Genomic DNA, 57,671 nt, shown 5'->3' on the forward strand with positions numbered 1-57,671 from the left:
ATCATACCGTCCGAAGACGAATACTGATTTCTCAGCGTCGATCTTGCAAGCAAGATCGTTACTCACTCGTTGTTCAGTTTTCAAAGATCAAACTTATTTAAGTCGCTATCGTTGTTCTCTTTAGCAACTCTTATATATTATCACGTCCGAACCAACTTTGCAAGCTCTTTCTTAAAGTTTCTTTCGAAGCTTGTTAATTCGCTTGCCGCACCATGTTTCCCGTGTTTTCTTGGCCGGATTAATAATATATCATGTCCTCTTCTTAATTACAACCTATATTATAAATTATTTTATTTCACTACATTTAGTTGAGCTGCTCTCCTTCTTCAACCCAGTATTTAAGCCTTTGGGTGCTGAAAGTCTAACCTCGCTTTATTTTGATTCATTAATAATGAAGCACACCTATTCTCCCGATCTCACCACTACAATGACTTTTGATTTGAAATGTACTCCAGTGGTTGCAAGCTATTGTTACCTCTCTAATACGCTCTATGAATAATAAGGGATATCTTAATCAGCTGTAGTCCTACTCCCAAACTCTATTGATTAGTTTGACACGTAGAGCCGTAAAAACTTTTTCTTCAATAATGTCACTACTTATTTAGTTAGCTTCATTTGTATGAGGCAGCCTATTATTAATAGTAAAGGATATTGTTTAGTGATCCGGTCGATCTGTAAAATCTCGATAAAAGCTGTTTTTGCGTATTCATGTATTTCATATATGCGCATATCTTTATTGCACCATTAACCCATCTTCCCTCTATGTATATACATATTAGGCAACAATTCACCCATCAACATGAGGTAGGTTTCAACTTCATGGCAATAATTTTCTCGATTTTAAGGGTAATGGCGGCAAATAATTTGCGCATTTCTCTGATATGAACACAATAATGAAAGAAATGAGAATAATTCTGAAAATTCTTGGTCCTAAAGCATCATTTTCATTCTGGAAACTAACATTAAGATAATCTCATTACGATATATCACATGGATACAAAGCACCATACGTAGAGCGAACACGCATCCAGATGGTCACAATTAGAAAAAGGAGTGAATTATGTTGTTAGATAAGATAAGGTGGAGTACTCTTCCCTTCTTTGCTAAAAATCTCGTTATTTCATTCGGCAGCATCACGCTAATAGGCGTTATTTTAATCACAGCCGGATACCAGTTTCAAAAAAGCATTTTGATTCAACAGTTATATGATCAGGCTGAGGTAACAACGCAGAAATGGTCCGCTGATCTGGATGCAAGCAAGGTTCTTGAAGCAGCAAATGAGAAAAACTATTCAGGTCCTGCCCAAAAGGTACTTCGGGACTATCTCGATTCGATCCACGAGCTCTATCCCAACATCGCGCAAGCTTATATTTTTGGGACGGAACTGGAAAAGGGAAATGAGACATCAATTATCGCGATTCCAACCAGCCTGGTAGAGTCCTTCGAGGAAGGCAATATGGCCGCTGGTACGATGTATGCCTTATCCTCACAAATTGTTGAAGCGCTAGAGGATATGAAAATGGACGGTAAACCCGGTTTCAGCAGCTTTTATACCGACGATTATGGGACTTGGACAACAATTATGTATCCCATCAAGAACACGGAGGGCAATACCTACGCCGCTCTTTACTTCGATGTTGATGCAAGTGCAGTTCCCCAAGGACTTCATAAACTGATTACATACAGTAGCATTTTCCTTGTAGTTTTCCTGATTCTGTTTATGATACTGCAGTACATCCTGTTGAAGAAAACACTCAAGCCAATCAATAACCTGATGAAAGGGATCGAGGCTGCGAGCGCCGGTAATCTCGATGTGTCCATCCAAACTGGCCGGGATGACCTAGGAATTATCAATGAAAAATTCAATACGATGATTCAGCGATTCAATGACACGATGTTCAAAGTCCAGACGACATCTTATCACCTGTCTGACTCATCCAAGAAACTCTTAGAAATATCCGGTAAAAATAATGATAATATTCAGTTGATTAGCAGTAACATCCGGGATATATCACTGGGACTTCGCTCTCAGGATAAGGCCAGCGTGGAAAGTGCCCGAGCAATGACGGAAATGTCTACCGTTGTACAGACCATTGCCAGCAGTTCTGCAGATGTAGCGGATGAAGCCCTAAGCATGGAACAACGTTCTAATTCAGGACATGAAATCATGCAACAGGTCATTGAACAGATGCGCCTGATTTCGGGTGCGGTGAAGCATACATCGGAATCCATACAGTCTTTGGAAAGCCGCTCCAACGAAATTAGCAGCATCGTGAATATGATTACACAAATTGCGGAACAGACTAATTTGCTCGCTCTCAATGCTTCCATTGAAGCGGCGCGTGTCGGTGAGGAAGGAAAAGGTTTCGCGGTTGTCGCAGGGGAAGTTCGAAAACTCGCCGAACAGTCCCAGGACTCGGCTAAACAGATCCGCACATTAATTGACGGTATTCAACGCGATATTCTTCAATCTGCCGATGCTATGCTGCTTGGCTCTCAAGAAGTGGAGAAAGGTTCTCAGGTCACTATGGAGACGGGGCAATTCTTTGAAGATATTTTGACAGCTACAAACAAAGTCGCTAACCAAATTCAGGATATCTCCAGCTCAACCGAAGAAATATCCGCCAGCACACAGGAAATGTCCGCTACTGCGGATGAGTTGTCTGCGAGTGTCAGCAAAGCAGCACATAGCAGCAAACAGATTGAGCAATCGATTGCCGAACAGGAATCATCCATGGCTTCCATTGTTGCTGCCTCCGATGAACTTTCTGCCGTATCGGGTCAATTGCAAGAGCTGATCTCCTTCTTCAAAGTAAGGGCCAATTAGAGCTGAATACCGAGTAAACACTAAGAACGGTAATAACGAAAAGCCAAGATGCTGGAGGGTAATTCCTACGTCTTGGTTTTTTCTATTCTTTTAATATAATTGCCCTTGCATTGAAATAAAAAAGAGACCATCCCTGTATTCAGGTCAGATCCCTTCTCTACTCTATCTCGTGCCCATTTACACGGACTCGTCACTTGAAGTTTCGGTCTCATCCTTTTTCTTCGTACCTTTACTTTTATAAGGCTTCGGGGCACTTTTCGCCCGGTTTGCAGCGGCTTGCCAACGGTTCCAGCCTTTTTTGCCAGTACCACGGCCGGTGCCGCCTTTTCCTTTTGCTTTGCTCATGTTATCACTCCAATAATCCTGTATATGCTTAAAAATGACCGTCCTCGGTAACTTATTATGCAACCCAGCCCATCTTCTTCACTTCCAGCTTTCTTATTATAACAAAAATTGACGTCTTTACGTTCATTTCCATAAATCATTGTATTGTTATTCTGTTATGAAAGCGGTATAGTGGACATAATTGAAAGAGGAAGCTGCGTCTTCTTCGGGATTGTTACTGGTAAGCAGGCGATACCCAAACAAAAGGCTGTCCAAAAAGCCTTTGTTTGGGTTTTTTGTTATTATTATGTCTATTGAGGTGAACACCTATATGATCATCCGACAGATTTTCAACAACAACGTCATTCGCGCCGAGAATCAGGTAGGGCATGAGTTTGTTGTCATCGGCAACGGTCTGGGCTTCAAGAAGAAAAATGGACAGCCCGTGGATGAGGATAAAATCGAAAAAACCTTTGTGCTGAAATCGGATAAAATACCGCAAAAACTAATTGATCTGATCGGTGAAACATCGGTTGAATACTTAAAATTGGCTGACGAAATAGTGGCCTATGCCAAAAAGGAAATGGGCGATATTTTTAGTGATAATATCTATATTTCGTTAATCGATCATATTCAATTCGCCATTACACGGTACCGCAAATCCGTGGGGCTGAAGAATTCCCTTTTGTGGCAGATTAAGAAGTTTTACAAAAAGGAATTTTGGATTGGCATGAACGCCGTGGAGCTGATTCAGGAACAATTCGGCATCCAGATGGATGAACATGAGGCCAGCTTTATTGCCATGCACTTTGTCAACGCCCGCCAAGATGGTCAGGGCATGAAACAAACGGTTGAAATTACCGAAGTCATCGATGATATTTTCAACATTGTTACCAATCATTACGGTATTACTTTGGATGAAAATTCATTTAATTATTCACGCTTTATTACCCACTTGCAATATTTTGTACAACGAATGGTGAGTAATGAACAGGAACAGATTGCTTCTGGTGATAATTTTCTGTATGAGCAAGTGAAAGACAAATACAGCAAGGCTTTTCAGTGCACCCAATTGATTAATCAGTACCTGGAAGGCAAGTTTGAAAGTGCCATGTCCATTGACGAAAAAGTGTATTTGACCATCCATATTCAACGTGTCACTTCCCGTAACGAGATACTGGACGCTGAATAAAAAAAGCTTGCAAACGATTTCGACGTCATTTATAGTAGGTCTCACAACTTAACGACAAGGATTGTTACTGGTAAAGCAGGCGATACCTAAATGATTGGCAGCGGGTCATCTTTTCGATGATCATAGCCATTCGTTTAGGTATTTTTTTGTTTTCAGGCAATCTTAACCACAAAGGAGAATGAACATGGATCATAAAAAAATGGGGGATGACATCGTTCGCCTCGTCGGCGGAGAAGCCAATATTAACGGACTTGTCCACTGTGCGACCCGGCTGAGATTCGACCTAAAGGATTCGAAAAAAGCTGAACGTGAAACGCTGGAGAAACACGACGGTATCATTACCGTTGTCGAAAGTGGCGGACAATTCCAGGTCGTGATTGGCAGCAATGTGGCTCATGTATATGCAGAGATTATGAAGAACAGAGATTTCGGAGGGGAATCCTCCTCATCTGCGGAGTCCACAGGGGAAAAAACCTCGGTATTATCCAAAGTTTTCGAAATTATTTCCGGAAGTTTCTCACCATTAATTCCGGCCATGGCAGGATCAGGTATGTTAAAAGCTTTACTGACCGTCCTGACCATGCTTGGTTGGATGTCTGATACAAGTGACACCTACTTGATTCTATCCGCTGCCGGCAACGCTGTCTTTTATTTCTTGCCCATTTTCCTCGGCATCACACTAGGTATGAAGCTGAAAGCCAATCCTTATGTAGCTGGCGTAATTGGTGCCGCTCTGATGGAACCGAATTTCACGGGACTGATGGATAAAGGCTCCGATGTATCGTTCTTGGGCATACCCGTTGTCATGATGAACTATTCAGCCAGCGTATTCCCGATCTTCATATCGATCAGCATCTACGCTGTTCTGGATAAGTTACTCAAGAAAATCATTTTGAAAGATCTACAGTTGTTCCTGGTACCGATGATTGCGTTAATGATTATGGTTCCTCTGTCTGCAATGGCCTTCGGACCATTCGGTACTACTGTAGGTGACTGGATATCTTCCGGTGTAACTTGGCTCATTGGTGTCAGCGGCATTTTATCAGGTATTGTCCTGGGTGGATTCATGACCTTCATGGTAGTCTTCGGACTCCACTGGGGGTTCACACCAATTACGATTCAGAATATCGGGGTAGGCGGTGATCCGATTGAAGCCATGGCTGCTGCAGCCGTGTTTGCACAAATCGGTGTCGCATTTGGTATTTTCCTGAAAGCCAAAAAGAACAAAACCCTGCGCACCCTTGCAGGTTCCACCAGCCTTACCGGTTTACTTGCAGGAGTAACTGAACCGATCGTATACGGTCTGATCCTGCGTTACAAACGAGTGATTCCTATCGTTGTCATTGCAGGTGCGATCGGCGGCGCCATTAATGGTCACTTTGGCGTTAAAATGACTGCTTATGTGTTCCACAATATATTTGCCATTCCTGTCTATACACCAACGGTTGTCTACGTGATTGCGATCGCCTGCTCCTTTGCTGTAGCAGCGGTATTGACCGTGATGTTCGGTTACGAAAGCAAAACCAAAGAAACCACTTCTGAAAAAAATGAATCTGTCTCCAACACATCGACTGAAAGCACGCCGGAAGAACTTCCTGTCGTACCTGAGACCAAAACAACCGAAATCAAAAAGGAACAAATATATAGCCCATTAACAGGTAAAGCCGTAGCCTTGAGCACCATTAACGACCCAGCCTTCTCAACAGGTGCCATGGGCAAAGGTTTGGCGATTGTTCCTGAGATTGGTGAAGTTGTCGCTCCTGTGGATGGTGTTGTCACTTCACTCTTCCCCACAGGACATGCCATTGGATTAACAACCAACGCAGGAACGGAAATTCTGATTCATGTTGGCATCAACACAGTAGCGCTGAAGGGAAAACACTTCTCTCCTGTCGTTCAGGAAGGTGATATCGTCAGACAGGGCGATCTGTTGATCCAATTTGAACTCGAACAAATCAAGGAAGCCGGATACGAAACCGTGACTCCTGTCATTGTTACTCTTACGCAGCAGGAAGTAGATGTATTCGAAACGACTCAGGAACAGGTACAGAAAAATGATGTCTTACTGACTCTTGTTGTCTGACCCAACTTATATCATACGTATTTAACCTAGGAGGAACTAACCATGAAGCATACCCAACTCAAGCCATTTCCCAAAGATTTTTTCTGGGGAGGTTCAACCTCCGCCTATCAGATCGAGGGAGCCTGGAATGAAGATGGCAAAGGCCCTTCTGTCATCGACATGGGAAACCATGTGGAAGGCGTAACGGACTTCAAAGTAACCAGTGATCATTATCATATGTACAAGGAAGATGTCGCGTTGCTTGCTGAAATGGGCTTCAAAGCCTATCGTTTCTCCATCGCCTGGACACGCATCTATCCGCAAGGCGCAGGTGAAGTAAATCCAAAGGGACTCGCATTTTACGATTCTCTCATTAATGAGTTAATTAAATTCGGCATTGAGCCCATTGTAACCATGTATCACTTTGATCTTCCTTATGCGCTTGAGGAAAAAGGGGGCTGGTCCAACCGTACAACGATTGATGCCTTTGAACAATATGCCAAAACACTGTATGAGAACTATGGTGACCGGGTTAAATATTGGCTGACCATCAACGAACAAAATATGCTGATCCTGCATCCCGGCTCTCTGGGTACACTGGATACCACGCTTGTTAACCCGCAAAAAACACTGTATCAGCAAAACCACCACATGCTGGTCGCTCAAGCCAAAGCCATGGTACTGTGCCATGATATGCTGCCTGAAGCCAAAATTGGCCCAGCTCCCAATATTGGTGTCATCTATCCGGCGAGCTCCAAACCGGAAGACACGCTCGCTGCTGATAACTATGCTGCCATTCGTAACTGGCTCTATCTCGATATGGCAGTATATGGACGCTACAATCATATTGCCTGGAGTTATCTCGAAGAAAAAGGATATACTCCCGTCATGGAAGATGGTGACATGGATATCCTGGCTCAAGGAAACCCTGATTTTATTGCTTTTAACTACTATACATCACAGACCGTTGGTGAAAGTCTGAATGATGGCAATGATTTCTCCCATACAGGAGACCAGCATGAGATTGTCGGTGAGCCGGGCGCTTACAGAGGATCTGTAAATCCGAATCTGCAAAAGACCGAGTTTGGTTGGGAAATTGACCCTGTCGGCTTCCGTTCAACGCTGCGCCAGATCTATTCCCGTTATCACCTGCCATTGATCGTTACCGAAAACGGTCTGGGTGCATTTGATAAGCTGGAGGAAGGTGACGTGGTTAACGACCCTTACCGCATCGAGTTCTTCAATAAACATATCGAACAGATTCAACTGGCGATTACTGACGGTGTAGATATATTTGGCTTCTGCCCGTGGTCTGCGATTGATCTGGTCAGTACACATCAGGGATCAAGCAAACGTTATGGATTCATCTACGTGGATCGGGAAGAATTCGATATCAAGGAATTAAGACGTATCCGCAAACAGAGCTTCCACTGGTATCAAAAACTGATTGAAACCAATGGAGAAGTCCGTTAACACCCTAAATTAAAAAAACCAGTCGTTTACACATAGTTCATGTGTAGTCGACTGGTTTTTTTGTATTGATAATTACGCTCTCATTTCCTAATGATAATTACATTTCCGCCTTGGCATTGCCCGATGATTTGACGCCTCTTAACACCCGCAGTGACAACAGGAAACAGATCGCCAGAACGGCAGCTGCTGAAACGTAAGGGTAGTTAATATTCACATCAAATAGTGCTCCCGCTACAATTGGACCCGCGATATTTCCCAAACTTGTATAAGCTGAGTTCAATCCGGCCACAAAGCCCTGCTGTTCTTCCGCCAGTTTGGACATCTGCGTACTGATTGCCGGACGCAAAATATCCATGCCCAGGAAGACAATAAATGTAACGACCAGAATCATCCAGTACGTGTTCACAAACAAGGTCAACAGTACAAATACCGCTACAAATAGCAGACAGACCGAAATGACTTTCTTCTCACCAAATCGATTCAACAACCAGCCGATCAGGGAGACTTGCACCACAGCACCCGCGATGGAACCAAACGTAATAATGAAAGCAATATCTTTGGTGGTGAAACCAAACTTGTGATCCACAAACAGAGAAAAGACCGTCTCATAGTTAGCCAGGCCAAACGCCATAACAAATACGATAATTAAACTGAAAAAGTAAGGCTCCCGGTACGAATGCAGCAACTGAGAAACCATGCCCGGGCTTTTGACCTTAGACGCACCTGCAACAGGTTTGGTTTGCTCTCCGGTAATTCTGGTCGATTCGGGCAAAATAATTAACGTAATGATGGATGCCAGCAAACCTGCAATACCTGCGGCATAGAAAGGAATCCGAATGCCAAAGTCAGCGATATATCCGCCGATCCCCGGACCAATGATAAATCCTGTAGTAATTGCCGCATTGATTAATCCCATACCTCTTCCGCGTTCTTCATCTGTGGTAATATCTGCGGTATACGCCATAACTGCCGGGAAGATCATCGCTGCACCGATTCCGCCAAGCATCCGGGCCGCGAAGAGCAGCGATGGTGCATTCACAGCACCAAACATAAACTCCGATACAGCAAAAATTAACATGCCGCCAACGATAATTTTTTTGCGTCCCAGGATGTCAGACCAACGGCCCGCAACTGGAGAAAACAGAAACTGCGTGAAGGAGAATGCTGCGACCAGCAAACCAACCGTGAACCCAGTGATTTGCAGTAGATCCATGTACGCAGGCATAATGGGCACAACAAGCCCTATTCCTGTAAAAACGAGAAAAATATTAAACATCAACAGCAGCAATGCGCCCCTGTTCCGTGTTAGTAATGCCATGATTCCATCCTCCGTAGTTGTCAAAATGTTGCCTTAATCTTTAATTTTTGTCTTTTGCAATCCCGTTCAAGAATACGCTGGCTGCCTGGCGGTACAAGGCAAGAGCCTTTTCTGACTCCATTCCGCGTGACAGCTGACTAAGACCAATAATGGTGCTTTCCAGAATGAGGGCCAGATTGTCTGCGTTGTCTGCCTTGAACTCTCCGCTCTCAATTCCCTGTTCCACCAATTGTTTGTTAAATTGAATATGCCGTTCAAACATCAAAGCTATTCGTTCTTCAATATCGTTTTCTTTCTTTTCCCCGGTGAAAAACTCATCTGCCGCCTTCGTCAGCGGGTGATTCATGTCATCAAGGACTAATTGTTCCGTCAAGCCGTAAATCTTCTCCGTAGAAGTATGATACAGATGTTCCTTGGCCGCCCAATTCTCTTCCCACTCCCGATCCCACTCATCAATCAGGTAGAGAAACAGACCTTCCTTGCTTTTGAAATGGTAATAAATATTTCCTTTGCTGCTGCCCGTCGCAGCCACAATATCTTCAATGGACGTTGCTTTATAGCCTTTTTGCACAAAAAGGGCTCTTGAGGCATCCGCAAGTTTCTTCTTGGTCTGCTCGGTTTGTAGTTGCTTTTTATTCATATTCATACGTTTCACTCCACCTCGCGCATACTGAACGTTCGTTCTGTATTTTAACAGATACATCAAGCATAATCAACAAAAAAGGAGAGTTGGCATATCTGCCAACTCCCCTCCCTCGCTTTATTTGATCTTTTTGCCCTGGCCATGCAATATTTTCAGCTGGCCGTTCTCAGACCCTATCTGATACGTAACCTTGTATTTTGTTGTTACATACTCGCCATCTCTACGCTCATCGGCAGTAATGACTGCCGTCACTTCCATCTCTTTATCTTCGTTGGTCGTAGAGGCCATATCTCCGATTGTTACATAGCTCGTATTTATATACCCTTCGCGGAACTTGGCATATGTCGTCCCACTCTGCCATTCGCTGCCGAGCAATGCATAGGCGGTTACATAATCATTCAGATTCAGGCTCATATAGAAATCTGTCACAAGTGTCTCTGCTTCCACTGAGGCGGAGGTTGAGCCTGAATGCGTATTTCCTGCCGTCTGAATCGTCGTCGTACTTGAAGGATTCTTGGACCAAGCCTGTACCTGCTTGAGCACACTGGTCATAGGGATGCTGAAGCCAATTCCGCCTTCCTGCTCCACCACAGCTGAATTGATGCCGAGCACTTCGCCAGTCTCCGCACTAATCAGTGGTCCGCCACTGTTACCATGGGTTATAGGCGCTGAGATCTGATAAAGATTGCTATACATATAAGGTGCTATTTCAAAGCTGCGTCCTACACCGCTAATAATCCCCGTAGTTACGGTGTTTTCCAGTCCGAGTGGACTGCCCAGTGCCAGGATCTCGTCTCCGATCTCGGCTTTGGATTTGGCAATGGATAGTGGTTTGACCTTTTTCAGATCCGGTACCCTGACAATAGCCACGTCCGTCTCTTCCCCCCTACCAATCACTGTCCCTTTATATTCCTCATGACTCAGGGTACGGACGATCACTTCTTTTGAGCCTTCCACCACATGCGCATTCGTGACGATGTCCCCCTGATCATTGTAGAGGAAACCGGAACCCAATCCACTGCTGCTCTCAATCGTGACCACTTTCTTCTGACTCTCTTCAATAATCTGTTTGCGCGTCTTCTTCTCAGGTTTCTTGGAAGCAGTCGTCTTTGCCGCATTTTCCGTTTCCTTCGCAGCGACAACGGCCAGTCTGGGCCCATCCTGCAGCTGATCTACTGAATGCTGATGTATCCAGAACACGCCTCCTGCCCCAGCACCAATAATTATGGCACTGGATATGATCGTACTCCATGTTCGTTTGGCCATTCCAACCTGTCCTCCTATTCCAGATACCACGTTGCATTCACAACAGAGACTTCCGCTTCCTGGTACACACCATAATAATAGGTTTCAAAGAAACCCTCTTCCCCCACATCCAGCCAGCTTGGATACACATCCACATATGTCTGGCCCAGATAGGTACCGTCTGTCCCATAAATATCGATCATGACAGTGACGGAGGAGATTGGCCGGGTCGCATTGTTTACCATGGAACCGCTAATATAAAGGTCACCATACATATCAAGCGTTGCCTCAACGTTCACGATGCTTACTGCGGATGTTCGATTCTTCAAATCTTCTTCCGCAGCCTGTTGCTCGGCCAATTGGATACGTTCCGCTTCGGCTTTCTCAAACGCCTTTTTCTCACTGATGACCCGCTCACGGTAGGCAGTCAGTTTTTCATTTTCCGGCGCATAGGACAATCCCTGATCCACCGTTTGTAAGGCAGCCGTGAAATCCTTTTTCTTCACTTGCTGTTCAGCCTGTTTATAACTGAGGCCTGCCAGCTTGTCGACGATTTGCTTCTCTACCGCCTCGGCTTCATTTCCCTTCAGTTTCGATACGGTATCCAGCTTCTCGGCAAGCGCCTCTACCGTGGTCAAACTATCGATTTCCTTTTTCACCTTCAGTACGGCGAGTGTTACCTTTCTGTTGTTTAATGTGGCACGTACCTTGGCAAATACGGGTTCTTTCCGTTCGTTCAGCACTTTGGCTACAGCCTGTATAGTCTTGTCTCCTGCGGACAATTTTCCTGTCTTCAGACTTGTGGACGCTTCATTTAACTGATTCATCATATTGAACGCTTTCGCCGTAATTTGGCGATCCTGTACAAGTGCATTATAGTTCGGTCGTTTCGCTAGAGCGGTGTCCAGCAACTGAAGAGCTACTTTGTATTTACCTTCCAGGGCCGCTTGTTCCGCCTGTTGATGCAGCGATTTTACCTCCGCATTAATCCCCATCTCCTGCTTGTAATAATACGTCAGCAAAGCCCCCATCACTGCTGCCAGAAGCAGTGGAATGATCCAGCTAAATGCACGACCTTGAGCATTGTTGCTCTGCTCCGGTGCAGACTGCTGCTGTCTCGATAATTGGTTTACTGCTTTTCCCGCTCCACTTTCAAGGCCAACCGCAGTCTCTGCCCAGATCTGTTCTTCTGTAGAGCCCGAATCTTTTAACTTTGTTCTACACTTTCTACATGTGCTATCCCCTGGACTGCTTTTCGTCCCACATACGTGACAATACACCCTGATCCCTCCATCAAAAAGAACGTATGTATGTTATGCTATTTTTACATGAATCGACACTTATCATATAGCAAAAAGGTAAATTACACCATATGCTATCAGGATAAATCCGGTGCCTGTTTCCACAACACGAAAAAATGATGCCGACAAACGCTATCTCTGCCTGCGTTATCCTATTCATGTCCATATTGAGATGGATGTGTGAGTGTGCATGATTCGAATAAATGGACACCAAAAATGCCTCCCTATTTAATAGGAAGGCACTGACGAACGTAAATTCAAATTTATTCTTGTGTCGGAAAGCTGCTTAGATCCATATAGGAAACTTCCCACAGATGATCATCCAGGTCCTGAAAACTCCATCCATACATAAACCCATGATCCTGAGGATCATTATGTGGCTTGCCGCCAGCATCCAAGGCAGCTTGTACAATCGCATCAACCTGTTCACGACTCTCCACCGACAAGGCTACAATGACTTCTGTCGTGTCCGCCGCATTGGAGATCTTCTTCGAAGTAAACGATTGGAAACGATCCTCCACCAATAACATCGCATAGATGTTGTCTCCAATGATCATGCAAGTCGCAAACTCGTCTGTAAAATTCGCATTGAACTCAAACCCTACTTTGGTAAAAAAATCAACGGACTTCTTTAAATCCTTAACGGGCAAATTGACAAAAATCTGCTTGGCGCGAACAGCCACCATCGATCACCTCAATCTAGTAGAGTAGAGTCTATCTCAAAATAACATCTCGCGTATACGCTGTCAATTCATTATAATAGCGGTATTCCACAAGGTGAGGTGAAATGGATGTTGCTACCGAATCGTCGAAGTAATTAGTCGTCGGGCTGGGTCAAAACGCGTGCCAGCTATCATGGGATACGTATGCCCTTTTGAGCCTGCTCGGCATCTAACCATAACGATTTTGCACAACATCTGTCTAGAATCAAAAACCCACGTTGGAGGAAACTATAAATGAAGAAAAAAATGGACTATCCAGCCTTTTACGAACGTATTGGCCGATTGAATGGCTGGGACTTCAGCTCCCTGAAAGTGACTTCCGAGGGCGTTGGATGGAATTTCTACGAGGAAGTGGCACGCTGCATTCATTCATCTGATCTGCTGCTCGACATTGGCACAGGTGGTGGAGAAGCTGTTCTGTCTATCGCGAATGCAGCGTTGTTATTGGTTGGAATCGACCTTTCCCAGAGCATGATTGAGACAGCCAAGCGTAATCTTAAGGCATCTGGTTCCAGGTCGAATGTCCGTTTTGTGCATATGAATGCAGAGCAACTGACATTTCCGGATCAATTCTTTAATGTGGTGTCCTCCAGACACTGCGGCTTCTGCGCTACAGAAGTATTCAGGGTATTGGCCGATGGCGGTGTATTCCTTACCCAACAAGTCAGTGAAAATGATAAATATAATCTCTCCAAGGCTTTTGACCGTGGACAATCGCTGGGCGTTCAGCCTGGCACATTAATGGAACGATACAAACGTGAACTTCGGGAAGCAGGTTTTCGAGACATTGAGGCACTCGAATATAATGCAACAGAATATTACGCCACGCCTGATGATCTACTTTTCCTGCTGACCCATGCACCGATCATTCCCGGTTTTGGAGAGAAAGAATCCGACTTAGAGTGTTTCCAACAGTTTGTTGAGCAAAATCGCTGCGATAAAGGGATTCGAACGAACTCGGCACGTTTTATGCTGACTGCTCGGAAATAAATCTTATAACATAAAGGCAAACATAGAGCCCAGCCCCCATTTTCGTAACATAAATGGGGGCTGGGCTCTTCACATACTAAAAGATACATCGTAAATAGCAATCCAATTACTGCGTTACTCCCTATTTCTCCAGGAAAGGCTTCAATTTATCCAAAACATAATGACTGCCGCCTCTTCCGTTTACCCCTTCAATGACTGCGGCTATAAGGAAGGATGGCGAATCGGTATCAAACACCACGACAAAACCGTTCTCCTGTCCCTTCTCTCCCTTCTTGGCCTTCAGCTCCGCTGTTCCGGTCTTGGCCGCAAGTCCCTCAGGGATTGAGTTCAAGGAATGGGCCGTTCCCCCCGATCGGGTCACAACCTGGCCCAAAGCATCCTTCACCGTATTTGCGACCTCAGGTGTAATTACAACTTCCGGTTGGACGGTCTCCTTTTCCTGTATCAGCACAGGCTTCACCATTTTTCCTTCATTAATAAACGGGGTGAAGGACGATGCCAGATGGATCGGCGACATCAACATTTCTCCCTGTCCATAGGACGTGTCGGCGAGCAACACCTCGGATGCAAGATCGAGATGAGCTTCGTTTGCATACTGACTTGGCTTCAAATACAGTTCATCCAGGCCAAAATTATCACCAAAACCAAACTTCTGGATGCCATCTATGAACTTGGCGCTGCCCATCTCTACGGCTTCCTTTGCAAAATAAATATTGTCCGAGTAGACCAGAGCATCAACCATGTTTACAGGGGACACATTTTTTACACGTTTTACATAATACCCGCCCCAACTCTCGTCCTTGCGCCATTGCAGACCGGAAATTTCATGCGATTTGTCCGCAGTGGTAACCTTCTCCATCAGCCCTGCCGCTGCCGTAATGGCTTTGAAGGTTGAACCTGGTGCATAACGATTCGTGAATCGGTTGATAAAAGGAAGCCTCTCATCTGCTGAATATGCATCCCACTCAGCCTGTGTCAGCCCCGTTACCATCTTGTTCGGATTGTAAGCAGGAGCACTGACCAGTGCCAGCAGGTTACCATCTGTCGGGTTCATCAACACCATCGCCCCGGCGTCACCACCGCTGGATAACGTCTTATACAACTTTCGCTGTTTCGCTGAGCTGATCGTCAGTTGAATATTCTTTCCATCTACTGCATCTTTGCGGATTAGCTCTGAGCGAGTGTTGCCGGATTCATCTGTAATCTCAATCAGTCCACCACGTTCCCCGCGAAGCTGTTTCTCCAGCGATTGCTCCAGTCCGGCTTTGCCAATCCAATCTTCCGCACGGTAGTAACCTTCTGTATCTTTCTCCAGATCTTCCTTGGTGGCCTTGCGGACGTAGCCGATCAGATGTGCAGCAGCCTCACCAAGCGGATAATACCGGATCTCCTTGGATTGAACTTGCACACCAGCCAGTCCAGCAGGCACACGGGAGTCCTCTGTTGAAGCGATGGGGACAAAGTATTCCGGCTTCACCCATTTCTGAGCAAGCGTATTGTTAATGCCATCCTCCGTTACCTTGTAATGCTTCGCAATCTGGGAGATCATTGCTTCCGGGTTATCTCCCAGCTTCTCCGGTACAATGCCCCATTCATATATGTTTCCCTTTGTTGCCAGGGGAAGTCCTTCACGATCAACAATGTCCCCACGTTCAGGGAACAGTGTCCTCACTCTGACTTTGCTGCCCTTAACCATGTCGGCCAGAATCAAGGATGGCTTCCAGTTAATCCGCCAGATTTTGCCCCCATCCTCAAGTTCTTCGCGCACCAGTTTCAGCGTATGTGTCTCGTTCACGTCCCCCAGAAAGGTCGTAAGCTGCAGATTGTAGTCGGTCTCAAAGGTATCCGGGTTCTGAGTTTGTGCTGGATTTCCACTGCCATCGGTTGTCGACTCGGTTACCTGCGGCTTTACCTCTGCTTTAACGGCAGAAACCACCATGCCCGAATAGATTGCATTATATTTCTCCACAAATTGCTCACGGTTCATGCCTGACTCACCCAGCGAAGCAGGTGTCATCAAGGTATACAGCTGATCAAATTCTTTCTTTTGCAAATGCTCTATGTACTGGTCAACGGTGGCTTCGGGTTTTACTTCCTCTGTTTTGTTATTCTGCATGTATAAGTACATTCCAATTCCACCGGCAAACAAGATGGGAAGCAGTCCGTATATAATTTTACGTTTTGATTTCATGGTCATATCACCTCTAATATACACTATAGATTTCCAGCCGCATTTAAACAATGGAACAAATCTGACGAATTTATCATTAAAAATAGCCGAAAGCTCACATAATATGTTTAAATAAGGATAGTGAGATTATAGTAAAGGAGCCCGATGATGGAAATCAGCTATTTTTTACTCCCCAAAGCCGAAGTGGCCTATATCAAGTCTTCCGCTTCCATGAAAGATGCGATCGAGCAGCTTGAATTGCAGCATTATACCGCCATTCCCGTGATTGACCAGGACGGAAAATATGTTGCCACCCTGTCCGAAGGCGATTTGTTATGGAAAATGCGGAGCACTCCGGGTCTGACCTTCGAAACCATGGATCAAGTTCAGGTGCATGAGATTGACAACCGGGTATATAATGAATGCGTCTTTATCAAGGCCGAAATGGAGGATATGCTGACGCTCGCAGCTGACCAAAACTTTGTGCCTGTGGTGGACGTGGATCGTGTCTTCCTTGGTATCATCCGTCGCAAGGATATTATTGAGTATTACACGCGCAACATATCCGACTGATTTTCAATTGAATATAGGCCTTTGCCGATGAAAGATGGCAAAAGGCTGAAACAAAAATGACGAGCCCTGGCTTGTCATTTTTGTGTTGGGTGCTCATGTCAGATCACATCTTTCGCTTGGCGAAGATCTCTTACTGGAATGCGTATGGGTGCAATCCCTGCGTGACAGACGAGGCAACCTGTACCCTGCACCCCAGGGCAAGAACAACATCTCTCCAGACGAACTGAACGAGATGGCTTATCTATATTCTATAGAGAGGAGGCAAGTGAAGCATGATCAAGAAGTGGAAAAAACTTACGCTTGTCGCCAGCCTTGCTGTGTTATGGAACGTGTATCCCATTCAGGCTGTTCAGGCAGAGCAGCTCAAGGTGAATGGGAATACACTCCATGAATGGAACAACGGAGCCAAGGTAGACGCCAGCGTTGATAACAAAGGCAGTATTCAGATTAAGACCTCTACACAGGGGCTCAAAAAAGGAAACTATTCGGCCTACGTCTATGAGCTGCAGAATCGGGACTGGTCAGGCTATGGGGCTTTGACCTTCTCCATCCGCAATGAGTCGGACCAAAAGCTGCCTCTTAATATCGTACTGACCCGATCGGATAAACTTTCCCTGACTGTGTCTGATGATCGAAACGTCATCATAGTCGAGAAATTAACCGGACAGGCTGAACTGGTTCGCCCGGTATCCGGTCTGATTGAGTTGGAACCGGGATTTGTCGGACAGATCCGCATTCCCTTTTCCAGCCTAATGGTTCAGAACAAAGCCAACACGACAGGTCAAGTGAGCTTGGGCAAAGTCATTGGTTGGGGCATTACTACCACTACTCCCGAAAACGCCAAGCTGAGCTTCCGCATCGGCAATATCAAGCCTTTGTCCAGGAAGCAAGCTGTGGCCGAGAACGGGCTCACTACCTTGCAAATGACTGGTGATGAGCGTGTGGTGAAGCCTGTAACCGGGGAATCCACAGTCCAATACGGTGTTCAATCCGCCTCAGAAGAAACACCTGATGTAAAATTTCAGCTCGACACCCCCGTACAGGGAGTATCCATTACACCGGATGGACTGCTGACGCTTCATACCGATGTCGATGCCGAGCGGGCCACAATCCGCGCACTTGTAAATGGAAAATGGAGGCTGACAACAACCGTCATACTGGATCACTCTTCGGCCATGAATGTTCAGGAGAAAGAAGAGACGCCACGTTCTATTCCCGACCCATCTGAAGTTACCAAGGTGCTCAGCCCTGCGGACCCACTGATGAAAACGTCGGTGGGATGGTTTATTTGGCTCTTGTTAACAGCTGCCGGAATCCATGGACTCATACTCTACTGGCTATGGAAAAGACAACGGAAAGCCTCTGGCGCCATAAAGCGACGTTCCCGGGAAGATCGACAAGCAAGGCGTCCTTTTCGCATGTAAACGCACGTATTTGTATCCATATCGCCGCAAGATCTCTTGGATGAATTTTCCCTTACGGAGCGAAAGATTAACCCGCTGAAGGATCATACTTATATAAAAAATTAAAAGAAAAGGGTACCCCACGGGCCAATGCTTTGGCAGATAGGGTACCCTTTTCATCTTGTAATCCGTAGAATCAGTTTCGTTCACGCTTCATCTTTTGTTCCTTATAATATTGCAAAACGTCACGCGGACTGCCTTGAAACGCTCTTTCCTTGCCATATGCATATGCCTGGTTCAAATGAGCAAAAGCTTCATCATGCTGCTCTAGCCTCATGCAGACCATACCTAGCTCTATCCACAGCCCGGTATTAATATCGGAACCTCTCGTTTGCAGGGCCATTTCAGCCCACGGCTTCGCCAGTGTGTATTGCTCCAGGTCCATATATGCATTCACATAACAGGAAGCAATCCAGCTTGCCATTTCCCAGTCAGTCTTCGGCTCAGGCAGCATCCCCCAAGCCTGATCATAATAGATCAGGGCCTGCTCATGCTGCTGCGTTTCATCAAGAATATTGCCTGCTTCTACCGTTTCGATAATTTCTCTCTCCAGTTCAGGATGCTCTGGTGTCAGATCCTTCACTCCGCAACCGCCTCCTCCAGTTCGAAATACCATTCCAGAAAATTGTTGAAGCTTGCCCACTGCGGTACACTTTCACCGCTCAGGAAACGTTCAATCGACTCACCAAGCTCCACCAGAACCACTTCTCCCGTTTGGCGGTTATAAAAGAATCCACCCTCGCCCTCAAAGCTGTCGAGCGGTATGTAGGCTTCTGGCAATCCCAACGTGAGTTGAGCCACCGTCATGTCCTCCAAATATACGGTGTTTTCCATCACCCAGCAGATCTGATAGATCTCCTGATGCCTGCTGTAAAAGGTCGGTCCATCGTCTGCATGCAAATAAAACTGTGCAAACTCCGATTCAAGATCAATACCCAGTTTACGTAAAGCTTCTTCGTACTCTGCTAGCACATCTTCATGCCACCAGCCCTGATTTTGACAATAATCAATAATTTTATTGGATAACATATTCAGCCTCCTAATGAATTACATGATGAGTGTAAGCCTTCTGGCTCTGAAATTTTATCTTTTACTTTATAACCTAGCCTGTAGCCTGTTTATCCCTTTCAAATCACGACAAAGGTACTACAGGTATCCATACTTGAGGTGAATGTTCGTTTAATACCTACGAAAGTTAGGAGCTGCTGTTCAATCAGGTGATCATTCACATTCATAAAATATGCTCCTCTCAGAATGAATTGAATTATTTAGATGGCTATTCAACATCTTCAGAAGACAGATTAATTGCAGAGCGATATGGAGTGTGATTACCCATCACCCATTCATGAAATAATTGGTGAGCGCTGCTGGCATTCGGAGCCATGAAGAGGTACGTTCCCTCCACCTCTCGGCGGCTCAGCCTGGAGTCCAAAAGCTCCCTATCCTCTTCTTCGTTCAAAACAATTCGGTACGTCCCATCTTCCTCTCGGAAGCCAATCGCGTACACATTCGTATTTTGTTTATAATACCCCAGCTGCAACACGGCTGGTTGCTCCTCGGCCATTTCCCCTGCGAAGGCCGGGTTAGGAAACTTTTCGTCAAAGCTCTTTTCTTCCAGCATGGTGCCCTTAAAGAAACCATCAACCACCCTTCCCAGACGATCCACGATGAGATGTGCATATTCATAGGGAAACTGTTGGATCTCGTACACATCCCGATCCGAATGATGCCATTGCAGATGCTCCATGATTTTGGAATATGTGAAGCTAACGGCACTTGCCATTTCCCGATCCAACGGCTGGTCAGCGGTGAGACGGGTCAGTTCCATAATACTGTTCACATACTTCCAGAATAACCTCTGGTCGAAGCGCGCTTCCTCGTGAAGCATGTACAAAAAGGTATTCTCCTCCGCGCGCGCATTGCGCATCAGTTCTTGAAACGATGGTCCCATATGGTTATACCTCCGCTATGTACTACAGTTACTGTATCAAAAGAGTAGGACGATTGGAAATATCACATGATGTAAAAGAAGCCCGCATAACTGCGGACCCCCCATTTAATAATAATCTTCCCTAATAGAATTCTATCAAGAAAAAACCTCGCGAGTGCGGAACGTACGATAAGTACCAAGTATGACTCCAATAGTAACCACAGCCATGATGATCATATACAAACTCAAATAGGACAGCTCCAGTCCAAATACCGAATAGCTTGCCGGCTTTTGGAATAACCTCGTTACCCGCATCATTGTACTGAATGAAAATTCCTCAATCCATGTGGCCCAGCCCGGGTTGAAGTTCAACACATCGAATGCCAGATAAGGCACGCCTACAATCGCGACATTAATGACGATCGCAACAAACGACGTTGAACAAAGCGCTGAGACGCATAACACAACACATGCAAAGACCAGACTGCCTGCCAAGTGAGTGACCAACTGTACTCCATAATACTGAGCCGCCGATAACCGATAAGGAGAGAACTCATAGTCAAAGCCTCGGAAATACATCCCAACACTCTGGATGGGCGTATCTGCTCCAGCCAAATTTCCAAACCTTAACCAGTAGATCAACAAATTGACGCTTGTAAACAATATGACGCATAGCACGACATATAACATGGAAGCCATTAATTTAGCCGAAACGATTTGGCTTCTCCCCCGTTTGCTGCTGCGCAGCAATGCTGCGGTTCCCCGTGCGTATTCCTCTGCAAATACGGGCGCCAGTCCAAGCAGAATGATGATCATCATAAAGAGTACTCCAAATTGATCAATGTATTCCAGCAGATAGCCCCATGGTTTATTGTAGTGAATCTCGGAGACGGTTACCGTCCGCTTCATGAGATTCCCGCTGTCATCATATCTGCCGTAGTTTTTGATGGATTCCGGCGAAAATATGGAAATCTCATAAAATACACCATATCGATCCTGATTCTTTTCCTCACTGTACCCCTCGCTTTGCATCTGACCCTGCGCGGCTTGAACCTTCTCCTCCGTAATGGCTCCTTCGTAAGGCTTGTAATATGATGTACCGTTCAACGGCCCGGGATGCCCGAAACAGGCATATAAAGCAAGAAGCACAAGCAGCCCGCTGAGTGCCAGATAAATGCTTTTACGTGTTATTATTTTTGCAAATTCATATTGAGTTAAACGAATCACGATGTCGCCTCCTCGTCAAAATAGTGCATATATACGTCTTCGAGACGGGGAGTCTCCGGTACAGCCTGCGGTACAGGTTGTTCTTTGGCCAAAATTCTGGCTACAATGCCATCCGATTGATAGGACAAGCCACTTACTTTGAAATGCGAGGTAAGCTCGGCAAGCTGCTGCTGCGTGAGCGTTGCCTTCCAGACGCTGCCCTGCATCCTGTTCATGATCTCTTCCGGCGTGTTCCGGGTGATCAGTTGACCTTCGTTCATCAGAATCATTTCCTTACACGAGAACTCCAGGTCAGAGATAATATGCGTCGATAACAGTACAATCCGGTCTCTTCCCAGCTCCCCGATTATGTTACGGAATCGAATACGCTCCTTGGGGTCAAGGCCTGCCGTAGGTTCGTCGAGGACTAGAATTTGCGGATCATTCAGCAAGGCTTGCGCAATGCCTAGTCTCTGCCTCATGCCTCCAGAGAACGTACGGATTTTATGCTGGGCCTGCTGTTCCAGATCAACCATTCGCAATGTCTCCTGCACGCGGACACCGGCCTGACTCACACTAAGCCCTTTCAACGAACACATGTACATGAGAAATCGATGAGCACTGAAACGATTGTAAAATCCGAATCGCTGCGGCATATACCCCAATATACTGCGATAACGATCCCCCATCTGTTGGGTGGGTTGCCCATTCAGCAAAATCTGTCCTGACGTTGGCTTGGAGATGTCTACAAGCATGCGAAGCAGCGTTGTTTTGCCCGCTCCGTTCGGTCCGAGCAGACCGTAAACGCCACCGCTGGATAGCTCCAGCGAGAACGATTTAACTGCCCACTTGTTTCTGTATTTCTTGGATACGTTATCTATGGTCAATATCAAAGGAATAACCTCTTTCTGTTTGTGATGTATATTTTCTAGCCATCTGGTAGATCTGACTGATCAACAGGATCACTCCGCATAGCGTGATTGCGATGTGTACTGACGGCTGGATCGATTGAAATAACGCAACAAATTGGGGATTACTTAATGCAAGCCATATCAGTCCGAACCATAATGTCAAAAAGATACTGACAGCTGTTCCCCCCCTCACATGCATCGCTAGCCACAGACTGGCCCCTGCCGCAATCATCAGCTGTGCGTACCATAGACCGATTGTACTCCATGAGATGGGACTGCCTGTTCCACCGGACATCACCAGCATAAGCAGAAATACAAATGCCATATTCCCTGCAAGCACTACGATCAGACGGGTCAGCATCAGCTGCTGTGCCGTTATTTTGCAGGTCAGCTCGATTTCCATGAGCCCCTGATCCCTGCCTTTGAATACTTCCAGCAATCCAAGAACAAAAGGTACAGGAACCAGAACGAGACCGCTCATGTAAGGGTCGATTTTACTGTGTGTTCCCAGCCAAAATCCGAGCAACAGGAGCAGTGAACAAACCAACCAGTATGATTTGTGGAATACCACAACCTCACCCCGAACAAGCTGGAACAATTCCCGCATTAACCTTCCGTATGATTGTTTCGTGCGAACGCTCACCTGATCCGGCATATGGGCATCCAGTGCCCTGATCGTTCTGTCGATCTCCGTTTCGGATGGAAAATCGACCGCATACTCGTTCAGATAGGGAGCAATTTCGTTGTACTCCTCCATCTCCAATTCAGCTGCTCGATTTCGTTTATCTCCGTGTCCTCTTCGTTTCATCCCGATCACCTCCCAGAATGATTTCCCTTAATTTCGTTATGCCCAAACGTATGCGTGACTTCACTGTCGATTCATTTGCTCCCGTCAGCTCGGCAACCTCCCTGATCTTTAGTCCGTTGTAATAGTTCAAGATAACCGCGTCCCTCTGGTGCTCAGGCAAACTTAATACCGCCTGCCTGACTTGTTCGTTCTGAAGCCGTTTATGGAATATGTTCCATACATTCTGGTGTTCATTGGCAGGGAGCGCCTCTTCCGTTAATTCACTCTCTCTCTGCTGTTGTTTGAAATCGCGTCCACGAAAATAATCCAGGCAATGATTTACTGCAATTTTCAGCAGCCAGTGACTGAATTTTCCGGTGTCCCGATACTTGTCCAGTGAATTCATCATTTTCACAAATACCTCTTGGGTTAGATCATAAGCGGTATGATAGTCACCCGTTTTCCGGTACACATAAGCGAATATCGACTTGTAATGCCGCTTCACCAATACTTCCATCGCAGCCCGGCTGCCTTTACGAATCTCCTGAATCAACTCTTCATCATTCAACGCTCCCTCACCCCCTCAATTCAATTAACGATAACCTGATCATAAAAGATCAAAAATATTTATGTATATATTCTGAATGCAAAAAAGCCCGCGATGAGCGCAGGCTTGGAGTCATATTATCATAATTCTTAGGCAAATGAATCATCTAACGGATGAATCTACACTTTTATCGCAATCACTGGCGCACCTGCAGAGATGTTCCGTGCCCCGATCCCACTTACCGATGAATAATTGCCAGAATTCGTGATGATTACTGGCGTAATCAATTGGAATCCTTTTTCCTTGATTTTTGCCAAATCCACTTCCATCATTACATCCCCGATGTTCACCTGATCGCCTTCCTGCACTTTAAGGGTGAATCCTTCGCCCTTCAGTTTGACGGTATCCAGGCCCACATGGATCAACACCTCCACACCATCGTTGCCAATGACGGCAATCGCATGTCTGGATTTGGTGATGGTTGTTACTACACCCTCAACAGGAGAAACCACTGTGCCACTCGAAGGGATAATGGCAACTCCTTTTCCCATGGCTTCACTGGAGAATGCTTCATCCGCTACACTGGCCAGTTCTACAACCTCGCCCGACAGCGGACTGTGTACCGTCATCTCTGCCTTTTGTACGGGTAAACCTGAATCGTTATTTTGTCCACGGACATCAGATACAGATACGGAATTTACTGAACCTTGGGGTGTAGACTTCGCAGATTCTGATCGGGTTTTGTACCCCCAGAGATAGGTTAGAATGAAACCAACAACGAGACCCACCGCCATCTGTACTACATAACCGTAGAATCCGGCATCAATGCCTTGAGGATTAACGGCACCCGGAATAGCAAATACACCGGACGGAGCAAACGCATAGACTTTGGACAAAAAGGCTCCACCGATGACTCCACCAACACTACCACCGATAATCGCCATGATTAAAGGTTTTTTCTGTGGAAGTAGTACACCATACAATGCGGGTTCACTCACACCAAGCAAGGCTGTACCACCGGTGGAAATCCCCAACGTTTTCATCTGTTTGTCCCGTGCTCTCAGTCCAAAGGCCAGAGCCGCCCCCGCCATCGCGAACTGATTCGCTGCCAGCAATCCCATCACGGAATCGTAACCGATGGTTGCCATATTGTTAATAAAGATCGGAATAAAGGCCCAGTGCAAACCAAACATGACAATGAGAATCCACGGTCCACCCAGCACAAGTCCTGCCAGAACCGGATTGAAATTGTAGATGGCTGTCGTAATATCGGCCAGTCCGTTACTGAGGTACGATATCACTGGACCAATGATGAATAAGGTCAGGGGAACCGTAATCAGCAGCACGATAAACGGAGCCAGAAAATATTTGAAGCCTTGCGGTATACGCTTCTCGATGACACGATTCAACAGGGATGCAATCCACACCGCTACAATTGCCGGGAATACGGATGACGTATAATTCATCATATTCATTGGCAGGCTGAGGAAGGTCAACTGCTGCTCGGAACCTACAAAGCTCACAAGCGTGGGATATACCATGGAGCCCCCGATAATCATCCCTACGTATTGATTCAGACCGAAGTATTTCGCCGCCGAGCTACCCAGGAAAATCGGGAAGAAGTAGAATAATGCGTCCCCGATTGCATTGAGCACGATATATGTTCCATCCGTTGCGGTTAGAACACCGAATGCAGACAAACACGCCAGCAACCCTTTGATAATACCGCTTGCTGCAAGCGCTCCCATAACAGGCGTGAATACACCGGAAATCATGGATGTGAAGCGGTCAAAGAGACTCTTTTTCTCTCCCTGTACATCATTATAGGATTCAGTATTGCTCATGTCTCCCAGAAGGGAAGACAGCTCGTTAAATACGGGAACCACCTGGTTCCCAATGACCACTTGATACTGCCCCCCTTGCTGGATGACGGTAAGCACGCCATCCATTTTCTTGATTTCTTCGGCATTGGGAATTTTGCTGTTTTTCAGTTCAAATCTCAAACGGGTAACACAGTGCGTAACCTTGTTGATGTTTTCTTTGCCTCCGACACTGCGTAACACATCCGTTGCCAGTTGACGATGATCCATGCCTGATCACTCCTTCATAGGTGCGATATGAATGAACAATCCATTCTTACACTTTCATCCATATCCATTTTCAGTATTGTAAATAGACGCTGCCTACGATGCCTGTCGGTTCCTGAATCAGGTATTGCGACAGGAAGTCCTGCTGTTCCTTCACAAGGGTGTTTGTCACTTCGATCACAAGGGTGTTGTTCTTCGGTTGTAAACATCCGCTGGCGTCGTACGCGTACGGTGGACAGATTCGCGTTCCGATGTCATGACCATTCAGCCAAACCTGAGCCACTTCATACGGTTCATTAATCACCAGTCGGGCTGCTTCAGGTACTTCATCCATGTCAAACTCAATGTCATATCTTGCGGTTCCCGAGAAGTCTGGCAGCACCTCTGGTACAGCGAGAGAAGCAAGCTCCGAACACGTCCCATACGCCGAGAATTCCGGGTATTGCATGGCCGTTGCCAACGAGAGGTTCCACTCTCCTGTGATCTCCTGCACTTTTGGGTACGAACGGTCTGAGTTTGAAGCTTCTGTGATCTGATCCGCCAGTCCAGCACCCTGCACAATCATTACAGACTCATATTTTTCAAGTCTCAGAGTGAACGTCTGTTTGTTCTCACCTGTGCTAACCTGTAATGGTGAGAGTGCATTGGTAAAAGCATCATAGATGTAGGCCTCATTCACTCCGTCTAACACGGGGATTTCAATCGTCGTATCGATAGCTTTCGCCGGATCTTCATTGAAGAACATATATACATCGCCATCGTCATGACGATAGTGATAATAACGCAAGTACGGCTGGTGTTCAGACACGGAAATCTCATACACGTCATCGCTCCGCAGCCGTGCCGCAAGTTCATCTATTGAAACAATGCTTACTCGTTCATGTTGATCCAGTACTGACAATTCGGTTTCGCAAGCCTCCCCTTCGCTGCTGCGATCAGGCAGTCCATCCACGAAATAGACCTGCAAACCCGCTTCTACATATGCATAAAGCTGAGCAATCAGGTGCTCCGGCAACGCCTCGGCATAAGGGATAATCAGGGCAGAGAAGTGCTCTCCGTTAATGTGAAGTTTTCCGCCTTCTACCTGCGATGAAGCAACAAGCTCAGCCGAGATTACGTCAAAATCGATCTGGTGCTGCGTGAGTTCTCTCGCTGGTTTCTGGAACAGCATATACTCTCCGGACCACTCGGCTTCTGCGTGATATAGAATGGCCGCTGGTGCAACATGCACCCCATCGGATAACAGATGGCTTACTCGGTTCATGTAATGCGTCAGTATTGGCAAATATCGATACTGCGGATCATATCCGTTGGCGTATAAATGCGGCGGACAGTCCGGATCGGGGTATTTTTTCGGTGAAAACGCATGAGGTACAAAGTGGTTAACCCCCCTCACCAGCATATGGTCTGTAATCCATTTCATCAGCTTGAGACCTTCTCCAAATCCGTAAGCGCCATATACCTCACACATGGTCCGTCCTTGTTTCTTGGGGTCCAGGTGCCCGAGTGAAGTCCCCATTTTCGCCATGCCATAATGGAAGAACTCTCCGTCCCATCCGGTGGCTGTGAACGATTTGTAATAGCCGTTATCCATGCCAGGCAAAATCTGATGCAGCACCACGTCAATGCCGGACATGTCCTGCCCCCACAGACTGCGATAGAAATGCCCTGCTCCATAACCAAGTCTCGCATGGGCGTTATTGTCTTCAATCACGTGCCCAATGTACTCTACATAATGGGCGCGACACCAATCTCCCAGTCTGCCCGTAAAATGTTCGGCATATAATCGGGTGATCAGATCCATGTAGCGATAGCGCATCTCATGGCCTTTTACTCCTGCATTCGCCCATAAGAGGGGTAACGAGCGAATAACATCCTCATCCGGGATATGCTGTTTCAACATGTCAGGCAGATCCTCCCGCCACGGAAGAATCATATCCATGCGTCCAATGGAGGCCAGCGGTCCTTTTACATTGCCAAACCTCGGCTCATCCGAGAAAAACCCGGCCAGTGTGGATCCAAAGTCAGCCTTGTACCGGTCATAATGTGCCTCGTACACCGTATCAATCAGCACTTGCGTCGCCTCTGGTACGATAGGGTTGAGATATCCCTCGGTTGCTTTCTCACCCCCGTCATAGGTCAGAACCAGTGTGAAGATTCTCCAGCGCCCTTCCGGCAGATCCCAGTGCACCGTTCCTTCATGCAGTTGTGCGGTCAGATCAACCAGGGAATCCGGATCAATCTCATCGGGACCTGTTTTGCAAGCCGCCACTACCCCGACAATCCGATCTTTAGCCGAGAAGGCTTCCTTTTGTTCGCTCCCTTGATCCGACTTCACTTGCTCCACCCCAACACTGATACCCCTCTGACCCGGTCGTTGCAGCGCCCATTTCACCGTGATTCCCGCCTGCAGCTGCGGTCCGACGAAATCCTGCTGATGTACTTTCAGAAACTGTTTCTGGTACTGGGGATAATCCGCCTTGATTCTTCCTGCCGCGTATCCTGTAGGAAAATGAGAATCGTCCAGAATCCACACTTTCATGTTCCGGTTACGCGCCTCATCCATGATAATGTCCAGATCTGCCCACCAACGGGGTCCAACAAAATCCGGGTGAGGGCGGGATTCCACACACACTGCCTTGATTCCACTCTCGTCTATGACCTGCATATGCTCACGCAGTACATGCTCCTCCTCACCGTGCTGCCAGAAGAAAGGCAGAATATAATTGTCCTCCCGGTTTTCCAATACTTCGGTAATCTTTCTCATCCAACATCCTTCCTTTCTGCAATACGAACAACTTGGTTGTTTCCTTTTATTCCGTATCGCTCTTATCCCCAGATTTTTTTGATTACCTATATAAAAATGGATAAATCAGGTGATAAGGCGAACACCCGCTTCTTCAGATTGGTTCTGCAATCTCCGTTATGATGTAAAAATTCAGGTTCAACTTAAATTAGTATCAAAATTACATATTATAGAAAGAGGATTAAAATCCAATCCAAATATAAATAAGTGCATAAAAACTTATAAAACCATTAAAAACGGGTGAATATAAATATAAACAAAGATACTTTTCGATTCCACATTTTTAATATAGCGCTTTCAAACGAAGACTGAAATATCAAAACAATACATGTTGACTGTCATAAATTCAGATGTTATGGTTACCACAAACTTCAGCCGAATGGAGGCAGCAGACATGAACCATGATCAATTGGATGTGAAGCTTCGTACACTCACAGACAGGGAGTTGTATTATCAGGCTCATCCATCCTCCCGCTCTGCCACCTATGATTCACTGAAAAAAATCGTTCATGATGGACAGGAAGTCTATGTTTTTCAGGACATGATTGCGGAAAAAGACAACATCACGATTTCCAAGCACACCCGGTTTGCCGAGGTGCCGCTTCACATTCACACCTTTATTGAACTCAGCTTCGTGTATTCGGGTCAGTGCGCTCAGATCATCAATGGAAAAAAGGTCACGTTAAAGCAAGGACAGATCTGTATTGTAGATACAGGTGTGCCCCACGCCATTCTGCCCACATCGGATGACGATGTGATCATCAACATGCTGATTCGTAAAAAATACTTCTCCTCTTCATTTCTGAGCAAGTTGGCAAACAACGGCATTTTGTCTCACTTTCTGGCGAATGCGATTTCGGATCGGCAGAACCACAACCGCTACATTATTTTTCACTCGGAGAATAACAGCAACATTCCCATCCTGATGAGACAGTTGCTCTGTGAATATTATGACCAATCACTCGGCTCTTCCGAAATGATGGATTCCTATATGCTGTTGATCTTTTATGAACTGCTGCGTGTGTTTCAGTATGATACGAATCGCCCCCGCCCACTGACGCAGAACAAGGTGACAATCATCGAAATTCTGAAATACATCGAGAATCATTACATGGACTGCACTCTCACATCCACCGCAGACCATTTCAATTTCAATCCCAACTACTTGTCCACCTTGATCAAAAAAACAACCGGCCAGACGTTCAAGGATCTGGTCCAGAGCGAAAAACTGAACTACTGCTCGTTCCTGCTCGCCAATACCGATCGCCCGGTCTATGACATAGCCAGCAGCACGGGACACAGCAACCTCAGTTTTTTTTATAAAAAATTTCAGGATCACTTCGGCATCACGCCACAGCAATATCGAGAGCAACATACTACCAAATTTCAGGAATGACGGTGAGTACAGGGGCATAACTCGGAAGCCAACGTTGCTCGACGATAGAGGATCGCGCGTCATATAATATCTTTATTTCTTTATTCTAGTGAAACTTTCTCCCCCATCTTTCGTCTAATTACTGATAAACAACAAAGGAGATGACGATGCGAATAACCTGCAGTCCTGCTTTTGCTGGAAAAATGATTGGATCCATTGAGCTTCAGCCATCCAAGTTTATTACTGGCACTTCCAAGAATACTGTAATTACCGATCATGTTGATCCTGAGCTTATTGCCATTCCCTATGTGGAAGATCCTGAATTCGGATCAATCTTTGATGCGATGAAGATGATGAAGGGAACGTTCCATGAAGAGTTTCACGTAAGCTATGATGTGGAATTTACGATTGATGTGGATAAAAAGGGGTATATCACCCAGTTCGAGCATACCTTTTCACTGGAGCGTTATCTTGATCTTGTGCGGACGCAGTCCTATAAAGTGATTAAGACGAATTGGAAAGGACGTTCCTTCCATGTCATGACCTACAGTTATATGGAGGAAGTGTGTAATCCGAACAACGTGATCTTCAAATGTAACCATGCAGAAGATGTATTCGTTGTAGCCGAACTTGTCCCCTATTCTATCGGTAGTGTTGTGGAAAGACCCCTTAATCGATACCTGCACCTTCGTGCACTAATCTCGGCGCGAGATGACCTCTACCCGATCGACTATATGTGTGAACCTGATTTCGATCTAAGCATCGATGCCTAAGTACTGCATCATTTAAATACAGCAAAGAGCACAAAGCGTTCCAGACTTAATCCGGGATCACCTGTGCTCTTTTTTCATATAGGTTCTGTGTACCGAAAAATCATAACTCAGGGGTGGTTAAATGGATTTTCGAGAAGAAACACCCGAAGCAAAAAGAGAACGATTGAGACAAGAAGAATTAAAAGGAAATCCCATGGGTACGTTTGGTGATGGCATGAATCGTGCTCAATTTGGAAGTTTATCCGATTTAGTAGGCGGTTTGGGTTGGAAAGTCTCTGGAATCATCATTATGTTATTGGTAATAGGGTATGTCATTTATAAATTAGTGTTCTAAAAGGATAGGGATGACTATGCATTCTTCGCTACTTGAATAAATAAGCGTATTCAAAGCTTTCCACCGAATACGCTTATTCGTTTGCCGAAAATACTCAACCATCTCGTGTTTCTGCTCTTTATTTCCATCATACTCTATTAAGTAGCAGACTGTGTTATAACCATTCGTTCTACGGTCTCCGTGTTCTCCTTATACCAAACCCTAACGACATCTCCCTCTTTCAGATCAGACACCTGAATAGATGAATTAGCACTCTGATTGTTACCTGGGACACCCATGCCCATGCCTTCCGTAATATCCACATCCTCACTGATGTTTAATTTCATTTCAATGCCCGTATCTTTCATATCCATGCTTCCGCCTCTGGAGGCGCCTGGTTGTCTTCCATTTCCATTCGTGGAGCCTGTGGATGAGTTATCCTCCACCTCAAGCAACGAGATCGTGACGGTACTCCCTGTGGTTGAGATCACTCTGCCTGTAAGGTCGGCATTCATCATCCCCCGCATATCGTCCTGACCGCCTGTTCTACCAGTCATCCCTTGCCCTCCGCCCCTCTGTGTTCCTCCATTCATGCCCGGGCCACCGCCATTCATCATTCCGCCACCATTCATGCCTTGGGCAGAACCGGTACTCGTAATGTTCTGGGCAGTAATAGCATCGCAGGCAGAGAGCAAAACTGAACAGGTCAACAACGAGAGTATAGCCGCTGTGAGATAACTTTTTTTTCGCATACGGATCACCTTTTTCTCAGGGAAGAACGTTCCCAGCCGAGTTTTCTATGAAACATAAAGTTATACGCATCTTTGAATCCCATGTACGACAATACGACCAGCAGCGGATATACGGGGTAAATATACCTCGATTTAATCTCCCACAGCATATAGAAACCGATAAATCCGAGAATAACCAGAATCAAAGAGACTTCGTCATACCGCTTTCCACGAATTCCACCGACCAAGCGAATGAAAATAAAACAGTACATCATGAAATTCATCACATAAACGACCCAAAGCACCCCCGTTCGGTAGATGGAATCTCCCTTGAATAAGTCTGTTACCGCATTGGTATAACTGTAAGAGCCGGCAATACCGCCACCTCTTCCAGCTCTCATACCCGAGGAGCTTTCATTACCGATGCCATATCGATCCATTTGGTAGGTACCTTCGGTCCAGGTCCAAATGATCTTTTTGTAATACATCTGGGCCAAGTCACTTAAGCTCGCTTCCGACAGTTTCCGTTCAATCTCCTGCTTGTACAGCTCTGTACTTTCAGCTTTATTATAATGGGCCTGTCTCTGATAAATCTGGTAACTCTCCATATTGTCCCAGAACCCGAATCGTTCCAGATTAATACCCATGTTCAGCCACATATAGACCGGTGCCGAATTTTCGCCGACCGTCTCACTTACAGCACCTGAAGATTTCAAGACCGCATTCTGAGTCCACCCTGGAACGTTAAACAAAATGGCCAGCACGAAAATGGAGGATACCCCTTTCTTGAATCCTATACTTCGCATATTCAGCAGAATGGTAAACATAGCAGCAATCAGCACAATCACTCCGATGCTTCGGAAGTCATTGCCAATCGCAAGCAAAATGGCGGCAATGATGATCGTCTGCCAAGACTTTTCACGTATAAACCGAATCAAAAAGTATAAACAAGACGTCAGAAACGCCGTAGCAATGACATCGTTATAGATCAGGTTGTTCAGGAACAGGGATGGAAGATACGTCGCCGCAAAGATCAGAACCCCGTAATCACGTTCCGTGGACTTGTTATTTAACTGTTTATAAATGAGATAAATCATAAATGTCGTTAACGTTGAAAACAAAATATTGAACAGCTTGATTACCAGATAATTATCCGGGAACAGGTACAGTAATGTTTTGAGATATAACACGGTCGAAAAGTTGAACGGGAACATGTGCAGATATCCTCCCGTTTCGAACGAGGAATAGTCCTGATCGTAGAGCATGTTCATCGCGAGTGAAAGCACGGTCTGTGAATCATCCGTGGGCACTCGTGGAAATACGAAGATAATTATAATTTGAATAGCCAGAGAACATAGCAGCACCACCGGAATGACAACCTTGGGACTGTATTTGTTCACCTCCAGACATAGGCGGTATAACATGACACCCGAAACCAGAAGCAAAGCAATCACCGGGATAAAAATACTCCACTGCTGCATGCCCAGAATCGGATTATCCCCATACAAGGTGTAGTTGTACTGCGCCCGAACAAACAGGGACGAAACAATGAACAAGCCAACAAAAACAAGCAGAATGAGGTAAAGCGACTTATGGATCACCTTAGACATGCCAAAACTCCTTTTCCAGTACAGGATTCCGTGAGTATTATAATGGCTCTACCTGAAAAATCGCTGAATTCGATTAGCGCTTATGATTGGCTCCTATTGGCATTCTTCCAGACACAAAAAAAAGACCGTCCCACGTAAAGAGATTCGGTCTGCATGTTAATTCCTGTCGTCCTTAATAAACTCAATTGAGCTGTTGTATAACGATCACTTCTCGTCACGAAACTTGATCAAATCCCCTGGCTGACACTCCAGTGCAAGACATATTTTTTCAAGGGTGTCAATCGTGATCGATTTGACTTCAAAACCGCTATCCGTTACCCATTGTCCAATGGTGTTGGGACGAACTCCTGTTTTTTTAGCCAAAGCATACATAGACATACCTTTATCCTTCAGAACCTGTTCAAGAGTGAATTTGATCATTTTTAATGACCCTTCTCGTCCTTAATAAACTCAATAATGTCCTGCACTTCACAATCCAAAGCCTCGCATATTCTGTCCAGCGTCTCGAACTTCACACCATCTGTTTCCTCATTATATAATTTGCCAATCCCATTTCTATGTAATCCGGTTAATCGGGATAATTCAGCAATGTTAATTCTTTTCTCACCCATTATGCGAGACAAATGAACTTTAATCATACATCTTCTCCTCCAGATTAAAATGCATACTGAAATATTGACAAAGCACACTTCAAAGTGTATTCTTTAATAAGAATATTAAACACTTTAGTGTTTATTTAGAAACTCGAGATGTTTAAAAAAGCCTATAAGAGGTGTGCTGAATGTTAGAATCTTTGGAATCCTTGGCAGAACCGTTAATCCGAACGCGCTTAGAGTTATTATACAACAATTTGTCTCACACGCAGCCTGATTATACCAAACTATCTGAAGAATCTGATCATTATTTTCACACTATTCGCCAAGCTTTACCTGGGAATCTGAATCAGACCATTTTTCTATATGAGGATACTCAGCTCTCCATGCAAACACTTCTGGAAAGAGAGATTTATTTACAAGGGTTTCGGGATGCCCTACAGCTAATGAGCGAGTTACATATACACAGATTCTAACCCCATATATTCTTACAAAATATGCTATAATCAACAAAGCAATAGAATAGGCTTAAAAGGGTCGGTCGGCTACCTCGCCACGAAGGGAGGGATGCCCTGTGACAGTGTTTGAAGCAATCATGCTGATGCTTACCTTCGGTACGCTCATCGTTGCCATTCTGTCCAATACACGCAAATAGACCGCCCCCCGTAGCAAAGGAATGCGGTCTATTTCATCGTGCCCTCATGTTACCGAAGCCCACCGCCCTTAAAAGCGGCTATTGCTCGGAGAGTCGTGTTACCAGCACGGCTCTCTTTGCATTTTACGTCTAATCTGCCCTTATTATACCATACTCCAATCTCTGGCGTCACATACAAACCAGGTTATCCACGATACATTTCCTTATACTCATCCATGTATAAAACCTCAATACAGTTGGACCAGTTCAGAATCGAACCGACAAAGTCCTGGATGTCCAATCCTGGCATTTCATACGTCTCTTCTGTATTTACTGAACCGGTTGCGTCCTCGATCAGAGTGACTTTGAATCCTTCATGTTCGGCGGTAATTGCCGTAAACAGGCAACAATATTCTGTGTTAAATCCAACAATAAACACATGTTCCACCTGATGTTCATGAAGCCATTTCTTCAATTCCGGGTTGCTAAAGGCGTTAGGTTTACTTTTTTCCAGAATCGTATGCCGCCCAGTATTAACCACAAACTCCCGATCCGCAGCATTCTTGTAAAAGAGTGAAGACCCTTCGTGATCATAGTCTACATGTTTCAAGTAAATGACCGGTTCATTCCGCTGTTCAAAATCAGTGATAACCGCTTCAATTTTGCTTACCTGTTCTGTAAAATCCCTCAATGACGTAATCCCGTATTGCACATCCAATACAATCAGCGCTTTGTTCATATGCTCTCCCCGTGCTTTAGTAGATCGATAGGCGTTTTCCACAATACACTACTTCTTTCGTTTCTTTTCCTTAGCCTTCTCCACATTTTCATACACCCGGAATTGCACGATCCGGCGGATCAATTCTTCTGGCAATGGTTGATCCAAGGGAAATTGGACCGATCCTTTGGCCCCTTTATATCGTGAGAGTTCTTCCTTGAATGCTTCGATCCCACTGGCACTCGGGTAAAATCCGATATGCTTGGCGTACGCTGCAAAATGAACCAAGTTCCCGTGCTCTGCATATGTTGGCATCTTGTAACTGATCTTCTCCACGGCATTAGGAGCAGAGTCGCGAATCATCTGTCTTAATGCTTGTAATTTGACCTGTACATCCGAAGGAAATTGCGAGATATATTCATCTACCAGCACATCAAAAGGGGTACTCTCTGACATCTTGAACTCCTTCCACCACGTCCATTCGTGGTACGCGTATTTTACAACGTCATGGCTCGGCCATTTCGCATCAGATAATCTTCCTTGGCTTTGTAGTCGGGCATAATACTGCCCACACGACGCCAGAACGAACGATCATGATTCATATGATGAATATGGCATAACTCATGAATGATGACGTAATCAATCACCTCTAATGGAGCCATCGCCAAGCGGTAGTTGAATGTCAGCTTTTTATCCCAACTGCAGCTGCCCCACTTTGTTGCCGATTCGACGATATCTACCGACTTCGGTTTCACCTTGAGCTCTTGCTGGTAACGTCCAATTCTTTCACCAATCATTCTTTTACACTCGGCAAAATAAAACTTCTTCAGATTCGCACGCAAATCCTCTTCCGAACGTCCCTCTACTTCAATTAACTCATGCAGCGCATATTCTTTGCCAAAGAGCAGAAACTTCCCTTTGCCTTCCTCTTCATATTCTTTCGCTTGAGGACCGTCCAACGCCTGCTGCATCAGAGCTGATTTCGTCAAAATCACTTCCCCATGCTGCGCAACAAGTTGCCGGATCATGTCTTCGCTGGTACCATTGGGAGCCTTGATTGTGACCATATAAGGCAAGTCCATGGTGATGGAGACTTTCTTGCGTTTTCCATATTCAATATGACATTGAATGACGTGATCGTTTATTTTAATCGTTAGCATGCTGTGCTCCACTTCTTTCGTGTCAGTATTTTGCATAATTCGATTCTACTCGCTCTAAGGTACAAGAGGTAGACGAATAGAACCATTTCGGGTTTTATCTTCGAAGGGCCTACCCGAATAGGTTTAGGAACGATGAAGGAATTGAGCGGAGCAATCCCCATCATGTATGAGCATTGCCCCAGAGTCTTTAGCTTCCCTGCTAGGCCCGTTAAGAATCCCAATGGAACCCGGGTGATTTTTCCGGGGTCCATTGGGATTTAGGGCCGATGAACCGGGGGATTAAACACCTGTTTGCTTCACTTTTTTAGGTTTGATGTGTACGGGGTCCTACCAACAAAACGCGGAAAACATACGCTAAGCAAATTTCGACATGAAGAAAGCCGATTTTTCCTACGAATAATTTTGTTGCTTCTGTAAGATAAATAGTATTCCAACCGCTAATAGCGTTTATTAGAATATTTAAAGCATAGAAGCAGCCAAAATCACGCCACTACGGCGTTTAGGATCACCGGACACGACCAATGGTTTTCCCTCATAGTCCAGATTTTTGGCTATCTCCATGGACGCGGATTTAAATGATTTAATGACTTCATTTATGTCCTGCTTGATATGTGCCTTCCACGAATTTCCTCTCTTTTCTTCGTTCCATCAAACCTGTAACAAAATTATTTACAAGCCAAAAAGAATCTGTTATGATCAACTTGTAATGAAATGTATTACAAGATAGGAAAAACCAAAGTGAATTATAGGAGGATTTCATAATGAAAATCGCAGTTGTAGCAGCAAATGGCAAAGCCGGACGACTAATTGTCGAAGAAGGGTTAAATCGTGGTATGGATGTCACTGCCATCGTTAGAGGGGAGAACAAAACACGCGCAAATGACGCAATTATCAAAGATGTTTTTGAGATTAATAAGGAAGATCTAGCAGGATTGGATGTAATTGTTGACGCAGTCGGTGCTTGGACGCCAGAAACAGTTCATATTGTTCCAGATGCGGCTAATCATTTGGCGAATCTTTTGAAGGGAGCAGACACAAGACTGTTAGTAGTTGGTGGAGCAGGAAGTCTGTTTGTCAATCCAGAACATACGAAGACCGTTTCGGATGTTACGACTTTCCCAGAAGAAGCAATGCCAGTACTTAATGCACACCAGAAGGCACTTGATGATCTTCGCAAGTACGATGATGTTAACTGGACCTATGTCAGTCCTGCAGGAGATTTCCAAGCAGATGGTGAGAGAACTGGAAAATACATTCTCGGTGGCGAAGAGTTGATTCTCAACAGTAAAGGAGAGAGTGTCATTTCTTATGCTGACTATGCAATTGCAATGATCGACGAGATCGAGTCAGGTAGCCATATCAAAGAAAGAATCAGCGTTGTTAGCGAATAACAACAGTGATCTGCATTGACAGATTTCTTGTAAGAGATTACCTTACAAGAAGGAGGTTGTTGAGATGCAGATTTCAAGTAAGTTTACGATAGGGGTTCATCTTCTCTCGGTAATTGATTATTTGGGTGAAAGCGAAAAAGTTACCAGTAACATTCTGGCGGGTAGCATCGGTGTGAATCCTGTTATCGTAAGAAATGTAATGGGAAGTCTTAAGGGAGCTGGTATCATCAGCATTAGTCAAGGGAAAAGTGGTATTACTCTTTCAAGAAAAACTTATGAAATCACATTCTATGATATTTATAAAGCAGTAGACTCTGTAAAGGAAGAGAGTCTATTTCATTTCCATGAGAATCCTAGTCCAGAATGTCCGATAGGAAGCAATATCCATAAGGCAATGGATTCGAAATTGGATAGAATTCAACAAAGCATGGAAAATGAAATGCGTAATATTACGGTTGCCGACGTTATGCAGGATATCATCAAAGAGTTCGAAATCCCGGAATTCCCTTAATAAATCAATGAGAAGCGTGTACTCTTCCATCGGTGCTAAAATCGATGGAAGAGTACACGCTTCTTTTTTTTATCTTGAAAACGGCGGACAACATTCTTTCCGTATGTTGTGAAATGTGGGACCTTGTCATCTAGCGTTAACCCCAGAAACTAGCGGTAAGCATTATTGACTTCAATTTCCTTGATAGTCTGACGCATGGAGCGAATGCCGAATAGGCATTGGATAATAGGGTTTTTGAGGAGCAGTCAAAGGTCTCCTCAATCTGACGAAGTAAGTAGACTTTAAGAAATAACTCGTCTAGACTGTAAAAACCGACTTGACCACGATTGTAGGCCGGATTTTCCTTGTGAAGCATACTCTTACCTCCCGATAATTCCTATATCAATTATACTACTTACATATGACAAAGTCGTTAGAAACGCAATTCTAACGACTTTGTCTTCAGTCTGAGGGCTGACGATTAACTCGTCAGCCCTAAATTAATTGTGTTGATTTTAACTGAGATCCTCACCGTTAGATTCAATCACTTTTTTGTACCAATAGAAAGAATCTTTGCGGTATCTTTTGAGTGACCCGTTTCCTTTTTCATCTTTATCAACGTAGATCATACCATATCTTTTCTTCATTTCACCTGTACTCAGACTTACAATATCAATACAACCCCAAGCAGTATAACCAATAAGGTCTACGCCATCCTTAATAGCTTCTTCCATCTGTTGAAAGTGTTGACGCATATATTCGATTCTATATGGGTCATGCACACTTCCATCAGCTTCTAATGTGTCATCTGCTCCCAAACCATTTTCAGTGATAATAATTGGAAGTCGGTATCTGTCATAAAATTCATTTAAGAAGTATCTTAATCCTTTTGGATCAATTTGCCAGCCCCAATCACTTGTGTCGAGATACGGGTTTTTGACTCCGAAAATCAGATTTCCTCCTGTTTTTTCAGCTTCAGGATCAGTACTAATACAGCCTGTGGAGTAGTAGCTGAATGTAAAGAAGTCAACAGTTCCTGATTTAAGGACATCCGCGTCTCCCGATTCCATTGTGATATTAATTCCGTTTTCTTTAAAATAACGTTTCATGTAATAAGGATACTCTCCTTTTACATGTATATCACCAGCGAAGAAGAGTTGTTCCCGTTTTTGTTTTTGTGCAGCGAGCATATCATCCGGGTTTGGCGTATAAGGATAAGAAGTTAAACCTGCAATCATACAACCAACTTGATAGTTACTGTCAATTTCATGTGCAAGGTTTACAGCTTTTGCACTCGCAATAAATTGATGGTGAAGTGCAGTATAACGTCTGCTGATATGTTCCGCTGTTTCATTCGGATATTCCATAGGTCCGAAGCCACCAGCAATAGACATAATTCCCCCGTTAAAATATCCACCTGTTGAAAGTGATAGCGAGTTAATTTCGTTAAATGTGAGCCAATATTTCACAAGCCCTTTGTACTCACGGAATACTGTTTCGCTGTATTTAAGGTAAAAATCAATACATTTTCTGTCTGCCCATCCATCATACTTTATAGCAAGGTTGTAAGGCATTTCATAGTGGGACAACGTGACAAGTGGCTCAATTCCATACTTTTTAAGTTCTTGGAAAACGGAACGGTAAAATTCAATACCTTCTTTATTGGGCTCAGCATCATCACCGTTAGGAAAGATTCTAGTCCAAGCAATGGACATTCTGTAGATCTTGAATCCCATCTCAGCAAACATGGCGATATCTTCTTTATAATGATGGTAGAAATCTACAGCTTCATGTGAAGGATAAATAATTCCTTCTTCAATATTTTCCGTATATTTCCGAATAACTTCTCTTGATCCTTGAGCTATATGGTCTTGTGTAGAGTGACCTTTACCTCCAACATTCCAAGCTCCTTCAACTTGGTTAGCTGCTGTTGCTCCGCCCCACATAAAATCATTAGGAAATGTCATGTAATTACCCTCTTTCATTAAAATTATTAATGTATTATAAATTTGAGTGTTACCACGGCTCAGTTTATCCTACTTTTTTTTCTTCAAAACCCCAAATTAATGTGATTAAAAAAGTAGAAATAATGGATAAGGCTATAGCGATAATACCATTGATAATATTGCTTGCGTCAGGACCTGCTAACGCAGGGATTCCAAAGATTCCACCACTTCCAACAAAAGCATATGCGTATACTTTGGTGAGACCTGCATAAATCCCGCCAATAAAATTACCTATAAGGACGGCATATAATGGTTTCCTTAACTTCAACACCACTCCAAACAATGCTGGTTCGGAAACACCGCCGGCCATAGAAGTTACTGCGCAAGAGGCTGAAGTCGATTTGAGCGTTTTTCCTTTCGCTCTTAATGCAATCGCAATACATGCTGCGCCTATACTGAAGTTTGTGATGATACTTCCAATAATTACAAGAGGTTCATACTTCACAGAAGCCATCATTTGAACAAGATAAGGGGCCAATGTTGTATGCATACCTGTTAGTACCAGTAGAGGGAACAGCGAAGCCATAATTGCTACTCCAAGGAACCCGACTTTGTCATACAAAAAGATAATGCCTGTAGTGATATAATCACCTACAATAACACCTAGTGGTCCCACTATACACAATGCGATAGGTGTCATTACAAGTATTACTGCCACTGGAACAAAAAGTGCTTTCAGGCTTGTTGGTGAAATCCTACTAAAGAATCTCTCAACATACGACATTATGAAAACGATCATGATTATTGGAAATACAGTGTTTCCGTATGAAGCCAGGGTTACTGGGATTCCAATAAAACTTAACGCTTCGTTATTAGCTACTTTGGATACAAACGTCGGATCAATTAGGATAGCACCAAATAACATTCCTAAAGGAGCGCTAGTATTAAATTTTCGAGCAGCACTTGCTCCAACAAATACGGGTAAGAAATAGAATGCAGCATTACCTACAAGATTTAATATTGTAAGTGTAGCGCTTTCAGTAGATAAAAGACCCATATTTGTCAACAGCAAAACCAATACCTTTATTAATCCGCCACCAATTAAAATCGGGATTACTGGCGCGATACTCCCAGCAAGTCCATCGAGTATTGCATTCAAGCTAAATTTCTTTTTTGAACGTGTAGTTCCTTTTTCTTCCTGTGAATCGTCTTGAGCATTATCTTGAGTGAAACCTGCTTTTTCAGAGATCGCTTTATAAGCATCACCTACCGTCTGACCAATAACAATTTGGAATTGGTCACCTTGCCACTGCGCTCCTATTACCCCAGAGATTTTTTCAATTTCTTCTTCATTGGCCAAACTCTGATCTTTAAGATTGAATCGTAACCTTGTTACACAATGAGTAGAATAGCTTATATTATCTTTTCCGCCGATATTGGCTAGTACTTGATCAGCAAGCTCATCATAATTCTTTTTAGACATTGTTGCCGCACGCTCCTTATGATCTTCATTAATTCCTGTCAGTAATCAATTGAAGAATTAATGACTATGCCTTTCTCGATTACACAAGCGACTTACATGTAGAATTAGATACAACGACTCTTCTTCGTTAAGTTTCCAATTATGTTGTTCAATGAAATATTGTTTTATTTTATCCACACAATTTGAAAATTCAGAAAATTGTTTTTTTAATTCTTCATAAGTGATCTTATATTCATCTGTTGCTTCTAGTTGTTCCCCTTTTTTATTCAATAGTGTCTTTAAATGAGTAACAAATCGTATATAATTGAAATCTTCCGTGTTTATCTCGATTTGGAAATGATCTTCAATTATTCTAATGATGTCATCCATAATTTGTTCATTGTGTTTAGCCTTCTTTGCATTAAAAGCTGATTGAGCATTTATAAAGTGAACAGCTATACTTGAGGCTTCCCCACTAGGTAGTGCAATCTTCATTTCCTTTTCGATTAGTTGAACTGCTGCTTTTCCAATTTCAGTTTCTAGTGGATAAAGCCGCTCCACACTAGATTGTAAGGGATATTTTATATTAACTTTTTTTTGTGCCCGTTCAATTGCAAAATTGATGTGATCAGCGAGAGTAAATGTAATATTTGGATTTAGATTATATTCAATCTTATTTTTAGCCAGATCAACTATCCTTGCAGTTAGTTGAAAGATGGATTCAGGAACAAAATTGAATAAGTTTAGATAACGCGGATCAACCCCATAAAATGTCCGATCAATCAAGCTCAAATCATCGAGTTCATATGGCATTGGCTTAAAACCTATACCTTTTCCGAATACCACAAGTTCCTGATTGTTGTTATCAATACATATGGCAACGTTGTTATTAATCTTTTTAACAACTTTCATAGTAAGACTCCTTTAACATTAAACTTGTTGCCTCGACTTTATCTGGTTACTTTTTTTCGTAATGTATGATTTCCGATTCGCTTTTGGTAACAAACTCAGATATATTATTTATTGACAAATTGTAATTGTCTCCATTTGTAATTATCATAGGTGTGGTTAAATCAATTGATTTTTCTTCAATAAAAGAGCGATCAATTTTAACTAAAGGTTCTCCAAGTTTCACTTTTTGATTTTCTTTAACAAGTACATCAAATCCTTGACCTTTTAGAGAAACCGTATTCATACCAATGTGAATGAGAACCTCAACACCGTCTTTATTCCTTACTGCAATTGCGTGAGAAGTTTTTGCAATTGTATCGACTGTTCCTGAACAAGGTGAATAAATAGTGTCGCCTTCAAAAACAAAAGCCACACCTTCTCCCATCATTCTCTTGGCAAATACTTTATCGGTCACTTCTGATAAATCAATGCACTTACCATCTACAGGCGCCTTTATACTCTTATCTTCATTTTTGGCTTTATTGAACAGTTTAAACATAGTCTCCACCTTCTCAATTGTTGTAATTTCATTTTTTGGTGCTTCTGTGTACTCAGAGAACGCAAAATAACCCCTCAATGCACACCTAATGAACAGGTAATGCCCCTGAGGGGTTACAATCCTAATATCATAGTACCATAATATCGAAATTTGTCAACTGAGGTCTAATAAGCCTTAAAACTTTGTAAACCGGTCAATTTTAAAAAAAGAAAGAAGTTGGCACAAAGAAACTCATGATTCTTTTTACAGGACTTGGAATGCCCGTGTCAAATTGCTTGATCCTTTACATGGAATTCTATTCATAAGCTTAGTTTCAGTGACAACTTTTTACTTAAGAATTTTCAAGGTTATACAACAGCATTGATAAAACCTTTATTAATTTCTCTGAAGCATCTATGCTAGCGAAGAAATTAAACCGTAACACGAAAGAGTTATTACACTTGACAGTTCATCAAGGTTATGAACCGAAAGTTTAAAACAGGTGACCTGTTTTTTATTTTTGCTTTAATACCCGGAACGCTGTCTAGCACACATATTAGAATAGAAACAAAAAAAGACCCTCTTCTAACGAAGGTCTTTCTTAACAAAAAACTTAATCCATTTCTTTACACTCGAAAAAGCAGATTTGAAGCATATTGACGGAATTATTGATGTATGTACTTTAGGTTACAGAGCCACGTATAGGGAAATTTACTCTAAAGAATACACTGATAGAATTATTCGTGATTTTTATAACTACGATCGCATACTTAAAGAAGTTACAATTGTAAATAAGAACTGGGGAGGGGACTTCGTTGCTATTGAAGATGATAATGTTATAGGTGCAGGAGCAGGTGGAATGCTCGATGATAAAAACACAGAATTATTTGTCCTGTATCTCAAACCTGATAGAAGAGGTGAAGGAATTGGCTCTAAGATATTACATGCTATATCTGAGCAGCAAAAGAATTCAGGGGCAATAAAGCAATATGTATCCGTTCAAAAAGAAAATAAAAAAGGGATTCCTTTTTATGAAGCAAAGGGATTTTCATTTTTACATGAACAAGAAAGCTACGCTAATTCAGATAATGACACATACATATCTTTACGGTACGTTAGAGAACTCTAGCTTATATTTTATCTTCAACTATCGGGGGCTAGAGTTTAATAAGTCAAATAAAAAAGTCGATTCCTTAACGTACAGGAATTCGACTTTTTTCAGAACGAAATTTGCTTAGTTCTACATCTTGCCGATTGGAAGTCGCTCATGAGATTTATGCAAAATGCTCGTGTTCTCAATTCAATACGATTGTATACCATCCCAACATCATCTGCACATATTGTATTTTCATACACCGATATGTATTATTATAATATAAAATTAGTTTTTGATGATATGTGGAAGTAGTGGAGGGGACGAAATCGATTCTGGAGAAGCGAAGCGGCCGCCTTTATTCCCGGATTTCTCCCCTGAGAAGGGAGATGGAAAGAAATCTGGGGATAACAGCGATCGGAAGAACGATTCGTAACCGGAACGGCTACTCCGCAGAACTGTCAAGCATCTATTTCTGAAATTAACTTGATAAAAAACGAGAGGATGCTGCTATGAATCCGATAACCGATGTTGATCACAAAACCATTGAAGAATTATCCCTAAATCACTGGCAACCCTTATCCACCTTGCTTTATGACGGATGGGTACTGCGTTTTGCCAATGGATATACGAAGCGAGCCAACTCCGTCCAACCCATTCACTACTCGACCCAGGATGTACATGAAAAAATTGAAGAATGTGAGCGAATCTACGCGTCCAATCAGTTAAGTACCATATTTAAGATTACTCCTTTTATCCAGCCGGAACATCTCGACCACATTTTGCATGAAAAAGGGTATGACGTTGTGGATCTGAGCCGGGTCCAGACTCGAAGCCTGGCAACCATTAAGGAGCCTGAGCACTCTGATGTAAAAATGGACGAACAGTTAACCGGAGAGTGGTTGGATCACTTTTGCAGACTGAATCAGCTAAGTGATCTGCATCGGGGAACGATGGAACAAATGTTGAACAACATCCGTACGCGCACAGGTTTCATCTCGCTGTTCATCGACGGACAAGTCGTTGCTTGTGGATTCGGTGTGGTGGAACAAGGCTATATTGGATTGTATGACATCATTACAGACGCTAACTTTCGGAATCAGGGATTGGCGGAGCAGATGATCCTTCATCTGTTGCATTGGGGAAAAGCGAATGGTGCTACGTCCAGTTACCTGCAAGTGGTTGCTAATAATGCTCCCGCATTAAAACTTTATGCCAAGCTTGGATTCTCGGAAATCTATACCTACTGGTATAGGGTCAAGAAAGCATAGACTTTCCTATAATCACTTACCAGCATGAGCCGAAGGCTTTTACAAACTTTTTAGTTTATTGAGGTCGGTAGCCAGATGCACACTCAATCTGCCGGACATCCCTTGTGCAGAAGACATGCTCACATAAAACAAACCCGTTGACCAAGCTTGGTCACTCCAATAAGTATGCTCTTTTCCATCTGCCGGGACAGTATAAGACATTTTTGCGGTTCCAGTAGTAGATTCTTGGTTGATCGTGAACGTGAACGGTTTCGAACCTATATTTTTAAAGCTCACTTGCACATATTCAAATCCCACCGGGATATTAAACTGTTTCGTAGTCGCAGTACCTGCAAGATCCTCATTATTCAATACTGATAATGTGGAGGATGTGTTGACAACAGTTTCATTATTCATTGAAGCTGTTGTTATTACTGTAGTAATAATGGCGGTGGCGGCCAGAACTGCCATTGCCATTTTTGTGATGTGTTTCATGATGTCACCTCCACATGTTATACCCGTATTTAAATAATTTAAGAAGTCTCTCCTGTGAAAGAGCTGGTGCTCAGCTCTGATTGCGCTCCAATTGTTTCTCGATCCCCAGCCTATCGATTTGAATCCAGTATTCTGCAATTCTCTCATTCTCCACTCGATATACCGCACTCGCCATTTCAATCACGGGCAGGTTGGTCGGCGCATATCCATCCACTTCTCCAACATGAGTACCCACTTGTCTCCAGCGTACATATACTTTATCTCCCTGAGCAAGCAGCTCCTGAATCTGCAGCGAAAAATCTCCGTACTCCTCAATCATTTCCCTCACATGATCCGCATAGACAGAAGGCGTTCTTGTGACTGTCACTTCCTCTTCCGAGATCACCTGGTGAGCCAGTACCTGCTCGGCCATCAGAGTATTGGCATAATCAAGATTGCGACCGGAGCGCACCTCTTCAAAAAAAGTTCTGACAATCTGTTCTGGTGTCATCTAAGCCACTCCATTTTTCGTTTTATCATGCATTGTACCAGAAGTCTCGACAATTCTCACTCTCTCACAAAGATCAATTTAACTGGCTCTTATACAGGATTCTTACTCTATTGTATATAGTCATAATATACCATTACACATCTTGACAATAAGTCTATATGACCATAGACTAGCAAAAGACATTAGGTAATTAATAGGAGGTTTTGCTGATAAGAGGTTCGAAAATAGGTTTTAACCAGAAATGATAATCTTCAGTGTTTAGATTTTTTAGAAATTAGCCTTTGCAACAACTTAGAAAAACGAGAAAGTGGTGTACCATGAAACGTTTAATATTGATTATGTTTACGCTCACCCTGTTATTGGCTGGATGCCAGAGCAATGACAAGGAGAGTAGCCCGTCCGAGAATAACCCTACAGAAATAGTAGAAGGCTCCAGCGTATTAAGTTTGAAACAGAAGTACGGATCTGAATCGAATAAAGCCATTATGCCGATGTACAACGTAGCTCAAGATGAAGAATTTAAATTTAAATTCAAAGCAGATCTGAAAAATAGCCGTATACAAGCAAGTGATATGATTAGTGTACATACCGATATTAAGGCCCTTGAATCCAGCAAAGTTTACGCCATACCAGAAATCAATGACAATAGTGTCTCCATTAAGCCTCTTGGATGGGGTGTTTTAACCTCAGATAAGTTACGGACACAGGAGCAAAGCACTTGGGGCGGTGCCCCCATTTATTACATTCGTATTAACTATGATCTGGATGCCGAAAAGCTCACGCTACTGGACCAACCAATGATCATTCCTTTCACAGTAAAATCCGAGCTGCCTGTTCCCAATCTCAAATATGAAATCGACAAGGATAAGCGCTTTAAACTGACTTGGGACAAGGTCGAAGGTGCAACCGAATATAAAATTTATAATCGTGCAGATCGAACGGTTATTTTTGAAACAAACAACGTACCCTTGCAAGGAGCGGAGAAAGCCTTCAATGGAAGCAATCCATTGGTTTTAACCACAACAACGGAAACATCCTTTAATGACTTTATGGCAGATGGAAAAGGCGGTCTCGGCACCATTAATGAGCAGATGACTTCTTATCAGAACCATGGTATGAAAGGTGAATATTACGTCACAGCGGTCAGCGGAGATAAGGAATCCAATTTCAGCAACGGTGTTGCCACTGCCCCTCTATCTAATCAGTTGCCGATGGCTTTAAAAGAACAACTGTATATGAAGAAATTGAAGAACATGAATGAATTGCCTAAAACAACAAGTATTGAGTACATTGATGGTTCGTTTTCCCAAGAAACGATTGTCTATGACACCGCTGGTGTAGAGATTTCAGAGTTCAATGAAACGAGTATTCCTTTTCACATTAAAGGAACAGCTCTGAAAAGTTACGTACGAGTGGAAAATGTGACTCAGGAGGATCTGGATAAATTAAATAAACAAACGGTCGCAGAATCCAGTAACGGACTCGTAGAACCGAAAAATGACACACCTTACGTCCCTGCACCTGATGTGCCAACCATCATCAACAATCATGATACACCAGCATCTGAGCCTTCAACGGAAACAGAAGCGGCGGCGGAATCTACATCTACGGAATCCACAACCGATACTGGAACGTCAGAAGACAAAACTGACCCGGTATCCAACGAGGCTTCCGATGATACTTCCGATAAGTCTTCCGATAAAGCTTCTGATGAAATTACGAGTGAATCTAATGATCCAGCTTCCGAAATTGAAGAGGATAATCTGGTAGATGAGCAGAAATCCAATACACAGCAGAATGTGGAGCAAGGTAATCAGGAAACGGTTCCTGAGCCAGCTACAGGCGATAAACTTATAAATGCAGATTCTGCATTGGAAGAAGTTTTGGCCAAAAACATGATTGCTGCGCAAGACAAGATCTCATTGAAAGCTTTTCCCGAAGCCCAAAACTTCACAACACTCTCGGATGTGGTCCTGAAAGTGATGTACCAGAATCCATTGATTCTGGGTGTGGAAGGTTTTGAATACAATTACGGTACACTTACCCTTTCGATCCATTACAATGAATCGGCAGATGTCATCCATAAGAAACAGGACGAGATTATTGCCAAAGCAAACGAAGTGGTTGCTTCCATCATCAAGCATGACATGAAGGATGATGAGAAACGGAAAGCCATCTACGATTATCTGAACGATAACGCGAAGTATGATGATGCTGCATTGGAAAATGCGGAACAGAACAACTTTAAAAATGTGGATGCACAGTTCAACGATTCGTTTACAACTTACGGTATCCTTGTCAAAGGCGTTGGCGTATGTGCAAGCTATGCTTCCGTCTACAAACTGCTCTCCGATCTGTCTGGACTGGAAAGCATTGTCGTAACGGGAGCATCCAGCGGTGTTCCTCATGCGTGGAACAAGGTCAAAATCGGGAATGAATGGTTCCATGTGGATGCCACCAACAACCTGACCAATTCCGGTATTCCTTACTTCCTGTACAATGCAAATGATGAGACGGCTGAAAGTCAGAAAACGATTGCGGATAAGGATTACTGGCTTGATTCCGAACTCGCTCTGTTTAATGGCGAAAGTGATGCGAACGATTATTATGTACAGAACGATCTTGAAGTTGCTTCGATTAGTGAATACAAAACGAAGGCTGAGAGTGAACTGAAAAATGGGGAGAAACGGGTCATTCTACGTTTTGCCTCGCCCGTTAATTCAGATGAACTGATGACCGCCGCAAGTGAGGCTCTAGCTGCGGTGGATGAAGCCCTTCTGGGTACGGCGCAATTGGCTACACTCGGCAGCTACGCCATTCTGGACCCTAAACCGGATCAGAAGTCATCCAATAATTAAGAAAAATTATTCCATAACAACAAGGAACTCCATTCACCTTCATCGGGAATGGAGTTCTTTGCTTCTCTTTTCTTCACTTGCCTATGTTCACTGACCTATCACTCATAGGCCTTTTATATCCAAAGTTTACGGACTAACCGTACCACCATTGGCGTTCAGTGTCTCACCGCTCACATAGCTCGATTCCTGACTCGCCAGAAATACAAACGCAGGCGCCATCTCGGCAGGTTGCCCCGCACGACCAAGCGGTGTGTTTGAGCCGAAACTGGCAAGCTTCTCCACCGGTTGTCCACCAACCACCTGAAGCGGTGTCCATACCGGACCTGGCGCGACGACATTTACACGGATGCCTTTGCTGCCGACCTGCTGTGCCAGCGCTTTGCTGAAGGTGTTGATTGCTGCCTTTGTTGTTGCATAATCCAGCAGGATTGGAGATGGCTTATATGCCTGAATAGAAGACGTGTTAATAATGGAACTGCCTGGTTTCATGTGTTTCACCGCTGCTTTGCAGAGCCAGAACATCGAATAGACATTGGTTTTGAACGTCGCATCAAATTGTTCTGTGGTCAGATCGGCGATCTGCTCAACAAACTGTTGTTTACCTGCCACGTTGGCAAGAATATCGATCCCGCCGAGCTCTTTTACAGCAGATTCAATGAGTTCTTCGCAGTACTTCTCATCCTTGAGGTCACCTGGAATCGCAACAGCCTTGCGGCCTGCTTCTTCGATCAGCTTGATCACTTCCTTGGCATCGGCTTCTTCCTCAGGAAGGTAGGCCAGAACGACATCCGCGCCTTCACGGGCAAAAGCGATGGCTGCTGCCCGACCAATGCCGCTGTCGGCTCCGGTTACAACCGCTTTGCGTCCGGTCAGACGCCCGCTGCCTTTATAGCTTTTCTCACCCGCATCAGGAACAGGAGTCATTTCACGCTGAAGTCCCGGCTCTTCCTGCTGCTGTTTCCAATCTGATGTTGCCTTCGGATATTGTGTCGTCGGATCTTGCATGGTGTGTTGGTCCTTGATTAGCCATGTTCAATTCCTCCTCGGATTTATTTATTCATTATGTTGTTTTCACAAAAGTTGCACTCTTTCCTTTGTAACCGAGATGTGTGGAATTTAAACCGGATCTGGTCATTCCCATGCCAACTTTCTGGCCATTGAATCTCCAGTGACTGGAGGTTGTATAATAGAACATGAGGTGGTCTCGTTGAACCAAAGCAAAGATACCTATACAATCGGTGAAGCCGCCAAAATGATCGGCTCGACCGTCAAAACGATTCGTTCTCCAATCCTAAAACCTCCAGCAACAGGAGATTCAAGCCTGAATTTTGAAAAACAAAAAAAGCACTCCCTGCATAACACTGGATCTCCCGAAGGTTTCCAATGTGTACAAGGAATGCACGTATGATGTTTCACTATAGTTTGACCAGGGAAAGTCACACCTTTTCCAATCCGATTGCAGTGCCCTCTTATCTCTGAGTCGTGGCTAGTGATCTTCGCCTTCATCTGCCCGCTGTCTTTTTCCTATGCCAAATACAAAGTATCCGATCACAACGATCGCCATAAATGTAGCCCCCACAATCAAGGGTAATCGTGTATCCGGATTAAACGCCATACCAATAATAACAAGCGTCAGATATACGATGATGATGTAATTGCTGATCGGGAACCATTTGGACTTAAAATTGTGATCTGCCATCTCATTGCCCCAACGTTTCCTAAACCTGAACTGGCTGAAGGCCAGCGCGAACCACGGGACCATCCCCGGAAGAACACTTGCGCTGTAGATGTACAGGAACAGTTTGGAGTCGGGCATCAGGTAGTTGAGTACAACACCCACAAGCAGCAAGGAAATCGTGATGATGATACTGTTGCGGGGAACCCCGCCTTTGGACAGCTTTTTGAAAAAAGCTGGTGCCTGTCCATTCTCCGCAAGTGTATAGAGCATACGTCCTGCACTGTAGATTCCACTGTTACATCCCGACATCGCGGCGGTAAGCACCACGAAGTTGATAATTCCCGCAGCAGCGACAATTCCGACTTTGGCAAACGTCAGTACAAACGGGCTTCCCGTCTCTCCCACTTCGTTCCAAGGATACAATGTCACGATGACAAAGATCGCCCCAACGTAAAAAATGAGAATACGCCACACGATATTCTTAATCGCTTTACGCAGCGTATATTTTGGATTCTCCGCTTCGCCTGCCGTAATACCGACCATTTCAACGCCCTGATACGCAGCCGTAACGATACATAGGGCAAAAAGGAAACCTTTGATCCCTCCGGGGAAGAAGCCGCCATGGCTCACCAGATTCGATAGCCCGATGGGCTGTCCGCCGTTCCCCCAGCCGAAGAAGATGAGTCCCGTTCCGATTATGATCATTGCCACAATGGCTGTCACTTTAATCAGCGCAAACCAGAATTCGAATTCCCCATAGTACTTTACCGCTGCCAGATTCGCTGCCGCAATGATGAGTACCCCGGCAAGTGCCGGCAACCACTGTGGAATATCCGGGAACCAATAACCAACATAGATCCCAATCGCCGTAACTTCCGCCATACCCACTGTAACCCAGAGGAACCAATAGCTCCAGGCCGTCAGGAATCCGGCAAGCGGACTGATATACTTGTGAGCAAATGTGGCAAACGAACCGGTGACAGGCTCCTGAATCAACATTTCCCCCATAATACGCATGACAAAAAAGATAATGATCCCGGCCAGCAAATAGGCCAGCAGCACGGAAGGTCCTGCCCATTTGATCGTACTAGCCGATCCCATGAACAATCCAACGCCAATCGTACCCCCGAGTGCAATCAGCTCTACATGGCGGGGCTTTAGCCCTCTAGATAGTTGCTTCGATTCCAAACGATTCTCCCCTTTTCTGGTGTGCAGCTTCTTGTTGTAAGATACATTTTTATATTCACATTAACGCAATGCAGGATTGCTTCACCAAATTGTACGAGATGTGCCGCAGAAATACAACAAGGAATGTAAGGAAGCGGATTCAGTACACAGTAACAGGATAACCCCTTAATGAATACAGCAGTCCGTTGAAGTCTGATTTATTGAAAAAGCAGAACATTATTTTAAAAAGACGAGTATCTCCTCAAAAATTATTGGATATCTATGGTATAATTATGATGTTATAATGAAACCAGGTTTCACTAGATGAAAATATAAGTGAGAGGAGTCATTTATATGCCTATTGATTTTCATGATGAACAGAATCGTTTCACCTATACCACAAGATCTGCGAACGATTCTTGGATCTCCATGATCCAAGAAAACGTGGATGTATTCGGAAAATATGTCGCTGACATTGGCTGTGGCGGTGGTATTTACACTCAAGCTCTGGCCCAGATGGGGGCAGTACAGGTTACCGGTGTAGACTTTTCTGAGGAGATGTTAAAGGGAGCCTCTGCAAACTGCAAATCGATTCCGCACATCACATTTTTATCTGGCAATGCCTACGATACCCAACTCCCTGATCATAAGTTCGACCTTGTGTTAGAGCGGGCATTGATTCATCACCTTAACGATTTAGGCGCTTGTTTTCGGGAAGCCCATCGAATTTTAAAACCAGGTGGAACTCTCATCATTCAGGATCGTACTCCTCAGGACTGTACACTCCCTGGAAGTGAACATCACCTAAGAGGGTTTTTCTTCGAAAAATTTCCTCAATTGATCGAGTTGGAAGTGAATCGCAGATATGATGCCAATCAGGTGCAACAGACGATGGAAGCAAGCGGGTTCAAGCTTGAACAGACCGTTTCTTTATGGGAGACTCGCCGTGTGTATGAAGATATGGAGTCTTTGAAAGAAGATTTATTGTCGCGCACTGGCCGCTCACTCCTTCATGAACTGTCCGATGAGGATTTGCAAGAATTGGTGGAATACGTGGAACGTAAACTGGAGCCCGTTCAAAACCCGATTGTCGAAAAAGACCTGTGGACTGTATGGTTTGGAATTAAACGCTAGAACAAAAAGTCCTTAAAAAGCCAAGTGAACCATCATCGTTGCACTGATTTTCAGTTCTTACCATACGATTACGTTCTGGGTACTGGATATATTTTTCATCATTCATGCGGCACTGTACCTATTTTTCGAAAAGCACCCTCGTAATGAATTTAAGAATACATATTCCAGATCATTTATTTACCCCATGGGGATAATTGGGGCCATTCATTTGTTAGGTTTATTAATGTAATTGCATCAGATCATACATCAAGAAACAAGTAATCTTATGACCGCCTAAAGCGGTCATTTTTTTATAGGATATAGTCAGAGGTCATAATTCGTAACTGGCTATCCTTCCATTTAAATCACTATTTACAACTGTATTTTATTGGTATATATTATAGCCCTCAGAAATGTTAACGCTAACATAAACTGAAAAAAGGAGGATGCTTCAGTCCATTCTCGAAAAGGTTTTCGTTTTTGGTGTAGTTACACTTTAAAACATTCATTTTGAAAAGATGAGGTATCGATGAAAAAATGGAGCAGCGCTTTATTTGTATTTTTCATGAGCATTTCCCTTATGCTCGGCCTAACCGCTTCGGCTAATCCGGCCATTGTAAGTTATGGAGGCAGCTATTCCAATACACTCACCGCCGGTCAAGGATATACCTACATTCTCCCTACCGCCAAAACGTCCGGTACAAGCGTGAAAATCACGACATCCGCAGCGAATACACTTCAACTGCACTACTACTGGAGCTACAATAATACGTCAGTTGATCTGGGAACAGCCATCGTAAACAGTACCAATTACAATGGTGGTTCAGGCTACTACAGCCCTGGCACACTGGTCACCGTAGTTGAACGCGTACCAGGGTCCATTTCGGCATTCCCTTCCGTGTCCTACACCATTTCATTCAATTAATTCGAATTGCAGATAGATATACCAACCCAACCATCTTATGACCGCTGATCGCGGTCATTTTTTGTACGCTTCACAATTTTCCCAAAATCCGGGACTCCACCATTGAACCGTTAAAAGAATTCACCAAATTGAAACGCCTGATTTTCGGAGCTACGAATAGCCGGACTCTTGTAATCCGCCTGTGTGTTTGACATGGTAGCCCAAGCCCTTCCCATCCAACAATTTTCCTGTAAACCTAACATGCAAAATGGCTCCAGCTGGACAATGGTTGTATGCTGTGCCTTGGGTGCAAGCAGATTCATTTTTCAAACTAATTAGAAGTACAGATACAATTCATGGTTACGGCAAACCAGAACCAAAGCACCTATATGAAGGAGATATTATCTCTTATGATAAAGGGGAAGATTATACTATGAACCACACTGCTGTAGTAACCGACCGTTCCAATCCAGAAAATCCATTAGTATCGTATCACACAACCAACCGCAAGAATGTACCTTGGGATTTCTACATTAATAATACTGCTGGCACTGTAATTCCTTACTTTACTCACATCCTATAAATAAGTATTGTATTTGTATAGAAAGTTGGTATGGTTTAATAACTGTACCAACTTTTTAGTATAGGAGGACTAATTATGAATAAAAAGAAATGGCTCCTAACATTTATTTTTTTGATTGCATTAATTTACATTTCGTTTGGTGTTTGGATAGCGAAGGATACTAAAATTATATTGGAAAAGTCCTTGGGATCAGACACTAATTATGGAGAATACATGAGTCAATCTGTCTTTGATAAAACAAATTTAATTGCACGAGGCGATACTTCAGACAGCTTTTTATATGAACCCCAAAATCATAAAATAGGTACCGTGTTCCCACTACATTTCTTTTTTATATCAAAGGTATTCGTAACTCACGAGTATGATCAGCCTAACTTTGGCTTTCGTGAGCCACTGACAATTGATTTAAAAATTAAGAATGGGCACTGGTATGCTACAAATGTAAATATTAAGCCATAGCACACACATATCACTTAAGATACGCTCGTGGATCAAGTCGCGGAGACCTAGGACGGGTTGCGTACCCAGAAGGGCTTCGGTGCCTGGTCGATCAACAAATAGGAATTGCTGTTACTTTCGTCTGCATTGGTGGCGGTTCAGCATGTGGAGGATCTGCGAAACGGTATTCTGACCACGGCTGTCTCCACCAGCATCACAAATATTATCATCGCACAGCAGGCCGCCATGGCCGCTGCTGCCGTATCTTCCTCATCATCAAACTAGTCATGAATGTGCGTCTTGTACACTAGGAACATGCCCTCTGGAATCATCCAGAAGGCCTTCCTCAGTTCAAATCCATAACCTTCTAACTACACGATACCCGTATCCCGAAATTCCTCGATGAAACTGTCCAGCCAATCCGAACCGTAATCCAGCGCACCCATATCACTTTCGATAAAGGCGACATCCAGACCCATAACCCAAAATCTGCGAGTGATGATGAATAAATCAACGGCCTGTTCATCCTGTGTGGAGAAGCTTCGAACCGAACGATAACCCGCCATGAGCGCATCCCATAAGGCTGCTTTTTGCTCACCGGATTGTCTCTTCCTAGCCTTCACCTGGGCCAGATCATAGGCACGCCAGCCCTTTGCTGCCCACTCAAAGTCGTAATGGGTAAACCGCTTCCCCTGCTGAAAAGCATTATTGTTCCCATGCATATCGCCATGGCACAATCCCCATTCCAGACCATGACTGGACGCGGTAACCAAGCGTTCTTTTAACTCGTTGGCAACTGTATGTAAAAATGGTGCTGCTTCATCTTTCTCACCAACGTAGCTGATGATTCGTTCAAGTGGCTCATCGATGAGAAGCTTCGTATTCAACTCATATCGTGGCAGCTCCACAGCCACCTGATCCATGGCGTTGTGCAATTCGGCGGCGGACTGACCAAATGCGTAACATGACTCTTCATCTTCAAGGTTGTTCTCTGTCCCATCGATGTAGCGAAACATCACGACCACCCGTTTGCCTTCCGCAGCATCCAGAACAGTGTATCCGGTATTATCTTTCTTCTCGATGTACTCTCCTACATCTGCTCGCACTGAAGAATCCAGGATGCCTTTCAGTTGAGACAATAAGGATAGCTCATAACGAACATCTTCTTCCGTGATTTCAGTACGGTAGACACGGAGAATATACAGGCCAGTGGACGTGCATACCCGATAGGTATCATTTAATCCTCGCAGCCAAAACAAACATTCTTCCCAGTGTCCGATGTCATACTGATCACTCAATATAAATTCCAAATATTTTGGATTGAGCACTGAACGTAAAGCTGTCGGTTGATTGAACATGATTATGCTCCTTCAGTTTAATTTTTCCAGAATTCATATAGTTCGTGATCCAGTCCCCAACGTCCTTTATTAGATAGATTAGAGAGGCTTACAATTATACACAAAAAAGACACGGAACAATTGCTCCGCGCCAAAACTTTATGTAATCATGTACTGACTATTTAAGGATTTAGCTTCATTAAATCATTGATAAAAGCATGATTATATCTGTGGAAAGCTGTTTGCTTTGACTCCCTTTCCCGGCTCCAGTAGGCTCTTTCGCTCAGGATTGGCGCCTGTACTCGACAAAGCGGCACATTCACGAAAAGCAAAATGCTTGCAGCCTATACACTTCTGATGGTTCAGATGCTGTAATGCATAATTGATCGCTTCACCGGTATGCTCAAACATGTGATCAGGATGAATATACCCCATTAACCCCGTTTTTCTCATCATCTCCAAGGGCTGCCCCTGGACGCCTGAAAACAGAATCATGCCGCCAGATCGCTCAAAATGCTTCACCAAACTGGCCAGGTTGGCTTCACCTGTTGTATCCATAAAAGGAACCTTGCTCATGCGCAGAAGCAGCATTCCCGGACGACGCTGAATCGAATCCATGACCGACTTCTCAAACATATCTGCCGCGCCAAAAAACAATGGGCCTTCGATCGTATACAGACTGATCTGCGGACAGTCATGTCCCTCCTGAACCATGTGAGCCATCACTTTTTCGTGTTTATGCTCCGGATCAGGCAATACTTTGGCGACCTTCAGCATCTCGCTCATACGCTTCACGAATAAAAGCACGGCGAGAATGAGTCCAACCTCCACCGCCGTCGTTAAACTGGTGAATACCGTCAGCAAAAAGGTAATCAGCAGCACAAGCGAATCGCTTGTTCTCGTTTTCAACACATGCATGAACGATCTCCGCTCACTCATATTCCAAGCCACAATCATGAGGACGGGGGCCATACTGGCAAGCGGGATGTGGGATGCATATGGCGCAAACAGGACAAGCACCAGCAAAACAACAACGCCATGAATAACGCCAGACAACGGGGAT

General features: G+C 44.2%; 55 protein-coding genes and 1 pseudogene (1 of these 56 running past the window's edge). 22 read left to right on the forward strand and 34 right to left on the reverse strand.

What is annotated here, in order from left to right:
• The first annotated feature begins 1,060 nt into the window (after positions 1-1,060).
• Positions 1,061-2,827 (forward strand): methyl-accepting chemotaxis protein, encoded by a 1,767-nt coding sequence (locus ACFTRD_RS30020; RefSeq protein WP_379386388.1) that lies wholly within the window; start codon positions 1,061-1,063, stop codon positions 2,825-2,827.
• 177 nt (positions 2,828-3,004) lie between these two features.
• Here the strand turns inward: ACFTRD_RS30020 and ACFTRD_RS30025 are convergent, their stop codons facing one another.
• Positions 3,005-3,172: a DUF3934 family protein gene (locus ACFTRD_RS30025; RefSeq protein WP_379386390.1), complete on the reverse strand. Its 168-nt coding sequence runs from the start codon at positions 3,170-3,172 to the stop codon at positions 3,005-3,007.
• Between the two features lie 310 nt (positions 3,173-3,482).
• On the opposite strand from ACFTRD_RS30025, the gene licT reads away from it, so the two are divergent.
• The 3 genes from licT to ACFTRD_RS30040 all read left to right on the forward strand — a co-directional run bounded on the left by licT (position 3,483) and on the right by ACFTRD_RS30040 (position 7,878).
• Positions 3,483-4,343, forward strand: a complete 861-nt coding sequence (gene licT, locus ACFTRD_RS30030) for a BglG family transcription antiterminator LicT (RefSeq protein WP_379386392.1) — start codon at positions 3,483-3,485, stop codon at positions 4,341-4,343.
• Positions 4,344-4,527: 184 nt separating this feature from the next.
• Positions 4,528-6,426, forward strand: a complete 1,899-nt coding sequence (locus ACFTRD_RS30035) for a beta-glucoside-specific PTS transporter subunit IIABC (protein ID WP_379386394.1) — start codon at positions 4,528-4,530, stop codon at positions 6,424-6,426.
• A 42-nt stretch (positions 6,427-6,468) separates the two neighbouring features.
• Positions 6,469-7,878, forward strand: a complete 1,410-nt coding sequence (locus ACFTRD_RS30040; RefSeq protein WP_379386396.1) for a glycoside hydrolase family 1 protein — start codon at positions 6,469-6,471, stop codon at positions 7,876-7,878.
• A 97-nt stretch (positions 7,879-7,975) separates the two neighbouring features.
• Here the strand turns inward: ACFTRD_RS30040 and ACFTRD_RS30045 are convergent, their stop codons facing one another.
• The 5 genes from ACFTRD_RS30045 to ACFTRD_RS30065 all read right to left on the reverse strand — a co-directional run bounded on the left by ACFTRD_RS30045 (position 7,976) and on the right by ACFTRD_RS30065 (position 13,068).
• The gene (locus ACFTRD_RS30045; protein WP_379386399.1) at positions 7,976-9,196 is read right to left on the reverse strand and encodes an MFS transporter; all 1,221 of its coding nucleotides are present in this window, start codon (positions 9,194-9,196) and stop codon (positions 7,976-7,978) included.
• Between the two features lie 40 nt (positions 9,197-9,236).
• Positions 9,237-9,836 carry a TetR/AcrR family transcriptional regulator gene (locus tag ACFTRD_RS30050; RefSeq protein WP_379386651.1) on the reverse strand — a complete coding sequence of 200 codons (600 nt, stop codon included), beginning with the start codon at positions 9,834-9,836 and terminating at the stop codon, positions 9,237-9,239.
• 120 nt (positions 9,837-9,956) lie between these two features.
• On the reverse strand, positions 9,957-11,105 hold the full coding sequence (locus ACFTRD_RS30055; RefSeq protein ID WP_379386401.1) for a S1C family serine protease: 1,149 nt from the start codon (positions 11,103-11,105) through the stop codon (positions 9,957-9,959).
• 14 nt (positions 11,106-11,119) lie between these two features.
• The gene (locus tag ACFTRD_RS30060) at positions 11,120-12,364 is read right to left on the reverse strand and encodes an FxLYD domain-containing protein (protein WP_379386403.1); all 1,245 of its coding nucleotides are present in this window, start codon (positions 12,362-12,364) and stop codon (positions 11,120-11,122) included.
• A gap of 284 nt (positions 12,365-12,648) precedes the next feature.
• Entirely contained in the window at positions 12,649-13,068 is a 420-nt protein-coding gene (locus tag ACFTRD_RS30065) for a VOC family protein (protein WP_379386653.1), read from the reverse strand.
• A gap of 273 nt (positions 13,069-13,341) precedes the next feature.
• Between ACFTRD_RS30065 and ACFTRD_RS30070 the strand changes: the two genes are divergently transcribed.
• Positions 13,342-14,097, forward strand: coding sequence for a class I SAM-dependent methyltransferase (locus tag ACFTRD_RS30070; RefSeq protein WP_379386405.1), 756 nt, complete (start codon positions 13,342-13,344; stop codon positions 14,095-14,097).
• A gap of 121 nt (positions 14,098-14,218) precedes the next feature.
• Here the strand turns inward: ACFTRD_RS30070 and pbp4 are convergent, their stop codons facing one another.
• Positions 14,219-16,288 (reverse strand): penicillin-binding protein PBP4(5), encoded by a 2,070-nt coding sequence (pbp4, locus tag ACFTRD_RS30075; RefSeq protein WP_379386407.1) that lies wholly within the window; start codon positions 16,286-16,288, stop codon positions 14,219-14,221.
• A 147-nt stretch (positions 16,289-16,435) separates the two neighbouring features.
• On the opposite strand from pbp4, the gene ACFTRD_RS30080 reads away from it, so the two are divergent.
• Together ACFTRD_RS30080 and ACFTRD_RS30085 are read left to right on the forward strand one after the other, a co-directional pair.
• Complete coding sequence (locus ACFTRD_RS30080; protein ID WP_024631266.1) at positions 16,436-16,840, forward strand: CBS domain-containing protein; 405 nt, start codon at positions 16,436-16,438, stop codon at positions 16,838-16,840.
• Between the two features lie 272 nt (positions 16,841-17,112).
• Positions 17,113-18,264: a hypothetical protein gene (locus tag ACFTRD_RS30085; protein ID WP_379386409.1), complete on the forward strand. Its 1,152-nt coding sequence runs from the start codon at positions 17,113-17,115 to the stop codon at positions 18,262-18,264.
• 175 nt (positions 18,265-18,439) lie between these two features.
• Here the strand turns inward: ACFTRD_RS30085 and ACFTRD_RS30090 are convergent, their stop codons facing one another.
• The 9 genes from ACFTRD_RS30090 to ACFTRD_RS30130 all read right to left on the reverse strand — a co-directional run bounded on the left by ACFTRD_RS30090 (position 18,440) and on the right by ACFTRD_RS30130 (position 28,538).
• Complete coding sequence (locus ACFTRD_RS30090; protein WP_379386411.1) at positions 18,440-18,886, reverse strand: hypothetical protein; 447 nt, start codon at positions 18,884-18,886, stop codon at positions 18,440-18,442.
• A complete protein-coding gene (locus tag ACFTRD_RS30095; protein WP_379386413.1) occupies positions 18,883-19,332 on the reverse strand; it encodes an SMI1/KNR4 family protein in 450 nt (149 codons plus the stop codon). Before ACFTRD_RS30095 ends, ACFTRD_RS30090 begins: the two co-directional genes overlap by 4 nt.
• Before the next feature lie 247 nt (positions 19,333-19,579).
• Complete coding sequence (locus ACFTRD_RS30100) at positions 19,580-20,254, reverse strand: hypothetical protein (protein ID WP_379386415.1); 675 nt, start codon at positions 20,252-20,254, stop codon at positions 19,580-19,582.
• 135 nt (positions 20,255-20,389) lie between these two features.
• Positions 20,390-21,460, reverse strand: coding sequence for an ABC transporter permease (locus tag ACFTRD_RS30105; protein WP_379386417.1), 1,071 nt, complete (start codon positions 21,458-21,460; stop codon positions 20,390-20,392).
• Positions 21,457-22,332 carry an ABC transporter ATP-binding protein gene (locus tag ACFTRD_RS30110; protein ID WP_379386419.1) on the reverse strand — a complete coding sequence of 292 codons (876 nt, stop codon included), beginning with the start codon at positions 22,330-22,332 and terminating at the stop codon, positions 21,457-21,459. Before ACFTRD_RS30110 ends, ACFTRD_RS30105 begins: the two co-directional genes overlap by 4 nt.
• Positions 22,313-23,158 (reverse strand): hypothetical protein, encoded by an 846-nt coding sequence (locus ACFTRD_RS30115; protein ID WP_379386421.1) that lies wholly within the window; start codon positions 23,156-23,158, stop codon positions 22,313-22,315. Before ACFTRD_RS30115 ends, ACFTRD_RS30110 begins: the two co-directional genes overlap by 20 nt.
• A complete protein-coding gene (locus ACFTRD_RS30120; protein ID WP_379386423.1) occupies positions 23,133-23,705 on the reverse strand; it encodes an RNA polymerase sigma factor in 573 nt (190 codons plus the stop codon). The genes ACFTRD_RS30115 and ACFTRD_RS30120 overlap by 26 nt, the downstream gene beginning before the upstream one ends.
• 158 nt (positions 23,706-23,863) lie before the next feature.
• On the reverse strand, positions 23,864-25,774 hold the full coding sequence (locus ACFTRD_RS30125) for a beta-glucoside-specific PTS transporter subunit IIABC (RefSeq protein ID WP_379386425.1): 1,911 nt from the start codon (positions 25,772-25,774) through the stop codon (positions 23,864-23,866).
• A 70-nt stretch (positions 25,775-25,844) separates the two neighbouring features.
• Positions 25,845-28,538 (reverse strand): glycosyl hydrolase, encoded by a 2,694-nt coding sequence (locus tag ACFTRD_RS30130; RefSeq protein WP_379386427.1) that lies wholly within the window; start codon positions 28,536-28,538, stop codon positions 25,845-25,847.
• A gap of 433 nt (positions 28,539-28,971) precedes the next feature.
• On the opposite strand from ACFTRD_RS30130, the gene ACFTRD_RS30135 reads away from it, so the two are divergent.
• The 3 genes from ACFTRD_RS30135 (at position 28,972) to ACFTRD_RS30145 (ending at position 31,059) form a co-directional block, all read left to right on the forward strand.
• Complete coding sequence (locus ACFTRD_RS30135) at positions 28,972-29,973, forward strand: AraC family transcriptional regulator (protein WP_379386429.1); 1,002 nt, start codon at positions 28,972-28,974, stop codon at positions 29,971-29,973.
• 146 nt (positions 29,974-30,119) lie between these two features.
• A complete protein-coding gene (locus ACFTRD_RS30140; protein WP_379386431.1) occupies positions 30,120-30,725 on the forward strand; it encodes a hypothetical protein in 606 nt (201 codons plus the stop codon).
• Between the two features lie 121 nt (positions 30,726-30,846).
• Entirely contained in the window at positions 30,847-31,059 is a 213-nt protein-coding gene (locus tag ACFTRD_RS30145) for a DUF6366 family protein (protein ID WP_379386433.1), read from the forward strand.
• 137 nt (positions 31,060-31,196) lie between these two features.
• On the opposite strand, the gene ACFTRD_RS30150 is transcribed toward ACFTRD_RS30145, so the two are convergent.
• The 4 genes from ACFTRD_RS30150 to ACFTRD_RS30165 all read right to left on the reverse strand — a co-directional run bounded on the left by ACFTRD_RS30150 (position 31,197) and on the right by ACFTRD_RS30165 (position 34,017).
• The gene (locus ACFTRD_RS30150; RefSeq protein ID WP_379386434.1) at positions 31,197-31,790 is read right to left on the reverse strand and encodes a hypothetical protein; all 594 of its coding nucleotides are present in this window, start codon (positions 31,788-31,790) and stop codon (positions 31,197-31,199) included.
• 5 nt (positions 31,791-31,795) lie between these two features.
• On the reverse strand, positions 31,796-33,379 hold the full coding sequence (locus tag ACFTRD_RS30155; protein WP_379386436.1) for a glycosyltransferase family 39 protein: 1,584 nt from the start codon (positions 33,377-33,379) through the stop codon (positions 31,796-31,798).
• 204 nt (positions 33,380-33,583) lie between these two features.
• Positions 33,584-33,799 carry a helix-turn-helix domain-containing protein gene (locus ACFTRD_RS30160; RefSeq protein ID WP_379386438.1) on the reverse strand — a complete coding sequence of 72 codons (216 nt, stop codon included), beginning with the start codon at positions 33,797-33,799 and terminating at the stop codon, positions 33,584-33,586.
• A gap of 2 nt (positions 33,800-33,801) precedes the next feature.
• A complete protein-coding gene (locus ACFTRD_RS30165) occupies positions 33,802-34,017 on the reverse strand; it encodes a helix-turn-helix domain-containing protein (protein WP_379386440.1) in 216 nt (71 codons plus the stop codon).
• Positions 34,018-34,160: 143 nt separating this feature from the next.
• Here ACFTRD_RS30165 and ACFTRD_RS30170 point away from each other — a divergent pair, with 143 nt between their 5' ends.
• Positions 34,161-34,448 carry a hypothetical protein gene (locus tag ACFTRD_RS30170; RefSeq protein WP_379386442.1) on the forward strand — a complete coding sequence of 96 codons (288 nt, stop codon included), beginning with the start codon at positions 34,161-34,163 and terminating at the stop codon, positions 34,446-34,448.
• Positions 34,449-34,552: 104 nt separating this feature from the next.
• Positions 34,553-34,627, forward strand: coding sequence for a putative holin-like toxin (locus tag ACFTRD_RS30175; protein ID WP_379386656.1), 75 nt, complete (start codon positions 34,553-34,555; stop codon positions 34,625-34,627).
• 184 nt (positions 34,628-34,811) lie between these two features.
• Here the strand turns inward: ACFTRD_RS30175 and ACFTRD_RS30180 are convergent, their stop codons facing one another.
• Genes ACFTRD_RS30180 through ACFTRD_RS30190 form a run of 3 tightly spaced genes read right to left on the reverse strand, consistent with a single transcriptional unit; the run spans position 34,812 to position 36,520 of the window.
• On the reverse strand, positions 34,812-35,345 hold the full coding sequence (locus tag ACFTRD_RS30180; protein WP_379386444.1) for an isochorismatase family protein: 534 nt from the start codon (positions 35,343-35,345) through the stop codon (positions 34,812-34,814).
• A 48-nt stretch (positions 35,346-35,393) separates the two neighbouring features.
• Positions 35,394-35,780, reverse strand: a complete 387-nt coding sequence (locus tag ACFTRD_RS30185; RefSeq protein ID WP_379386446.1) for an iron chaperone — start codon at positions 35,778-35,780, stop codon at positions 35,394-35,396.
• 41 nt (positions 35,781-35,821) lie between these two features.
• Positions 35,822-36,520, reverse strand: a complete 699-nt coding sequence (locus ACFTRD_RS30190) for a M48 family metallopeptidase (RefSeq protein ID WP_379386448.1) — start codon at positions 36,518-36,520, stop codon at positions 35,822-35,824.
• A gap of 725 nt (positions 36,521-37,245) precedes the next feature.
• Here ACFTRD_RS30190 and ACFTRD_RS30195 point away from each other — a divergent pair.
• Positions 37,246-37,875, forward strand: coding sequence for an NAD(P)-dependent oxidoreductase (locus tag ACFTRD_RS30195; RefSeq protein WP_379386451.1), 630 nt, complete (start codon positions 37,246-37,248; stop codon positions 37,873-37,875).
• Between the two features lie 64 nt (positions 37,876-37,939).
• Positions 37,940-38,386 (forward strand): Rrf2 family transcriptional regulator, encoded by a 447-nt coding sequence (locus ACFTRD_RS30200; protein WP_379386453.1) that lies wholly within the window; start codon positions 37,940-37,942, stop codon positions 38,384-38,386.
• A 47-nt stretch (positions 38,387-38,433) separates the two neighbouring features.
• Here ACFTRD_RS30200 and ACFTRD_RS32590 read toward each other — a convergent pair.
• The 5 genes and pseudogenes from ACFTRD_RS32590 to ACFTRD_RS30225 form a co-directional block, all read right to left on the reverse strand.
• A pseudogene (locus ACFTRD_RS32590) lies at positions 38,434-38,741 on the reverse strand (transposase); the annotation flags it as partial.
• A gap of 139 nt (positions 38,742-38,880) precedes the next feature.
• Positions 38,881-40,332: a glycoside hydrolase family 1 protein gene (locus tag ACFTRD_RS30210; protein WP_379386455.1), complete on the reverse strand. Its 1,452-nt coding sequence runs from the start codon at positions 40,330-40,332 to the stop codon at positions 38,881-38,883.
• A gap of 64 nt (positions 40,333-40,396) precedes the next feature.
• Complete coding sequence (locus ACFTRD_RS30215; protein ID WP_379386457.1) at positions 40,397-41,794, reverse strand: PTS transporter subunit EIIC; 1,398 nt, start codon at positions 41,792-41,794, stop codon at positions 40,397-40,399.
• 57 nt (positions 41,795-41,851) lie between these two features.
• Positions 41,852-42,685, reverse strand: a complete 834-nt coding sequence (locus ACFTRD_RS30220; RefSeq protein WP_379386459.1) for a PRD domain-containing protein — start codon at positions 42,683-42,685, stop codon at positions 41,852-41,854.
• A gap of 46 nt (positions 42,686-42,731) precedes the next feature.
• Entirely contained in the window at positions 42,732-43,223 is a 492-nt protein-coding gene (locus ACFTRD_RS30225; protein ID WP_379386461.1) for a PTS sugar transporter subunit IIA, read from the reverse strand.
• 595 nt (positions 43,224-43,818) lie between these two features.
• Between ACFTRD_RS30225 and ACFTRD_RS30230 the strand changes: the two genes are divergently transcribed.
• Positions 43,819-44,331 carry a GNAT family N-acetyltransferase gene (locus ACFTRD_RS30230; RefSeq protein ID WP_379386658.1) on the forward strand — a complete coding sequence of 171 codons (513 nt, stop codon included), beginning with the start codon at positions 43,819-43,821 and terminating at the stop codon, positions 44,329-44,331.
• A gap of 476 nt (positions 44,332-44,807) precedes the next feature.
• The gene (locus ACFTRD_RS30235; RefSeq protein WP_379386463.1) at positions 44,808-45,566 is read left to right on the forward strand and encodes a GNAT family N-acetyltransferase; all 759 of its coding nucleotides are present in this window, start codon (positions 44,808-44,810) and stop codon (positions 45,564-45,566) included.
• Between the two features lie 39 nt (positions 45,567-45,605).
• Here ACFTRD_RS30235 and ACFTRD_RS30240 read toward each other — a convergent pair whose 3' ends face one another.
• Entirely contained in the window at positions 45,606-46,040 is a 435-nt protein-coding gene (locus ACFTRD_RS30240; protein ID WP_379386465.1) for a hypothetical protein, read from the reverse strand.
• A 70-nt stretch (positions 46,041-46,110) separates the two neighbouring features.
• Positions 46,111-46,530: an ester cyclase gene (locus ACFTRD_RS30245; protein ID WP_379386467.1), complete on the reverse strand. Its 420-nt coding sequence runs from the start codon at positions 46,528-46,530 to the stop codon at positions 46,111-46,113.
• A 317-nt stretch (positions 46,531-46,847) separates the two neighbouring features.
• On the opposite strand from ACFTRD_RS30245, the gene ACFTRD_RS30250 reads away from it, so the two are divergent.
• On the forward strand, positions 46,848-49,388 hold the full coding sequence (locus tag ACFTRD_RS30250; RefSeq protein WP_379386469.1) for a transglutaminase domain-containing protein: 2,541 nt from the start codon (positions 46,848-46,850) through the stop codon (positions 49,386-49,388).
• Between the two features lie 126 nt (positions 49,389-49,514).
• Here the strand turns inward: ACFTRD_RS30250 and ACFTRD_RS30255 are convergent, their stop codons facing one another.
• Complete coding sequence (locus tag ACFTRD_RS30255; RefSeq protein WP_379386471.1) at positions 49,515-50,393, reverse strand: SDR family oxidoreductase; 879 nt, start codon at positions 50,391-50,393, stop codon at positions 49,515-49,517.
• A 202-nt stretch (positions 50,394-50,595) separates the two neighbouring features.
• Between ACFTRD_RS30255 and ACFTRD_RS30260 the strand changes: the two genes are divergently transcribed.
• Positions 50,596-50,796 carry a MerR family transcriptional regulator gene (locus ACFTRD_RS30260; protein ID WP_379386473.1) on the forward strand — a complete coding sequence of 67 codons (201 nt, stop codon included), beginning with the start codon at positions 50,596-50,598 and terminating at the stop codon, positions 50,794-50,796.
• A gap of 78 nt (positions 50,797-50,874) precedes the next feature.
• Here ACFTRD_RS30260 and ACFTRD_RS30265 read toward each other — a convergent pair whose 3' ends face one another.
• Entirely contained in the window at positions 50,875-52,254 is a 1,380-nt protein-coding gene (locus ACFTRD_RS30265) for an amino acid permease (protein WP_379386475.1), read from the reverse strand.
• 333 nt (positions 52,255-52,587) lie between these two features.
• Here ACFTRD_RS30265 and ACFTRD_RS30270 point away from each other — a divergent pair, with 333 nt between their 5' ends.
• The 4 genes from ACFTRD_RS30270 to ACFTRD_RS30290 all read left to right on the forward strand — a co-directional run bounded on the left by ACFTRD_RS30270 (position 52,588) and on the right by ACFTRD_RS30290 (position 55,292).
• The gene (locus ACFTRD_RS30270; protein ID WP_379386477.1) at positions 52,588-53,367 is read left to right on the forward strand and encodes a methyltransferase domain-containing protein; all 780 of its coding nucleotides are present in this window, start codon (positions 52,588-52,590) and stop codon (positions 53,365-53,367) included.
• Positions 53,368-53,875: 508 nt separating this feature from the next.
• Positions 53,876-54,271, forward strand: a complete 396-nt coding sequence (locus tag ACFTRD_RS30280) for a hypothetical protein (RefSeq protein WP_379386479.1) — start codon at positions 53,876-53,878, stop codon at positions 54,269-54,271.
• Positions 54,272-54,548: 277 nt separating this feature from the next.
• Positions 54,549-54,833 (forward strand): amidase domain-containing protein, encoded by a 285-nt coding sequence (locus ACFTRD_RS30285; protein WP_379386662.1) that lies wholly within the window; start codon positions 54,549-54,551, stop codon positions 54,831-54,833.
• A 75-nt stretch (positions 54,834-54,908) separates the two neighbouring features.
• Positions 54,909-55,292 carry a hypothetical protein gene (locus ACFTRD_RS30290; RefSeq protein WP_379386481.1) on the forward strand — a complete coding sequence of 128 codons (384 nt, stop codon included), beginning with the start codon at positions 54,909-54,911 and terminating at the stop codon, positions 55,290-55,292.
• A 350-nt stretch (positions 55,293-55,642) separates the two neighbouring features.
• Here ACFTRD_RS30290 and ACFTRD_RS30295 read toward each other — a convergent pair whose 3' ends face one another.
• Positions 55,643-56,629 (reverse strand): phosphotransferase, encoded by a 987-nt coding sequence (locus ACFTRD_RS30295; protein WP_379386483.1) that lies wholly within the window; start codon positions 56,627-56,629, stop codon positions 55,643-55,645.
• Positions 56,630-56,830: 201 nt separating this feature from the next.
• A protein-coding gene (locus ACFTRD_RS30300; RefSeq protein WP_379386485.1) for a SulP family inorganic anion transporter crosses the window boundary here: on the reverse strand, positions 56,831-57,671 show its end. 941 nt of this gene lie beyond the right edge of the window; only the last 841 of its 1,782 coding nucleotides appear in the window; its start codon lies beyond the right edge, outside the window — the gene reads right to left on this strand; its stop codon occupies positions 56,831-56,833.

This window comes from Paenibacillus sp. NPDC056933 (assembly GCF_042674385.1).
Lineage (GTDB): Bacteria > Bacillota > Bacilli > Paenibacillales > Paenibacillaceae > Paenibacillus.

Coding starts and splice junctions, on each gene's coding strand:
- ACFTRD_RS30250 (WP_379386469.1), top strand. CDS start 46,848: ATGAAACGTTTAATATTGATTATGTTTACGCTCACCCTGTTATTGGCT.
- ACFTRD_RS30155 (WP_379386436.1), bottom strand. CDS start 33,379: ATGTCTAAGGTGATCCATAAGTCGCTTTACCTCATTCTGCTTGTTTTT.
- ACFTRD_RS30125 (WP_379386425.1), bottom strand. CDS start 25,774: ATGGATCATCGTCAACTGGCAACGGATGTGTTACGCAGTGTCGGAGGC.
- ACFTRD_RS30245 (WP_379386467.1), bottom strand. CDS start 46,530: ATGACACCAGAACAGATTGTCAGAACTTTTTTTGAAGAGGTGCGCTCC.
- ACFTRD_RS30115 (WP_379386421.1), bottom strand. CDS start 23,158: ATGAAACGAAGAGGACACGGAGATAAACGAAATCGAGCAGCTGAATTG.
- ACFTRD_RS30145 (WP_379386433.1), top strand. CDS start 30,847: ATGGATTTTCGAGAAGAAACACCCGAAGCAAAAAGAGAACGATTGAGA.
- ACFTRD_RS30095 (WP_379386413.1), bottom strand. CDS start 19,332: ATGTTATCCAATAAAATTATTGATTATTGTCAAAATCAGGGCTGGTGG.
- ACFTRD_RS30170 (WP_379386442.1), top strand. CDS start 34,161: ATGTTAGAATCTTTGGAATCCTTGGCAGAACCGTTAATCCGAACGCGC.
- licT (WP_379386392.1), top strand. CDS start 3,483: ATGATCATCCGACAGATTTTCAACAACAACGTCATTCGCGCCGAGAAT.
- ACFTRD_RS30185 (WP_379386446.1), bottom strand. CDS start 35,780: ATGTCAGAGAGTACCCCTTTTGATGTGCTGGTAGATGAATATATCTCG.
- ACFTRD_RS30240 (WP_379386465.1), bottom strand. CDS start 46,040: ATGAAACACATCACAAAAATGGCAATGGCAGTTCTGGCCGCCACCGCC.
- ACFTRD_RS30280 (WP_379386479.1), top strand. CDS start 53,876: ATGAAAAAATGGAGCAGCGCTTTATTTGTATTTTTCATGAGCATTTCC.
- ACFTRD_RS30270 (WP_379386477.1), top strand. CDS start 52,588: ATGCCTATTGATTTTCATGATGAACAGAATCGTTTCACCTATACCACA.
- ACFTRD_RS30080 (WP_024631266.1), top strand. CDS start 16,436: ATGGAAATCAGCTATTTTTTACTCCCCAAAGCCGAAGTGGCCTATATC.
- ACFTRD_RS30255 (WP_379386471.1), bottom strand. CDS start 50,393: ATGCAAGATCCGACGACACAATATCCGAAGGCAACATCAGATTGGAAA.
- ACFTRD_RS30190 (WP_379386448.1), bottom strand. CDS start 36,520: ATGCAAAATACTGACACGAAAGAAGTGGAGCACAGCATGCTAACGATT.
- ACFTRD_RS30025 (WP_379386390.1), bottom strand. CDS start 3,172: ATGAGCAAAGCAAAAGGAAAAGGCGGCACCGGCCGTGGTACTGGCAAA.
- ACFTRD_RS30085 (WP_379386409.1), top strand. CDS start 17,113: ATGATCAAGAAGTGGAAAAAACTTACGCTTGTCGCCAGCCTTGCTGTG.
- ACFTRD_RS30020 (WP_379386388.1), top strand. CDS start 1,061: ATGTTGTTAGATAAGATAAGGTGGAGTACTCTTCCCTTCTTTGCTAAA.
- ACFTRD_RS30150 (WP_379386434.1), bottom strand. CDS start 31,790: ATGCGAAAAAAAAGTTATCTCACAGCGGCTATACTCTCGTTGTTGACC.
- ACFTRD_RS30050 (WP_379386651.1), bottom strand. CDS start 9,836: ATGAATAAAAAGCAACTACAAACCGAGCAGACCAAGAAGAAACTTGCG.
- ACFTRD_RS30160 (WP_379386438.1), bottom strand. CDS start 33,799: ATGATCAAATTCACTCTTGAACAGGTTCTGAAGGATAAAGGTATGTCT.
- ACFTRD_RS30070 (WP_379386405.1), top strand. CDS start 13,342: ATGAAGAAAAAAATGGACTATCCAGCCTTTTACGAACGTATTGGCCGA.
- ACFTRD_RS30195 (WP_379386451.1), top strand. CDS start 37,246: ATGAAAATCGCAGTTGTAGCAGCAAATGGCAAAGCCGGACGACTAATT.
- ACFTRD_RS30140 (WP_379386431.1), top strand. CDS start 30,120: ATGCGAATAACCTGCAGTCCTGCTTTTGCTGGAAAAATGATTGGATCC.
- ACFTRD_RS30220 (WP_379386459.1), bottom strand. CDS start 42,685: ATGAAAGTTGTTAAAAAGATTAATAACAACGTTGCCATATGTATTGAT.
- ACFTRD_RS30135 (WP_379386429.1), top strand. CDS start 28,972: ATGAACCATGATCAATTGGATGTGAAGCTTCGTACACTCACAGACAGG.
- ACFTRD_RS30290 (WP_379386481.1), top strand. CDS start 54,909: ATGAATAAAAAGAAATGGCTCCTAACATTTATTTTTTTGATTGCATTA.
- ACFTRD_RS30055 (WP_379386401.1), bottom strand. CDS start 11,105: ATGGCCAAACGAACATGGAGTACGATCATATCCAGTGCCATAATTATT.
- ACFTRD_RS30045 (WP_379386399.1), bottom strand. CDS start 9,196: ATGGCATTACTAACACGGAACAGGGGCGCATTGCTGCTGTTGATGTTT.
- ACFTRD_RS30035 (WP_379386394.1), top strand. CDS start 4,528: ATGGATCATAAAAAAATGGGGGATGACATCGTTCGCCTCGTCGGCGGA.
- ACFTRD_RS30100 (WP_379386415.1), bottom strand. CDS start 20,254: ATGGGACCATCGTTTCAAGAACTGATGCGCAATGCGCGCGCGGAGGAG.
- ACFTRD_RS30130 (WP_379386427.1), bottom strand. CDS start 28,538: ATGAGAAAGATTACCGAAGTATTGGAAAACCGGGAGGACAATTATATT.
- ACFTRD_RS30040 (WP_379386396.1), top strand. CDS start 6,469: ATGAAGCATACCCAACTCAAGCCATTTCCCAAAGATTTTTTCTGGGGA.
- ACFTRD_RS30200 (WP_379386453.1), top strand. CDS start 37,940: ATGCAGATTTCAAGTAAGTTTACGATAGGGGTTCATCTTCTCTCGGTA.
- ACFTRD_RS30235 (WP_379386463.1), top strand. CDS start 44,808: ATGAATCCGATAACCGATGTTGATCACAAAACCATTGAAGAATTATCC.
- ACFTRD_RS30180 (WP_379386444.1), bottom strand. CDS start 35,345: ATGAACAAAGCGCTGATTGTATTGGATGTGCAATACGGGATTACGTCA.
- ACFTRD_RS30165 (WP_379386440.1), bottom strand. CDS start 34,017: ATGATTAAAGTTCATTTGTCTCGCATAATGGGTGAGAAAAGAATTAAC.
- ACFTRD_RS30225 (WP_379386461.1), bottom strand. CDS start 43,223: ATGTTTAAACTGTTCAATAAAGCCAAAAATGAAGATAAGAGTATAAAG.
- pbp4 (WP_379386407.1), bottom strand. CDS start 16,288: ATGAAATCAAAACGTAAAATTATATACGGACTGCTTCCCATCTTGTTT.
- ACFTRD_RS30210 (WP_379386455.1), bottom strand. CDS start 40,332: ATGACATTTCCTAATGATTTTATGTGGGGCGGAGCAACAGCAGCTAAC.
- ACFTRD_RS30215 (WP_379386457.1), bottom strand. CDS start 41,794: ATGTCTAAAAAGAATTATGATGAGCTTGCTGATCAAGTACTAGCCAAT.
- ACFTRD_RS30295 (WP_379386483.1), bottom strand. CDS start 56,629: ATGTTCAATCAACCGACAGCTTTACGTTCAGTGCTCAATCCAAAATAT.